We start from the raw sequence: 57,671 nt of genomic DNA, 5'->3' as shown, positions 1-57,671 counted from the left end.
GTTTGTTGAAAGTGATCTCAGGCTTGAAGATGATGATATGCGGGCCAAGAAATTTTTCAAGCTAAAAGCTTTTGATGTTTCTCTGTCTATTGAAGACCTGAAACGGATTTTCGAATAAATCCGCGACTTCAGTGGATTTTGATAACTGGATTTTGATACATCTACCGTGCTTTTATTTGACTTTTCTTTTCTACTGCCTGAGTAAATATGTAAATATCAGCCTCCTGGATTTCAGGCTCCGGGCAATTCTCAACAGGAATATATTCAGGTGCGCCATAATACTCTTCGGAGATTGGTATGGTCAGTGCGGTTAGTGAGAGCCTGGAGCTTTCAGAAGTTATTCTCGAAGAAATGTTCGGTTTGTATCAGGAAATAAGGGAGCTGTCTGAGGAAGAGATTCTCTCCTGCTCTTCAGACCGGGCCGAAAAATTGTTCCTGAAACTGGATGCTTTAATTACCCGGGATTTAGAGAACGATGTAATTTCTATCCTCCTGGGTAAACAGGAGCTTGAACCGGCTTTTGCTCACATGAACCGGTTCAGGAATTTATATACAGTGAGGCTGGAAGCCATATACTCAAGTGAAATCCTTGCAAGCCAATCGCCCTGGAATGTACTTGAGGAATTTCCTTTTTACAAAAATTATCTCAGGCTGGTCCGGACAGAATACGAAGGTTTCGGATTAAAATCCGGGGACAGGGTCTTTTTTCTCGGGAGCGGGCCTCTTCCCCTGACCCTTATTGTCTTTTTCAGGTGCCACGGGGTAAGGGGTACAGGGATAGAGCAGGACCCTGCAAGGGCACAGCTTTCAATAGAAGTGCTTGATAAGCTGGGGCTTTCGGAATATATTACCATAATTAACGGGAATCATCTTTCTATGAACCCAGTTGATTTCACAGGTCCTGACACCGGGGCAAGGGCTCTCATGATAGCTGCCCAGGCTGAACCTAAAAGGGAAATTCTCGATCACTTATTAGAGGTAATACCTGCAGGATGCAGGATTTCTTACAGGATCTACGAGAAAGGCTTAATGAAACTGGTAAATCGGGATTCTTTGCTTGATTTGCCTGAAGGTTACAGGGAATACAAGAGAATCCAGCCTGACCCTCCTGCATATAATACAGTCATATTTTTGGAGAAAAAAAGTAAATGCTCCAAAAACCGGAGCATTATGAGATTCTTTTCCAACTGAACCTTAGTAGAGTTCTTTTTGTGGGCTCTGGTGAGCTCTAGTTACTTTCAGTATATTGGTGTACTACTTTTTGGTGGTGCTTGTGTATTATTTGCTGGTGGTACCTTGGGACAGGTACAGACATTGACTATAGAAGATTTTAAATCCGTACAGTTTTTATTGCTCACTGTCAGGTTAACTCTATAGCTCCCAGGTTTCTTGTATACATGTAGAGGGTTCCTGTCACTTGAATTTGTCCCGTCTCCAAAGGTCCAGTACCATTTAGTCGCATCTTTTGACAGGTCCGTAAATTTCACCGCATAAATGGGCTTGCTGCTGAAGTTTGCAGTAGGACATTTTGGTACTACAGGACAAGTAGGACATGGACACGTAGGACATGGTGGCTTTGGTACCGGAATAGGACACATACAATGTCCGGATGGAACAGGAAGGCTCTTTGCAGGCGTTGTGGCTATAACGTTGTTGTTTATCGTGTTAATTACAGTGATAGTATTGCTGTTAAGGTTTGTTACATGTGCTTCGTTTCCTATGACTGCAATACTGGCAGGATATTCTCCAACGTCAATTGTGCCTATAATATTGTTGTTTATTGTATTAATTACAGTAACAGTATTACTGTTGGCGTTACAAACATATGCATTTGTTCCCGCGACTGCAATTCCGGTAGGATATTCTCCAACATTAATTGTGCCTATAACATTGTTATTTATCGTGTTAATTACATTGACAGTGTTGCTGTTAGCATTAGTCACATACGCATTTGTTCCTGCAACTGCAATTCCAGCAGGATTTTTCCCAACATTAATTGTGCCTATAATATTGTTGTTTATCGTGTTAATTACAGTGACAGTGTTGCTGTTAACATTGGTCACATATGCATTTGTTCCTGCGACTGCAATTCCGGTAGGATATTCTCCAACATTAATTGTGCCTATAACATTGTTGTTTATCGTGTTAATTACAGTGACAGTGTTGCTGTTAACATTGGTTACATACGCATTTGTCCCTGCAAATGCAATTCCAGCAGGATAATCTCCAACATTGATTGTGGCTTCAACATTGTTGTTTACTGTGTTAATTACAGATACAGTATTGTTGTTAATGTTAGTCACATACGCCTTTGTTCCACTTGGACTGACTGCAACTCCTCCAGTACTGGGGCCTACACTCAAATTGGTTGTAGTATTTGTGTCTTCGTTAATTATACTGACAGTACCGTTAGTTTCGATTGCTGGTGATATGATTTCTGGTACCGATAAATTCTCTGGTACTGTTATGTTCTCATCTGGTACTGTTATATTATCCCCTGATACTGTTACAGTAGGCTCTGGTTCTGTTACAGTAGGCTCTGGTTCTGTTACAGTAGGCTCCGGTTCTGTTACAGTAGGCTCTGGTTCTGTTACAGTAGGCTCTGGTTCTGTTACAGTAGGCTCTGGTTCTGTTACAGTAGGCTCTGGCACTACTGGCTCTGTTTCAGTAGGCTCCGGAACTACTGGCTCTGTTTCTGTTTCATTAGCTCCCGGTGCTGTTGGTAATAATGTTTCTCCATTCTGTGCTATTACTGATACAGCCGTCACTGATATTAGAAAAAAAAGTACCGCGAAAGCACTTAATATCTTTTTTATTCTGTCAAATTTTTGTTTCCCCATTTATTACACACTCCAGACTTTGCTAAGTTTGATACAATTTTGACCTGGTTATTTGACCTGTTCCCGTCCAATAGATCTGCTGTGTAAATATTTCTTACAAATTCATCGCCCACACTAAATTTTAAAGACTATTTCCAGATCTTTATGCAATCAGTATAACCATCGAAAGGCTTTCAAAATTGTATCAGGAAAAGATTCTATTTATACGATATAATAATTAAAGAAATATAATTAAGAATACTATAATAATAAAAGCTTTGAAGTTTATTGACGAGTAAGTATAAATATATATAATAAATTTATTTTTTTAACATACTTCTTGATCTCGAAAAAGAGTAAACAAAACATGATCTGTTAGACATATGTGAAATGAACTGGAGTAACGTATTGCCCTGAATCAAATATATTAGGTATACCCGCATATTGATTCCATAACTTCATACACCTTATGGAAGCCAGTCCTTTTCTTATCAAAAATATTATTTTGTCTTTCAACGTACTTATAATATGTTTTTCAAATCAGGAAAATCTGAAAGTAACTTTTTGTGATCTTGATCAACATTATTCGACTATCAGCTGATTTTTACTTTAATATTCATTTTTTAAACTAAATCCTAAAGTAGCACAAAATGGTAAAATGTGCCGTAGTCAAGTTTCTGGTAAAAAAGAGAACCGCTCCGGAGAGCTGGAGCAGCGAATTAATTATTTCTCCCTTACCGGAATTTGAACCTCAGTCATAAGCTCTTCTTCAGGAACGTCTGCAGGGTCATTGAAATACAATTCCCTGCTCGGGCTTAGGGTTTCCAGCCTGTTCTCCCGGGCGTACGAGAAAATCCGGTTGTAACCGGCTTCGACTCCGGGATATGGCCCCCGGTAGACAACCGAAACGGCCCTTATAGCAGGCAGGGTTTTTACTTCCATTTTGGGGTCTTCTACTGAAATTCTGCCCGATACCGGCAGGGCGATTTCAATATCAGCCCCGGTTTCTTTGTACTCTTCATCATGGCAGAGAAACATAACAGGACCTGTAACTTTTACACGGTTTCGCTGGTTTTCAGGGCTGCCGACGCATGTACAGATTTCGCCTATGAGCTTTCCAATAGTCACCGCAAAAGTTCCTTTTTCACGTTTGCTTATTACTCGCAGCTCGGGTATTTCTTTAATAACGGGTTCTGTAACAGACATTTTGAATAACTCCACAACTTTTCCATTATGTTTGCAGGCGCCCTGCAAGATCCCTTCGATCTTTTGCAGCTGTCCGATTTCCAGCCGGGTTTGCTCAAGTTTCTTCCTGAAGCCTGCTCCTATGTACCCAAAATCCCCTTTACTTTCCGCATCGAAAAACCGGGAGATATCCTCCAGTGAGAATCCGAGGAAGCACAGAGTTTTAATTTTCATTCCCTGCTCCAGCTGGGAAACGGTATAGTACCTGTATCCCGTAAAAGGGTCCTTTGCTTCCGGAACAAGCAGCCCTTTCCGGTCATAGAGCCTCAGAGCTTTTTGCGAGAGGCGGGTCATGAAAGAAAACTTACCGATTGGAATCTGATCGACTGACATCTTGCTCAAGCCAGTAATTGTCCTGAAATTAGATAAACAACCTTACTTTTCCCCGGGGGAGACTCCCACCTTACTAACAGTAAAAATCATCTTTTACAGTAAAAGGTATATTGTCGAAAATCTAAAGTATAGTCTAGTCATTGGCTAAAAAATTAAAATGTACTGCGATTTTTGATGGGGTTATTTAAAGATATTTTCAGAGAAATGGGGGGACAAATAGCTTGCTGGATAGTGAAATAAGGAATCTCAGGCATCCTGCCGAAATACCTCTTTTTATTGTATGTTTGCTTATCAGTATTTTTATTTATGTCACATTAATGACGGTTCCGATTCTATATCCCGAGGAACTGGGGCCTGAATATATACTGGTAGTGCCGGCAGCGATCGCTTTTTTGTCATTTGTTTCCGGTCAGACTTACGGGGGAATGATGGCAAATGCGATCAAGCTTTCGGAAAAGCAATTTCCTGAACTCTACGAAATCATAAAACGCCTTTCTTTTGAGCTGAACCTCAGAGAAGTTCCGGATGCATTCCTGATCCAGGAAGGCGGGCTTATAAATGCATTTGCTACCCGGCTCTATTTCAGGAGAAACTACGTGGTTTTTTATGCGGATGTGGTTGAAGTCGCGTACCGGGAAGGAGACTTTGATTCTCTTGAGTTCATAGTTGCACATGAGCTGGCTCATATAAAGGCAGGCCACGTGACCCTGCTCTACAACCTCTCAATCTTTCCGATTGCCTTTGTGCCTGTCCTCAAGAACCTTTTATGGACTGCCCTTAGCCGGGCCAGGGAATATACCTCAGACAGGATTGCAATCCGGCTTGCTCCTTCAGGCAAAAAAGGGCTTATAGTACTCTCCGCAGGCGAGCATCTTTATAAGGCGGTTAATTATGAGGAATATCTTGAAACCGCAAGAACTCCTGAAGGATTCTGGATCTGGTCAACCAATTTACTTTCGACACATCCGGCCCTGGTCAGGAGGGTAAGGGCAGTCAATGAGAACATGCCAGGAAGAATTTTTTAAATGATGAGGTTTAAAACGATGGATTTTAAAAACGTACCTGGAATAAAGCTGGAAAGTTTTCTCATCCGGGACTGAAAGGGATACCAGGCTTGAAATCGCAGCTCTGGCGGGAGGTTCCGAGCAGCAGGCAGCCGGGAGAACCTCAGAGAGATTAGACACTCACTGAAAAACGAGTAAATAAGACTATACGCTTATAAAATCATAAATTTTCATAAAGACTATAAATAGCTTTATGTTATAATCCAACCAATACCTCCAAAATGTCATATTTGCTTGAGATCGCAATCGTTCTTGTTCTGATCGCACTCAATGGCATCTTTTCCATGTCAGAGTTTGCCCTTGTTTCTGCCAAGAAAACCCGCCTTAAACAGCGGGCGGAAGAAGGAGATACAAGGGCAGTTGTTGCGCTTAAGCTCGCGAATGAGCCTACACCGTTTCTCTCGACGATCCAGATAGGAATTACTCTTGTGGGGATCTTTGCAGGCGCGTTCGGGGGAGCTACGATAGCAGGAGGGCTCGCGGTTTACCTTGGAAAGTTCCCTGCTCTGGCCCCGTACAGTGGTGTGCTCAGCATCACGTTTGTGGTACTCGTTATTACCTACCTGACCCTGATTTTTGGGGAACTTGTTCCTAAACGGCTTGCACTCAGCAATGCGGAATCCATAGCCTATGCTGTCGCAAAACCCATGTTCTCTCTTTCTGTTATTGCAAAGCCGTTTGTGATCATTCTCAGTCATTCCACCGAGGCTGTGCTCAGGGCCATGAAGGTCAGGAAGACTACCGAGCCTCCGGTAACCGAAGAGGAAATCAAGATTATGCTTCAGGAAGGAACCGAGGCCGGAGTGTTTGAGCGGGCTGAACTGAGCATGATAGAAGGTGTGCTTGAGATTGGCGACCGCCGCGTTGATTCCCTGATGACGCATCACACTGATCTCGTTGCACTTGACCTCGAAGATCCGACCGATGAAAATCTGAGGAAGATGATTGAAAGTGGCCGATCCAATTTTCCGGCATACGAGGGAGATCTGGACAATATTGTCGGTATGGTCTCCGTAAAAAGGGTACTTGAAAAATTTGTGGAAACCGGTACAGTTGATCTCAGAGCCCTGGTTACAAAACCGCTATTTGTACCTGAAAGCGCCTCGGTCCTGAAGCTTCTCGAATTGTTCAAGGAAACCGGGGTGCATGTCGCCCTTATCACCGACGAATACGGGAGCATTCAGGGTGTGATCACCCTTCATGATATACTTGAAGCAATTGTGGGTGAAGTCCGTTCTCTGGGCGAGCCTGCAGAGGCGCAGATTAGAGTTCGGGAAGATGGCTCCTGGCTTATCGACGGGGATGTACCAATTGAAAAGCTTAAAGATGTCCTGTCTGTGGATTCCTTTCCAGGGGAGGAACTGGGATATTACCGAACCATAGCCGGGTTGATTATTTTCAGCCTGCAGCGAATCCCGGCAACCGGAGACCATATCGTACTGGGGGGACTGCGGTACGAGATTGTGGATATGGACGGCAATCGAATAGATAAAGTGCTGGTAGCGCGAGTTCCTTTAAATCCTGAAGGTTGAATACCTGCTATTCACGATAGGATGCCTGTCCTCAGAGGGTTGAATGTATGTTTTCGAAGGTTGAATGCCTGGTCTCAGGGTCTGGAAGATGCGGTTTTGAGATGCTAAAAAGAGACTAAATACGCCCTGCAAATTAAAAAAATTAAAGAGAATTTCGATAAGTTGTAATCATATATCTGGAAAGTAGGGGGTTTTCAAGATAGTGGTATTCGAAATTCTCATTCCTGTTTTTTATCAGGTTTGAACAGGCGATAAGGCCTTTCAAAGGTTTTATTTGTTGCAGGTGGACTGTTCGGAATCGGCTGTGCAGTCAGTCTGAACACAGGCCTTTTCGGAGTCGCCAGCGCAGCTTTCCTGGTCGCATGCCTGGCCACATTCGTCCGTACAGTCTTCACAGCAATCGCCGTTGCATTCTGTCAGTTCGGAGTCATCTGCACAATTTCCATCATCACAGTTTTCGGTACAGGTATCACAGCAGGCTCCTGTGCAGTCTGCCTCTTCACAAACGTCTGCACAGTCTTCACAGCAGTCGCCTTTACATTCGGTCAATGCACAGTCGCCTGTAGATTCTGCATTGTCACATTTTTCTGTACATTTGTCACAGCATTCTCCAGTGCAGGCTTCCTGGCCACAGATTTCTGTACATTTGTCACAGCAATCTCCTGCACAGTCTACCTCGGTACAGTCCTCACAGCACTCTCCAGTACATTCTGCCTGGTCGCAGTCGCCATTACAACTGACAACTTCATTAGCGGGTAAAGGGAATACTCTATCTCCAGGGCAGTTTTGATCGCAGTCGCGAGGGGATAGGCTGTTTTGATCACAGTAGGCAGGAGATTCCTCAGCATTACACGCCGAGGCTGCAGAAACTCCTAAAGTCAATAACATTAATACAACAGAAACAGATGATGTAATTTTCCAGATTGACTTTCTGTTAAAATTCATTTTTCCTCCTAGTTTGCTTACATTTGATCCGAGAATACCCGTAATCAGGAGTTCACTGGGAAAATTAACATATAAAAATACTTATTTCTATGCCCGATTATAAAAATCGGAAAAGGAATTTAAAGCTTTGTAATGCTTTATTTCCAACCCTTAAAGATCATAACATTATAAATTGTGTTTAACTATACCTCTCCCCAGTTAAAAATTAAATGTAAGTCTTTTCAGGAGGTTATACCTCCTAAAATCTTAATACCGTCCTTTATACTCGAACAAGCCTGCCTTACAGGGTCTTCTTCTGCGTACCTTAACTTTTAAGGCCCTAAATTCCCCCAGGGCCTCAGATCCTCTGTATTTAATGAAAATACCGGGCCGGAAGCGCCATTTCTGCCTCTTGAGTATAATATCTGCCGATTCTCCCCTGAGCAGTAGAAAGTGCAGCCTGACAGCATTTTCTGAAAACAACCTGAGATTATAGACCTTCCGGAGCAGATGTTTCAGGCTGTATCCTGACGATATTAAAACCACTCAGGGCAGGGTATCGGTAAAAAAGACTGTAACCGAATACCACAAAAGAGACGGAAAATGGTAAAAGAGAAGGAAAATGGTAATAGAAAAACTGGCCTGTAATTTTGCAGCACTTTTATTTCCTTCTCATTAGCTTTCTTTTATTTTTCCTGTGTATGCTCCGAAATCCAGTTCCCTATAATTTCCAGAGCAGCCGGAGAAATTGTTTCTTCTATTTTCGCATACTCTGAGGGATACCCCGTTTTAGCGGTCTGGAACAAGTGGTTGAGGCCTGGCAGTTCTTTAACTGTGTAGTCTTTATTGCCACCTGCCTTGAGAGCCTCATCTATGGCACGGAGATTTTCTTCAGGCGGGACCTGAAGGTCTTTTTCACCGTTTATGGCAAGTACGGGACATTTGACTTTCATTAAGATTGGTTTAGGGTCGTATGTCAGAAAAAAGCGCATCCATGGCGATGAGAGTTCTGTTGCTTGAGAGTCAATAGTGGCCTCGGAATAGCCTGAACTTTCTCTTTCCTGTTCACTCATATTTACCATCTCGGCCCTCAGAATATTACGAAGCTTCTCCTCAGCGATTGTGTTATTTTCTTCTTCTTTTACCACAGAAAACATTCTTCTCATTAGAGCTTCGTTCCTTGCGATAGTCTCATTACTTGCTCCTCCGGCTTTTGCAATCAGGTCACTTTGCAAGTACATAATTTCCTCTCCGGTCAGCCCTGGGGCTGCCATCAGTACAATGAATGCGACATCCGGAGATTTTACAGCTACAATGGGTGCAATTAGACCTCCTTCACTGTGTCCGATCAGTCCTATTTGGCTTGAATTTATCTCCTCGCGGTTTTTTAGAAATTCTACTCCTGCAAGTGCATCTCCCGCAAAATCCTCAGTCGTAGCGTTTGAGAAGTTTCCAGTCGATCCTCCTATGCCTCGATCATCTACCCGAAGTACGGCAATACCCCGGCGTGTCAGATAATCAGAAAGTACAAGGAACGGACGATGCCCAAAAACTCCCTCATTACGATTTTGCGGTCCTGAGCCCGTTATGAGTATAACTGCCGGGAAAGATCCCTCTGACTGAGGGAGAGTTAACGTTCCTGCCAGCTTTATTCCTGCTTCTTTATTTTCATAAACAACTTCTTCTTCGGTATATGGATAAGGCTTTACAGGGTCCTGCTTTCTGTGCGTATCAGGGGCTTTCTCAATTCTGTTAAGCACAAGTGGAAAAGCTGATCCTGCCTGTTTCCATTCTCCTTCTATAGTTTCGTTACTCTCGTTATATATCCCTTCAAAACTTCCCCTGATGGATTTAACCTCAAGGTTAAAACTACCATCTTTGTAACTAACAGTTTCAACAGGTATGCCGTTTACTCCCTGATCAGGGCTGTCCATGCTGGCTTTGACAGACCCATCCGGAGTGGTAGAAATATTGAACACAATTCTTAATTCCAACCCACCCGGAACTTTCAAGTTTCCCATCCAGATGCCTTCTATTTCCCTGATATCTCCAGCACTATCATTATGCGTATCCTTTAGTTGTGAACTACCTTGCTGTGATCTGTCTGGTTGCGAAGTGCATCCCAGTCCCGCTATAGTGATACTCAATAAGACTATGCAAATTACAATTTTATTCTTCATGATAGCCCCTTTCTTTCACATTTTTCATTTGGCGTTTTATCTTTCTTTTATTCAATGTTTCTTTTTAAACACCTGGTTATATATCTTACTTCTTTACCGATGACTAAAATTTCAACTATTACAACTCTAACTAATATAATATGTCAGCGAGAAGATTCTGAAAATTGAGATAATCCTGTAAACTGAAAATAAATTTGAAACTCCAACCTGAATAATTATCGAGTTCTATAACGCCTTAAATCCGGAAACCCTTTTACTCGACTTAAGTTTTAGGTAAGCACATCGATCTGATAATCTTAATTTGGTATTCTCTGCGGGACAACAGGATTATTCCTGTCTTGATCAAAGCCGGAAAAAAGCATTCAATAAAAAAGAATAAATGATAATTATCTTCTGAGAGTAATCGTTCTGAGCCGTAAAGGTCGGAAAGAAAAATGTTAAAAAAGAGAGTAAGTAAAGACTTATCTTTTGAGAATCATCGTTCTCAGCCGGTCAGCAGAGCTTGCGGACTTATCGGCAACCCCTCCTATCCTTTCGACAAGCCCCATCAGGTGGCAGACACCTGCGCCTCCTATAGCCTCCTCGTTTTCGAAGATCTTCTTTAAGAGGGCTGTTTCAAGCACATCAACATCATGTTCCAGTTTTTCGACCTCAGGGATAATGGTCATTGTTTCTTTGATTTCTTCCTTGCTGAAAGAGGTAGCGAGAAGCTTGTAAAGCTCACCTGCGAGCTCATCGTACAGCCTTGTAGTTTTCAGCGAAGCGCCCATCAGTTCCAGAAAACCGTTTTTTATTTCCTCAGGAAGGGTCTTACAGGGCCGAAGGTTCATCCAGTAGGCTGCGGCCTGTGCAAAGTCGGCAATAGAATCCTGCTGTTTGAGGAATGAAAGAAGGTCCTTTTTGTCCACTGGCAGCTTAACTGAGGAAGGAATGCCTGCCCTTATTTTTTGTTTGAGTTTGTCAGCGTCATGTTCCAATTTGTCAATTTCCTCTGTTCTCTCCTCCAGAACTGCCTGATTTCCTGAACAGTAGGCTTCCATTGCTTCAGCCAGTTTTTCAACTGCAAGTACCCCTTTTTTGGCATGCATTTCCAGAGGGATAAAGGGAGATTCAGCGACCACGTCAAAGACGGAACGAATGTAGTCTTTCATAAAAACATCACCTCGAGCCCTACAAAGATCAGTGCCGATGTTAGGGCGGCTATAGGAACTGTTGCTATCCAGGAAGAAATAATCCTCCAGATCACGCTGAGGTTAACCGCCGCAATCCCGCCTGCAAGCCCTACACCTATAACCGAACCGACAAGCGTGTGAGTTGTCGAAATCGGAAGGGAGCTGTAACTGTGAAGCAGAACCACTGAGGCTGTTGCAAACTGTGCGGAAAAGCCACGTGTAGGTGTAAGTTCCGTGATCTTCGAACCGATGGTTTCAACCACTTTGTAACCCCAGGTAGCCATTCCAATCACCATGCCGAGGCCTCCCATTACAAGTACCCAAATCGGGACCCCGGTTCCTGTTACTCCTATAACCCTGAGTGCCGCACAGAGAGGGCCAACAGCATTTGCCACATCGTTTGACCCGTGTGCAAATGCGATATAACACGCAGTTAGGAGCTGTAAGGATATGAATTTTCTCTCAACGAGAGGCAAGTCTATAGCCCTGTGAAGGTAGATCTTTCTTATCATAGAAAAGGTCAGATAAGCGAAAACAGCCCCAAGAGCCGGAGATATAAACCAGCTGGCAACAATTTTCGTAAGTTCCCCCCAGTGAATGTCTGTAAAAGAGATAGTCCCGTTGTAAACTGCAACCAGCCCAAAGCCGAGCACTGAACCGACAATGGAATGGCTGGTTGAAACGGGAAGGTTGTAAAAGGTTGTAAGGGTTACCCAGAAGCCGGCTGCAAGAATTGCAGCCAGCATCCCAACAGCCACAATATCCGGGTGGATTTCGCCAATAATCTCAATGGGAACGATCCCATTCGCAATTGTCTCGGTAACCCGTTTCCCAAAAATCACCGCACCTAAGAATTCAAACACGGTAGCAATAACGATTACCTGCTTGATTGATAAGGCACCTGTTCCAACTGAAGTCCCCATAGCATTTGCGAGGTCGTTTGCCCCGATATTCCAGGCCATATAAAGGCCCGCTAAAATAAGCGCTATGACAAGTAAATCCATTTTTTCTTACTCCACAAATTTCAAACTTCAAAATTGTTATAATTACTATAAAATTCAAGTTTTCAATTTTAGTAGTGAATCGAGGTGTAATCTCTGAATATTCCTTGAAATTCAGAACCTGTATGGTATTCCAGACAATTTCATTATATTTTATAGTTTCCATATATTTTGGGGCACTCTATATAATCTATAGATCTATATATGCCTATTTTTGGTATATTTATATTCTTTACCTCCAGTTTAGGAGCTTCAAAGCTCTCTTATGAAGATAAAGAGGACAACCTCTAGAAGAACAAAGCTTTTCCGTTCTTGAAAATAACGGAAAGTTTTTATCCTGATGTGCCTTTCCGCAATTTAAAATCAACTGTCGAAATGAGAGCTTCCAGGGCAAAAGGAATGCTGGATGCCCGGAGAATATATTTTAAATGCTTGCCATTCGTTTTTTCCGAGTCCTTGATATTTGTGCCTTCGACCTGGTTTTTTGAAAAAAGAAAATTTGATATAAATTTTTAATGAAGGAATTTTGATAAGAAGCTTCTGGTAAACAGGTCTCTGATAAATAGGTTTTTTCAGAGGTAAGGTTTGGTAAAGGAAATTTTATAAGAGATTTAAAATTCGGCTGCAGTATTTTTTTCTCAAAAAAATAGAAAAATTAATATAAGAATGTTAACTGCAACAGAGTTAAATTTTCAAAGTAGCGCTCCTGTATACAGTTTTTCAGGTCTATTTTACAGGGATAACATAGGAAGATTTGTAGAGGAAGGTTTATAGAGAAAGATTTGTAGAGGAAGATTTATAGAGAAAGATTTCTGGATGAAGAGATTTTTTCAGGCTTCGAGCCCCTGAAATTCATTATCATTCTTTTCTTTTTGCCTGATCCTTTCTCTGAGCAGATCGAGCACCTCTTCGTCCGAAACATCGTACCATCTCTCGTAAGCCTGAGCAACAGCCCTGAAATATGCAGGAATTTCAAGCACTAAGAGCTCATCTACCTTTTCCTGAATCTCCTCTGCGACTTCTCTTCCTGCTACAGGTACTGCAACGACTATTTTTCCGGCTTTCCTGTTTTTGCAAAGCTCGATAGCTGCCCGCATTGTAGAGCCCATTGCAATGCCGTCATCAGTGAGAATTACGGTCCTTCCCGCAATCTCGGGCAGGGGATTCCCTCCTCTGAGGGCTTTTATGCGCCTTTCAATCTCGGCAATCTGTTCATGTTTGATCCGCTCAATGGTTTCCCCTGCAAGCCAGTAGTGTGCATTTTCTAAAATGAATGTGCTCCCGTTCTCGGCTATTGCCCCAAATCCGGCTTCAGGGTTGTCCGGGAAAGGCAACTTCCTTACAATAATCAGGGAAAAATCGGCATTAAGCTTCGCTGCAACCTGCAGACCGACTTCCACCCCCCCGCGCGGGATAGCAAGAATTACAGGATTTTCTATCCTGTATTTTTCAAGAGCTTCTGCAAGCTTTTCCCCTGCATCTTTACGGTTTTTGAACATAATTCCACCCTGGTTCACAAATTGCTCCTTTTCTTCATACAAACATCAAAATCAAACTATCCTCATAGGCCGCCTGTAAATCTCGACTGAAGAGCCCGAAGGAAGAGTTGTTTCAGGCAAACAAAGTTCCAGAACTTTCTTTGCAACATCTTCGGGTTTGAGAACAGGCTCATCGGTATGTAGCGAGCGATACATTCCGGTATCCACGCTTGCAGGGCAGACCGCATATACCTGAAGCCCACCCCCGGTTTCATAAGCAACGGATTCGGTAAAACCGATAACTGCAAATTTTGAGGCGCAGTATATTGATAGTTTGGGTATGCCGCGCTTTCCTGCCCCTGAAGATATATTTACGATTTTGCCTTCTCCTCTTTTAAGCAGATGGGGAAGGGCGTACTTTGTGCAGAAAAACATCCCCTTTACGTTTGTATCCATAATCTCATCATATTCTTCGGTTGAAGTCTCCACAAGATATTTTCTATATGCTACTCCTGCGTTGTTTACGAGGATGTCAATTCTTCCAAAGGCATCCATCGCCTTTGAAACCATATCAATGACCTCCTCTTCTTTTCTAATGTCAGTCTTTACAGCAAGAGCCTTTCCACCTTGCTTTTCCACCAGCCTGGCAGTTTCTCGAATTTCTTTTTCGGTTCTTGCGACAATTATAATATCGGCTCCCTCTCCTGCCAGTGACAGGCAAATAGCCCTGCCAATTCCTCTTCCCCCACCGGTTACAATGGCTGTCTGACCTTTCAATTTCATAGCTGTCACTTTACAGTCACTTTATTAGTTATCGGGCAGAACAAGGATATATTTTTGGAAGCAATATTTCTGAACTGAATAAGAGCTGCCCCTCTATTAAAGAGAAAAAGAACAATTCCGGAAAAAGAATGCTAATACGACCTGGCAAAAAGATACTGTAAGTCCGCCAGAATTGCCGGATATCTGCCCTTTGATTTTTAATCATTAAAGCTGAGGGACTGGAGGGGACTGAATCTCGATTATCTTACCTGATGTAACTCTTGAATCAGGCGAGGCAAGTTCCAGAACCTTTTCCGCAATATGCTCGGGTTTGAGTGGGGGCTTGTCTGCATAGATTGACCTGTACATCTCCGTATCCACAGCGCCAGGACAGACTGCATAGACCTTTATTTCTCCTTCCAGCTCGGCGGCAATGGATTCCGTTAAGCCGTTTACCCCGAATTTTGAGGCACAGTATACGGAAAAATCCGGAAGCCCATGTAATCCTCCTATTGAGGATATATTGATGATTTTTCCATTTTTACTCTCTCTAATGTATGGAATCGCATATTTCGTGCAGAGAAAGACTCCTTTTAAGTTGGTATCGATAATTTTATCGTACTCTTCCAGGGTGGTCTCCTCCAGCCTTTTCTTGTAGGCCACTCCCGCATTATTGATAAGAATGTCAAGCTTGCCGCATTTATCAATTGTCATTGAGATCAGGCGTCTTACATCCTCTTCACTCTGCACGTCAGCCCGGACAGCGAGAGCTTTACTGCCCATTGCTTTTAATTTGTCTATAGTCTCTTTGATTTCACTTTCATTTCGTGCTGCAATGATGACGTTTGCTCCCTCTTTTGCCAGAGCAAGGCAGATAGCTCTTCCTATCCCTTTGCTTCCCCCGGTTACAAGAGCTGTTTGACCTGCTAAACTCATTGCTACCCCTTTTATGCGTTTATTGCTTATTTTTCTTTTATCTTTTTACTATTATCTAATTATTTTTTTATTTAATCAAAGATAAAACGGGTAAAGTGATATATTTTTTGAAATTAAGTTTCTGAAAAGAGGTTCTTTAAATGAGGCGAGCCCTTCGATACCCTCAACGCTGCTGGCTGTCAACTGTTTATTCAAGATACTGACAGTCAATATCACAGTATTTCCAGCCCTCGCCTCTGGCTGGGAAGATCGAATTACCGGATTACCGGATGTACGGTCTCTCCAAAGTACTTTGCTGCGTGCGTGTTGCCTGTTTTTTGTCTGGTTACAGTAAGCCCGTATGTCAGCAGGTCAGGCCGATTATTTTCCACAGTTCTGAATATGGCCGTTTACTGAGTTTTGAATGTGTGGTCATGTAACTGTAACCTTGGTAAACCTCCATCTTGCAATAAGAAACATTATTCCCGCAAAAACCAGCAGAGACAGGAAGGAAACAAGAACCTCTCCCTGAGTGTAAGTATAACGGAGCCCTATTGACGAGAAATCGCTCCCTATTGCAAAGTACCTTATTCCGCTGACAAGATGCGTGAGTGGATTGATCGTGGACAGGGCCCGGAGCAAGGGAGGAAAAGAGTTCACAGGATAAAGAGCGTTACTCGTGAAAAAAAAAGGCATGGTAAGCAGGGTTATTACGGCCTGCATTCCTTCCGGGCTTTCCATTGTTATTGCTATTGCAGCTGAAAGGAAAAGAAACCCGAGAGAAAATGCCCCTATAAAAAGCATGATCCCAAACAGCGAGAAAAAAAGCTGTGCAGGAGTATAGCCTTCAAAAAACTGGACTCCAAGCAGAAGCCCGAAGCCCATTATAATAGTAGCCTGGATAAAGGACTTTGTCATGGCTGAAAGCCCTATCCCTATGATTATATGAATTCTCGGAAGAGGACTTGAAAGGGTCTCCCGCATAAGCCCCCAGTTTTTGTCAAAAAGCAGCACTGTTCCCCCGAAAAGGCTCGTAAAAAGTGTGGTCATGGCAATAACACCTGCGCCTATGAAGGTCAGGTAACCCACAGTCCTGACCCCCGGGACGGCTGGCAGGGTTGCAGTCAGTCTTTCAAAGTTGTTTGACATTGCAATTCCGAAAAAGGCCAGCCAGAGAGCAGGCTGGACAAGTGAAGCAAACAGGAGAGTCCTGAACCGGACAAATCTCAACATGTCCCGCCAGTAGATAGTAAGAAAACCCGTGTGCATCTCTAGCGCCCTCCCGCCCTCAGGGATACCGTCGAACCCTTTTCGGTGCCTGTATCCCGCAATTCCTTGCCTGTATAGTGGACAAAAACATCGTCCATTGACGGCTTTTTAAGGTTTACGGCCCTTATCCTGATCCCTCCGCTTCGAAGTTTATCTATCAACTCAGGCAGCAGGTAAGTACCGTCCACATTGACCATGATAATTATCCCTTTTGATTTTTCCCGTACTCCTTTTACATTCTCGAGCTTCTTCAGCAGGTCCGAGGCTGTCCAGTTATCGCTGGTTTCCAGGTATATAAGATCCTCGCCAAGCGCATTTTTCAACTCCCAGGGCTGGCCCGTGACAACAATTTTCCCATGATCTATAATGCTTATCCTGTCGCTGAGCTGGTCGGCTTCGTCCATATAATGGGTTGTCAGGAAAATGGTTGTGCCCTGCCGGTTTATGTCTCTTACATAATCCCAGATCCTTATCCTTGTCTGGGGGTCAAGCCCGATTGTAGGCTCGTCCATGAAAAGCACTTTCGGCCGGGTCATAAGCCCCCGTGCAATCTCAAGCCTGCGCTTCATCCCGCCGCTGAGATGCCTTGTCAGGGTATCCCGCTTTCCTTCGAGCTCAACCAGGCCGAGCAGTTCATCAATCCGCGCCTGCCTTGCAGCTTTTGGCATGGAATAGAGCCTCCCGTGATATTCCAGTATCTCTCTCACAGTCATATCCCTGTCAAGAGTCAGCTCCTGAAAAACAATTCCTATGGACTCCCTGACCCTTTCAGGCTCTTTTTTCAAATCATAGCCTGCAATTTTCACGTTCCCCTTCTGTACGGGCAGGAGGGTAGTAAGGATATTAATTACAGTACTTTTCCCGGCCCCGTTCGGCCCCAGGAAAGAAAAAATTTCCCCCTTTTTTACCGTAAAACTGATGTTATCGACCGCTTTTATCTCGCCGAAAAAATATTCAAGGTCATTTACCTCTATGATATCGTCTTCCAGAGCCAGTACCCCATTTTACCCGATTTACCTTTTCCTCAGGAAAGATTGAACCTCCAGTGATAAATAGATTTTTTGCTTCCGTGAATCCTGTACTGGTTCGAGTCAATATTTATATTCGTTTAAAATAATAATTCAAAACCAGAATTTTGATGGCATAAGGCTACGAAAGTCCTATTGAACTGCTTATCGGCAGCGGTTTACAGGAGAAGCCAGTGAATATCTGGTGGGGCAATAAAGTTATTGTATATTAAAAGGGAACATTGTATGTTAAAAGGGGGAATTAAATGATAGAGATTATACAGGGTTTGCCGGAAAACGTCGTAGCAGTCAGTGTAAGCGGAGAGGTAACCGGAGAAGACTACAACAATGTGTTAATTCCTGCGATTGAAGACAAAATACTAAAGTACGGGAAGATTCGTATACTTTATCACCTGGACAAGGACCTAGAGTGGTTTACCCTGAACGCCATACTGGAGGATGTTAAGGTTGGCATTAGGAACCTTAATGCATTTGAAAGGATCGCAGTTGTTTCAGATGTGGACTGGATGAATAGTGCCGTTGAAATGTTTAAGTTTATTGTTCCCTTTCCGGTGAAGACTTATAAGAACGAAGAAATTCCTGACGCAAAAGCCTGGATCAGCGAATGAACTTCCTACTATCCAATTTACTTCCTGCTATCTATTCTTCCATTCGTTCGATGAATTGCAGTTAATCATCTATTTTTTTCGGTAGCCTGTCCAGATTCAGAATTGAAAATGTAACTAACCTGAGGGAGAGATAAAATATTAAAAAACATAGAAAGCTTCTCACGACTTTTGGGTCGTTCCCATTGTTTCCTCTTCACTGCGGGATATAAGCATCTTATATTATTGAGGAACTAATTATTGAGGAACTAATTATTGAGGAATATTTCACTTTTTCAGTTTAATTTGTTAACTTTTGCTTTTATCCTCCCAAAGTCTCCTTTATATTCGTCAAGTTTTCACTTATTCTCATTAAGTTTCCCCTAATATCTGTCAAATTCTCTTTAATACCTGTTAAGTTCTCATTTACATCCGTTAAGTTCTCGTTCATTCCTTCAACCAGGTTAGTTAAATTCTCCTTTTTATCTGTTAAGTTTTCTTTTGCATCTGTTAAATTTTCTTTCATATTTGTTAAATTTTCCTTTCTACCTGTTAAACTCTCGTTTATTTCTTGAGCTCTACTCGTTATGCTTTCTTTTTCAGCTGTTAAATTTTCTTTTATATTTTCTAAATTCCCGGTTCCGTTTCCCAGGGCATTTTGAAAGTAACCGGAAGAATACAGCATTAGTGAAACAAGCATCAATGTAATAAACAGGAAGCTAAAGAGCTTTATTTTCCTGATAATCTCACCCTCCCTTTAATGATCTTATTTATGAGAATATATCCCAATTATATATCCCGGCGGTCATATAATTTGCTTCGACCTGCTGTAGTTTTTTGCAAAATTTCATAAAATCTTACTTAAAGAGTCTCATGACTTTCATATCAGTCTTTGAGCACCAGAACGGTTTGAGCTATTTCCTTAAAAGTGATATACTCCCTTAAGTCCGACTTCAGGATCCTTTCGATTTCTTGCCAGCCGCTGTCTCTCGTTTCGGTAAACATGTACCCGAAGAAACCGAACTTTTCGTGATTTACTTTCCTGAGTTCCAGCGGCTTTTCGAAATCCAGGAGCAGTTTTTCGTAATCAAAAGCCCTTACGGTTTTTGGATCAATTTCTGCAGGCCTGTCCAGTATCACCAGGCAGAAGTTCTTTCCTTCCAGACCTGCAAGGATCTTGTCCCATTCCGGTTCAAGCTGCTCCAGAAAATACCTGTAAGTATTAATCCCATACGCGAAATGTGCGATATCAGTCGCGCACCAGCCGGCAAAGCGCATTGGGTTCAGTTCTATCGGCTGGACTCGCCTGTCTTCCCCAATCCGCAGTTCCAGATGAAGCGGGAAATTTCTGAGCCCGACCAGCTTTCCGATTTCCTTTAAAAGATCTTCGACGGCTTCCCTATATGTTTCCATAACCGTTTTCGAAGTAAAATATACCCTGTCGCCGACATCATTTTCCGAAGAAAAGATATGTTTGAAAATATTGAGGACTACCGGCTTTCCTTTGCTATTGAAGTAAGCGTCAACCGCAAACTCTTCCCCCTCGATATTTCCCTCAATAATGAAATTCTTCACATCCAGCACCTGTGCCGGATAAAGCTCCCGAATCTCCTCAACCTCAGCCTTTATGCGCTTCAGGACCGAGTCCCATTCAGCATCCGTGGAAACCTTATGTACCCCGAGGCTGAAAAATCCCACCGCAGGCTTAATGATAAATGGTTTTTGAATTTCCTCAACGCGGAGCTCATCCAGATCCTCAAATTTAATACCCTTGAAATATAATTCGGGGTAGAGCCTTTCCAGCAGCTCCCTGAACTTAACTTTATTCTTAAAAAGTTCGATTTTCTCAGGCAGGCCGGTAAAGCCCAGATTTTCTGAAATCCAGCCAATTGAATTTTCGGAATTGGAATAGAGAGTACATTCACCCTTTTCTTTTATATATTCGATGAACTCAGCTTCCTCAAGAAGATTCAGTCTTATTTCAGTATTCAATCCGGCTGCCATGTGGTTTTTTAAAACAGGAATCTGTAACTCGGCGGCAGTATTTTTTAAAAATTCGGAGACGTAGGGGTGGTCGAGGATTATCATTTTTCTAACCTTTTACTTCTGTGACTAGGCTTTTTCACTTATTCAAGCGTTATGGTCGATTTGATAGCATATAAATTTATATTTGTGTTTTTAAACTTTTTATTTAATTTAAATAAGTTTTTATATTAGACTGTGATTTTAATTATATATGAGCTGCCCAATTACGACGATTTGCTAGTCCTTACACAAAAGGAGACCTTTATGGATATTAAAGAGCTGATTAAGACAGGTAAGGATTTACGAGATAAGAGAAAACATGATGAGGCTTTAATAAGTTATGAGAGCGCTCTAGAAATATGTCCTAACTATGTTCCTGCATTGATTGGTAAAGGCCTTGCACTGCGGGGTTTAAAAAGATATGATGAAGCTATCATAGCACTTGATAAAGCTATTGACGTTAACCCTAAGTCGGCTAAAGCGTGGAATCTTAAAGGATACATACTTCGCACTCTAGAAAGATATGAGGAAGCTTTAAAGGCTTTTGAGATCTCAATTGATATTTATTCAGAATCTAGTATTGATATAGAAGCTTCTTATTCGTGGAATGGCAAGGGGCTTGTACTTCGTAATCTAGGAAGATATGAAGAAGCTTTAAAGGCTTTCGAAAAATCCATTAGTATTAATCCAGAAAATGCCTTCTCTTGGAATGGCAAAGGTCTTATTTATCTAAGCCTCGAAAAATACAATGAGGCTATTAAAGCCTATGATACTACACTATTTAAAAAAAATCCAACAGACATAGAAGCCATTTTTGCATGGAACGGTAAAGGCATCGCTCTTGCGAATTTGAATAGATATCGCGAAGCTATGGAAGCTTTTGAAAAATCCATCTATTTAAATCCTAAACAAGGCTTTCCTTGGAATGGTAAAGGTTTAATTCTCATGGGCTTTAATCAATTTGACAAAGCTATGAAATCATTTAAAAGCTCTATCTATTATGATCCTAGCTTTATTCCTTCATATAACAGTTTGACAATGCTTTATTTGGAAATTGGCAATTTAAAAGGAGCTAATTCTGTATCAGATGACGCTTTTATTAAGGAACCAAACAACTGTTCTACATTATTCCTAAAAGGTAAAATCGAATTTGAAAAACTGAATTATGATAATGCTATATATTATTTTAAAGAAGCAATCTCACAGAATCCTGGAGATCCATTAATTCTGTTATGGGAGGTTTATGCAAAATATCTTAAAGCCGAAATTAATTTTGGCCCTACTGATAAAAAATATCAGAATATAATTCTTTCATGTACAAGAGAACTCGAAAAAGTAAACGTTCTTAGCTCTTCAAATAATGAAACTGAACACTTATTTTCAACTAAAAAAGGAGTGGAGACAGTTGAAGGGATTTTTAGCAAAATTCGATACTTTCCTTATAATTTTAAACGTGGCTCAAGCATTTCAATTGGAATGCTGGCAAACACAACTAATGCCCTCCTTAAATACAACAATAGGAGGATAGAAGCGAATATAAACTATTTTCTGGGTTGTTGTTATTATAAACTCAATGATTATGTTTCAGCAAAGGATAAATTCATTAACTGTATAAAGTTAAATTCTGAACCGGAAATAACTAACTATGCTAAACAGTTAACTGATTACCTTTGGGATTACAAAATAAATACGCCAGTATGTAAATGGTGGCTAGATTCACCTCTTCATCGCTTAAGAAGAAGAGTTACTTTTTCACTTCTTTTATCTGCAATCTTTGGGTTATTGTTACCAGAGCCTTCATATTTACTTGTTTTATTTTTATATAACTATACGTCAAAGATCTTATTACCCTTTCCATCAATTTATGAAGACCTTAATTCTTTTTTGTTATTTTTATTCCTTCCTTTTTTATCTTTGTTTTCGTTTGTTAACTGGACGAGCAATACAACACAGTACGCACTCTTAATTTTATTGCTCTTTTTTTTCTTAATTTATCCATGCCTTAAAAGTTTAAAGGGTAGCGAAGTAGAGATTGAGATGCAATCTCCACAGCCTCTTGAATTAACTCTAGGATTAATAGAAAAGAATCTTAAAGAACTCGAAAAATATCTAAAATTGTAAGCTCAGTAACTGGAAGTTTAATTTAATAAAATAGATGTAATAATCACTGCGTATAAAGTATATCATCATACTCCTCTTACAATTTGGAGCAATAACATGAAAGTCCTTCAAACACTCTCCCGTCTCTATATAAACGATCTTAACTCAGCCCTCGCATTCTACGAAGAACTCTTAGGCACACCCGCAGCCATGCGCTTTGAAATTCCGCAAATCGACCTGGAACTGGCTCAAATAGGATCTATTTTGCTCATCGCCGGCCCGGATGAAGTTCTGAAACCTTTCAGAAGCACGCAGGCTACCTTTCTTGCCGATTCTCTCGATGAATTCGGGGCTTATCTGGAAGAAAAGGGCGCAGAAATTCTCAGGGGGCCGGATAAGGTCCCGACCGGCAGGAACATGACAGTAAGGCATCCCGACGGGTCGGTAATAGAATACGTGGAGCACTTAAAAGTAGAATGAAGGAATTACAGTATCAGGGCTCAATCCGTTCCCTGTTCTCAGTTTTTTCCTATTAGTTGTAGGAATGCTACTTCAGTTCTTCATATGTTTATCCAGAAATGCGAACACTCTATCCATGTTTCTGGCATTTTCGAATTTTCTTCCGCCGTGACCTGCTCTTTCAAACAGGATAAGGGTTACTTTGTCCTCGCCTGCTTTTTCTGCGATTGCATTTGCAAGATCAACGGATTGCTGAGCTGGAACAACAGGGTCTAACGTGCCGTGCTGGATCAGGAAGGGCGGGCAATCTGAGGTTATATAGGTTGCAGGATCGGCCTGTTTGCACAGGTCCGGGACCTTTAAAATATTTTGTCCGAAATATTTTGATCCGAAAGAGTCGTCTGTACTGTGGACCTGGACACTCTCTACTTTTTTGTTAATACCGCTTTCCCTGTTCTGTTCGTCCATAACAGAGAAATTTGCAGGCCCGAACCAGTCAACGACTGCTGTAACGTTATCCGAAACGTTTGCATTGCCTAGAGCCGTATCATAGCAATTGTTCGTACCGCCTGTCGTACCTGCAAGAGAAGCAAGGTTTCCGCCGGCTGAAGCGCCCCACAGGGCAATCTTATCAGGATTCAGGTTATACTGGGCGGCATTGATTTTAATAAAGCGGATAGCTGCTTTTACATCGTTTATTGCTGCCGGGAACGTAGCCTCATCGCTTAAACGGTAGTCAACAGCTACTACTGCATAACCGCGGTCCAGGCCCTTAAGCATAATTGTAAGGTCTTTGTCATTTTTGCTGCCCGCAAAAAACCCACCGCTGTGAATTGCTATAACTACTGGGAAAGGACCTTTTCCTTCGTCTGGCAGATAGATATCAAGTTTTTGTGTCTCGGATTTTGTAGCATAAGCAATATCAGTGAACTTGTTTTTAATGTTTGATGTATCCGTAATGTAGCTGTCGGGATTATTTGATGGCGCTGATAAGCAACCTGCAAATGCAGATCCCGCAAATCCCACCAGCAAAAACAGTGACAATAACTTTTTTAACTTTTTGTCCATTCCCTCTCTCCTAATGACATCTTTATAATTTACAACCTGTGGTTTTGAACGAGGTACATTTCCATATCTTTACTTCATCACCTTATTTTATTAAGATACATGCGGAAAATAAGTTAAATAAAATTAAATTTTTTACTCGGGCGGGAAATATTTTAAACTTATAAATTGAAAGGGATTTACGGTTTATACTATAACTCATATAAATCCTGATAACATCATATAATTCTGACAATCCTGATAAGCCATATAATTCTGTAACCCTGATAAACCATATAATTCTGTAATCCTGATAAACCATATAATTCTGACAAAAATCATATAAATCGGATAACGATTATCAGTAGATTTTACTGTCATCGACACTGCATTGATTTGGATATTGTCATTGGTACCGTTATTGATATTGTCTTTGATTTAATGATCTGGGAGTTTTCTGGAGGGGGTAATCATGGTAAGTACTAGCTTTACGAGGGACGTTCAGTTTCCGCCTTTGCCGCTTGAAGAATGGGAAGATACGAAGAATACGCTGCACCTGTTCCTGCAAATCGAGGGGAAGGTCAGGCTTGCACTGTTTCCGAAAATGAATCACTGGTGGCATGTCCCGTTTTATGTTTCCGTGCGCGGGCTCACTACAGGGCCTATTCCTTACGAGGACATGACTTTCGAGATAGAATTTAATTTCCGGGATGAAGAGCATGTTTTAGGAATTGAGACAAGCGAAGGGGACTCGAAAACCGTACCTTTAAAGGGGTTGTCTGTTGCCGGTTTCTATGACAAGGTATTTTCAAGCCTGGGCGAGTTAGGGATCGTGGCGGGCATCAGGCCGGTGCCGTATGATATACCCTGGGTGAGTACCGAACCTTTTCCGTCCGATTACCAGCATGCGTCTTATGATGAAGAATATGTAAACCGGTTCTGGAGAATCCTTGTGCAGGTCTCTTCCGTCTTTCAGGTTTTCAGGGGCTGGTTTATGGGAAAAAGCTCGCCTGTACACTTTTTCTGGCACCACGCCGACCTGGCCCTCACGCTGTTTTCAGGCAGGCCTGTGCCTGTCAGGGAAGGGGCAAACCCTGTAGAACTTGAAGCTTCCTCGCATGAAATGATCAGCTTCGGGTTCTGGGCAGGAGACCAGAGCATAAGGGAACCGGCTTTTTATGCGTACATGTACCCACAGCCTGCGGGTTTCATGAATGAGCCGTTAAGCCCGAAAGAAGCTTTCTGGAGCCATCAGGCCGGGCTTGCGCTTCTAAGATATGAAGATGTCCGGAACGCAGCCGATTCGCCGGAAAAAGCGATTCTGGATTTTCTTGAGAGCGTGTATCAGGCAGGAGCAAAAAGGGCAAACTGGGATATTGAGGCTTTCAGGCTTCCGTCATCCGAAAAGCAACTTAGGGAGCAAGCTCAAAAGCAGCATAAAGAGCAGGCGGATATACTGGAAAAGCTGGAAAGGCCTGACGCCTGAATTCAAAATTAGAAGGGCCTGATTAGAAGGCTTTCCAAGCTTTTTCGTCTGTTGCTTCCTTCAGCCTTTTCCCTTAACTCTTTCTTTAGTTTCCTCCTTCCTTTAGTTTCTTCCTTCTACTGATTTTTGTTAAAGAAAGACCCAATTCCAAAAATCGCCGTAAAAAAAGTGGCAAAAGCCTGGAAGTTAAGAATATTATGCTGGAACGACTCTTGAAACGGTTATTATCCTTACTTCGGTTATTACCTTACTTCTTTTACGCTGCTGTAAACCTTATAGTGAATTCCGTCCCATTGCCTCTGTTCAGTTCAAGTTCTCCTTCTAGCTGATCTACAAGGGTGGTTACAAGTTGCATACCAAGACTGCCAGGATTTTCCAGATCAAAACTTTCAGGAACACCTATCCCATTATCTGAAACTTTCAAAATAAAATTTATGCCCTTTAAACCTTCATTATTATTTCCTGCTTTATTGTCTTTATTTTTTTGGGACTTTTCTCTACAAAGTTTTATTCTAATTGTACCATTATCTCTGCCGGCAAATGCGTATTTAAGAGAGTTTGAAACAAGCTCGTTGACTATTATGCCTAATGGAACTGCAGTATCCATGTTAAAGAATATATTTTCTTCCAGGTCCAGATTCAATCTCGTGTCGACATTTCCAAGTCTGTATGTCCTGAAAAGGCTCTCACCGAGTTCTTCAACATATGACGAAAAGTTCAGTGTATCAAGCCCTCCGCTTTTGTATAATTCCTCATGGATAAGAGCCATGGATATCACTCTGTCCTGACTCTCCCTGAAGGCTTCAAGGATTTCTGAATCCTCAATACATTTTCTGTTGTTGAACTTTTCAGCCTGTAGATCCAGCAGAGAGGAAATTACTTGAAGGTTATTCTTAATGCGGTGATGAATTTCCTTTTTGCGGGCAGTATCTATATTCGCAAGAAACTTTTCGGTCTCTTTTCTATCGGTCACATCATAAATCGTACCCTGATAGAATTCCGCCTTTCCATTCTCTCCCTGAATTTTCTGGATAATTTCATTAACACATCGGATCCTTCCATTCCTGTGCTTTATACGAAATTCAATGTCTCCATAACCGGCAAATGGAGAATTTCGAATCTTTTCCTCTTCTTTGAGAATGAAAGTCAGGTCATCCGGATGGATTATGTCTTTCCATTTAATCCGGAACATAAAATCCTCTTCGTTATACCCGGTGATCTCTTCAACAGCACCATGCAGAAATACCGGAACAAAGTTTTCATCTGCCTGGAAAGCAATCCCATGAAAATTCTGTATGAAAGAGGGTATTTCCTCTCACTTTCCTTAAGGTGAATTTCTGCAATTTTGGCACTTGTAATATCTTTCAGTACTCCTATAGCCCCATAAGGCTGACCCTCATGATCCGTAAGGCAGACCCCGGAGTTTTCTATATAAATGCAGGTTCCGTCTTTTTTTCTCAACCTTAATTCTTCCTTAAATCTGCCTTCAGTCATTCTCACATCCTGGGATTTTTCGTCCAGATGATTAATATCTGCGCGATGGATATTCTTGATCCAGAAGTCTTTGCCAAACTTCTTTAATTCTTCAAAACTATATCCCGTAACTTCTTCTATGGCACCTGCCCAGCTACCCTTATCTGTTCTTGAATCATAGTCATATACTACTTGTCCTGTCCTCTCTGTGACAATCCTGTATCTTTCCTCGCTTTTTCGAAGTTCGTTTTCTGCTTTTTTACTTTTGGTTATATCTCTGGCAATAATTGAGATAGCGGTCAGCTCTCCGGATGCATCATAAACAGGAGAAAGAGTTAGTGATACATTTATTCTCGTACCATCCTTTCTTAACCGTAAAGTCTCGTAATTGTGGATTTTATCTCCCTGTTTAACCAGTTCAGCCAGTTCTTCTGTTTCTTCAACCAATATGGATGGCTCCAGGATGGATATTGGCTCTCCCAGAACTTCTCGAGCTGAATAACCATAAATTTGCTCTGCACCTTTATTCCAGCTAGTAATGGTGCCATCAAGGGATTTGGTAATAATGGCATCGTTTGAATATTCCACGATACTTGCTAAATACAGTCTGTTTTCTTCTGCCATTTTACGCTTGGAACTTTCTATCTGTTCCCATTTCCCTTCCCTTTTGATCAAAGCAAATCGATGATTTGCGATCACATCAATGATTCCAACTGAGCTGCAGTTGTCGAGAGAATAGGCGCATAGAGCTATTATCCGGTAGTTTTCGATTATCCTGTCTATTTCTTCCTCATAATTAGCGAAAACGTTCCAATTTTTATTTTTCACCCAGAAAGTGCACTCTGTTAACCTCATACCGTCATAGCCATTTGCCAGAGCTTTATTGAATTTTTCAACCAGGCCATTTAAAACTCTCTCGGAATCGAAATTATTCTCCTTAAAATACCAGTGCGTGTAAGGAATTAATTCTATTTGCCCATTCTCCAGATAAGTATCAAAATCAGGAATAGCCCTTCTCAGGGCTCCTTTTGTCTCTTCTACTTCCAGGGGTTTTGATGTAATCCATATGCAAAATTCGTTGTTTTCCAGCCCGGCCTTGAAATAGGGGATAATTATGTCCATCAAATCTTCTGGTGTTTGATAGAATTGGCAGAAGTGCGTTCCCCATGGTATATCCCCAATCATATTAATACCAGACTTTCTCAGTTTTTCATTCATTCAACACCCCTCCTACTTTAAGGCTGCAAAAGCAAAAATTTCGTTGTCACATAGTACGTGGCCCTGCATTCCACGCTTCATAATTTTGTTTCTTTTATATTTTGAGTATTAGAATTCAGTTACTGAAAACCATATGCATAAGAATCACTCTACTTTTTACCATACCAGCGGAGTACTCATTTTTCCAGGTTTGGTTTGTGACTTACCCCATTAATTCTGTTTTGTATGCATAATTCTCACAACAAAAATCGACACTTCATGAAATTAACAAGATGAATTTAGTTCATGTTTAAAAGTGTATTCGTATATTTACTTTAATATGACAGTTAAATTATATTGTATTGTACGATGTTATACTATATTATATTAATATCATATAACGTAAAAAATTAAAATTGTTTTCTTGAATCTCGTATTTTGGTGATCAATTGAGTTTTGGATCATGAAAACAATCCTAAAAAATCTTGATGATTAAGAATGAAAGTGGATTTTGGAATCAGCTCAATTATTTCAATTAATTATAGTCACCTATGGATATTTTTCTGGTTTAAGATAATACCATATTCTTAAAATTAGTATAAGTAACTATCATTTGCCATCGTTTACTGATTTTTCTACGCAACTTTGAATACAATATGTAGTAGCTTTCCAACTTAAATGCTAAACGTTTAGCATAAAAAATAACATTTTTTGATGTTTCGCATATTAAAAGAATACAAGTGAAGTAACTATTCTGTGTACTCAAAATCAGTCTATTGGTATTGATTCGGAGTTGTCAAAAACGATTAATTGTCAACTCATGCAAAACTGAAAAGCAGAATCAATAACCAAGATTAAGAAAATGGGTTTCCAAAACTTACTCATTAAATCTTAACTTAATTTGATACACCCATAGCTCATGGAGTATCTGTCTCATTATTTTCAACGACACAGGTTCCAGATATTCCAGTACCGGAGTGATTTTTATCCGTGATATTTTCTTCACCAGCGGTGAAGGTCAAATTCCGGTGCCAGAACAGGTCTCTTTTTAGTCATTACCTTCCCTTTTCATGTTTTCTGATTTGATCTCCCTCTCAATGGTCGATATGGCATATATCACATTGGCTTCATTCACCAGTGAGGTGGCAGTCAGCCACACCTCCATAATTCGACCGTCCTTGGTGAGTCGCTGGGTACGGTAAGGTCCTATGACTTCAGCGCGGCTAAGTTTCTTTAGCGTGGCCAATTCTTCTTCTTTCCGGCCCCCCGGGACCAGGCTGCCAATATTCATCTTTATTGCCTCAGCTTCACTCCAGCCGTACATACTTTCAGCCCTCGGATTCCATGCCAGGATATGGCCCTCCAAATCCTGCAAAGTTATAGCATCGCTCGCATCGTGCACTACCGCTGCCAGGCGGCGTATGGCCTCGGATTCCTTCAAAATCTTCCTCGCCCGCTTCATCTCGGTAATATCAGTAAAGGTAATCACAGCTCCCTTGATAACGTTTTCAAGGGTGCGATAGGGTCGGATGCGCAGCAGGTACCACGCTTTCTTCTGGCTCTGGACTTCAATATCTTTGGGCGTCAGAGTGTCAAGCACCTCCTTTATGTCTTCTACCAGGTGGTCATAACCCAGCAGGTTCGAGACGATATGCCCAACCGGCCGTCCCACATCGGTCGGGATCAGATTGATCACCTTTGTGACTTGAGGAGTGAAGCGCAGGATGCGCAGTTGATGGTCTACAAAGATAGTGCCTATACCGGTGCCGGCCAGCAGGTTGTTCATATCGTTAATGGCCTGCGACAGATCGGTTACCCTGTTTTGCAGTTCAGTATTGACCGTAGTCAATTCCTCATTGACTGACTGCAGTTCCTCTTTGGAGGTCTCCAGCTCCTCATTGGTGGATTGAAGCTCCTCGTTGATTGACTGCATCTCTTCGTTGGAGGATTTGAGTTCTTCATTAGAGGTTTCCAGTTCTTCATTGTAAGCTTTGAGACGTTCTTCCTTAATCTGCAATTCCTGCTCCAGCTCTAAGATGCGCGCGCCACCTTCCATTGGGCTCTCAATGGTGCCTTTCCCGGCATCTCCTGCGGTGGCCCCGGTTTGGCTCCTTTCCCACTCAGGCGGCTCCTCAAAGGTAACTAAGAACAGGTTTTGCCCTGCGGCTTCATCAGGGCCTGCCGCTATAGGCCGTAACGCCATATTGATTTTGGTAAAGTCACCATTGGTTTTGACCCTCAGCCCGTGGTGGATTATCGGCTTCTTCTGTGTCGCTGCTTTGTACAGTGCCGTGGTCAACTCCTGCTTTAATCCTTCGCGGGCCATCTTCAAGATATTCAGACCAGCCTCACCTGGAGCCGGTTCCAGGTACATGCCTGTACGGCCATGAATATAGAGAATGTCGCCGCTTTCGTTGATGAGCACACCGACCGGAGCGTAATATTGCAGCATAGTCTGTTCGGTCAGCTCGCGCAGTTGAGTTTTGCTCTCGACAGGAGCCTTACCGGAAGGTCTCTTTGTCTTCCTGATTTCCAGTTGAGGAGGGATAAATGTCCCGATAAGAGGTCGTCCATTAACATCCTTTTTGCGATACAGCTTCGACTTGCGATCCAGCGTGTCAAAAAGGTTCTCATACTCGCCTACGGTCTCGGAGGGACCTAGGAAAAGAAATCCGCCCGAGTTCAACGCGTAGTGGAAGAGTGGGATGAGTTTCTTCTGCAGTTTCCCGTCCATATAGATCAGCATGTTGCGACAACTGATAAGGTCAAGCTTGGAGAAAGGAGGGTCTTTGATAACGTCCTGCTCGGAGAAAACTATCATATCACGGATACTTTTTTGGATGCGGTAGTTGCCGCCTGAATCCTTGATAAAGAAACGCTCCAGCCTTTCTGGTGAGATATCGATAGAGATGGTGGAAGGATAAACACCGCTGCGAGCTGATTCGATGGCTCGTTTGTCAATATCGGTTGCGAAGATTTGTATATTGAAAACGTTCTTCAACATTTCCATCTGCTCTTGGAGAAGAATAGCGATGGAATAAGCCTCCTCGCCTGTAGAACAGCCGGGCACCCAGACCCTTATCACTGAGTCTGGCTGCTTGCCGGTAAAGAGCTGTGAGATTACTTTCTCCTGAAGTGTATCGAACGCAGAGGGATTGCGAAAGAAACTGGTGACTCCGATTAAGAGGTCATGAAAGAGCGCTTCCACTTCGGCAGGCAATTGCTCTAAATAACGCACATATTCGCTCACACTCTTGATATTTTTTATAGCCATACGCCGCTCGATGCGGCGACTGATGGTGTTTTGCTTGTAATGGGAAAAGTCGTGGCCGGTCTGGATGCGCAGAAGGTTGAATATCTTTTTCATTGAGTCTTCAGCCTGGGGCGCCACATGAGGCCTTTTTCCAAATGCTTTAGTGACATAGGCAATGAGCTGGGCCGACATTTCGGCCGGCGACAGAATATAATCTACCAGACCTGTATCAATAGCACTGCGCGGCATGCCGTCGTACTCGCTGGATTCGGGCCTTTGTGCCATCACCATGCCGCCTTCGGCCTTGATCGCCCGCACCCCCAGTGTGCCGTCTTCGCCCGTACCCGATAGTACGATGCCGATGGCAAGTTCTTGCTTACTCTGAGCCAGGGAGCGGAAGAACAAATTAATCGGCAGGCGATGGCCGTGCGGCTCGGCCGGTTCCTGCAACTGCAGCGTTCCATACTCAAGAACCAGGTCATAATTCGGTGGGATGACGTAGACGCAGTTAGGCTGGACAACCATCCCGTCCTTGACCTCATAAACCGGCATCTGTGTATGTCGCCCGACCAGTTCTGAAAGCATGCTCTTGTGGTGTGGGTCCAGGTGCTGCACCAGAACAAAGGCCATGCCTGGGGCGGTATCGTCAGGAATAGCTGAAAAGAAGGCTTCAAACGCGGCCAGCCCGCCAGCCGATGCACCGATGCCCACGATGGGAAAATCCTCTTTTGAAGATTTGTTTGAGTCTGCATCCAGAGCAGGAGGATTACTTATGGGGGTTTCTTTTGTAGTATGCAGCTGCTCCTCTTTTGATTTTTCTGTTTCCTCTTTGCCTGTAGCTTTTTTTTCGACCATGTTATCGTATCCTTTCATGCCTGACCTGAATCGCCATAATGCCCTTTAGTATGTGTACTTGAGGATGAGGTTGAAGCCACGCTTGTGAAAATAAGTGTAGTTACAGTATAAAGAACTAATATATAATATCTTTAATCGAATTCGATGATCCATCAATAATAAGTTGATACTTTTACTTTAGGACACTTAAATACTCACATTCTGGGTAGTAAGTGTGAATCTTGATCATATCTGAAAAAAGCCGCATTTGCGATATTTAGCTAGATTTTAAAATCAGTCGTTTACTTGTATTCATAAACAAAAGGCTTGACTGATATATGTGAGAGAGTTCGTTGGCCTTTTTATATTATCGTGTAAATAAAAAAAAGCAGAAGGCCGAAATTTCTAATCAAGAGTTTTTAATCAATATGTAGATCAAAATATTTTTTGACGGAACTTTATGTGTTGATGGGAATTGGATCAAGAAAGGATGGAAAAAGAAGTTGAAATTCTAATGAAAATGAAAATTGCAGTAAAGGAATAGAAGAAGACGCGATATCACTCGTTTACGGTATCTCCACAGAAGTTTGATAACTATATTTAAGACCGATGTTCATCTGTTTAGGTAGTCATTTTTCAACTGGAAACTTATTTTTCAACCACGTGAGCCTGCAAAAAACCATTCTTGTGCATAAGTACGAGGAAATAGGGCTTTTTAAGAGCTCTAAAGGTGTTTAACAGGCTATTTATAGTCTAATTCCAAATTAAAATTTTAGAAATACTTATTTTACTAATTTAACTGTTCTAAGCCACTTTTATTATAAGTATATTTATATTTAATCCGGCTAATATTAGATCAGCTAATATTAAAACAATCGATTGATGGGTAGCCGGCAAAATCGTTAAGCAATTTCCACAAAGGCCAAAGGTCAAGTCGAAATTGCAGGCACATGAGGCACATGAAGATCTCACCTGGATGGAGATCTAACTGGTGAGCTTAAAAGTTGAATCCCCTACTATAAAACCCAAAATCAAAGATTTTAGAATAGAATCTTTTCACGCTTCACGAATGTGTAAATCGTGTGTGTAAATCATTCTTTTCATTCAATTAAATAAGTCAGGAGTATGATTTATGATAAATAAAAAATTTTATAGAATAAAAAAGGCTTTCGCTGTTTTGCTGGTGCTTTGTTTTGTACTGTCAGTGACAGTTGCATCAGCAAGCGCAGCCAGTAATAGCAAGAATGGTTACAACAACGGCTACAGTAAAGGTTATGACGGTGGCAAAAAACAGGGCCAGAAAGACTGCGTTAAGTACGGCATCAGAGAAGTTCTCTCGAAAATTCCTTTCCCTTTCAATGATAACAGATGGACCAAGTACTACAAAGATAACTATAACAGAGGGTTCCAGAAGGGATATCTCGATGGTTACAACGGAAATAGATATAGATGTTTAAAATAATGAACGGAAAGCCCTGAAACTCAAATAAAAAGATCTTAAATTCCTGAGCGGTATCAGAGCCTCCAGAGTAGAGGGTTTTGTTTAAAGTTCATTTTTTAGTTATAATTCATGTTTCATTTATCTTGTTTGTGAATTTTTTCAGGGCTTTCATGAGAAAGTATCTGTTTTAGATTTCCTGATTGCCTTTGCATACCTGGAACAGAAATATAATTCTAAGCTATAGACTTCCTCATCTGCCTTATTAACTTTAATGAATGTGAGATATTCTGCATAAGCAGGATTATAACATTATTATAATTTATAATCAATATTATATGGATGCCGCATCGGTCTCACTGTTCATCTAAATATAAATAAATAATAACCGAAATATTTATTTACCATTTACACTTACTTAATTGTGATCAGTAGACCTGGTCGATTTGATATTATTCAACGTAAAAGCGTTAACGAATGGGTATATTTAATGAAATCGATTAATAATTGACGTCAGGCTCTCTGGGTCGCATTTTTTATAATAATAGGGGGGTTTATGATTATAAAAAATGCCAGTATTAAATAATTAGGGTTAAAACGGGTTTTGATAGGCTCAATAATAAAACGTACAATATAAAGTGGGGATTGGAAGAGCTATAAAAAAGGAAAAGTGTCTATAAGCTTGAAGAAAGCTCTCAAGGAGCCGCTTTAAGTTTATCGCCTGGTCCTGTGAGGAATAATTTTGGAACCTGTTCGTCATAATAAAGCCCATATTGGATCGTGGGGTAGTCATTGATAAAATCAAAAAAAAGAATATATCTCCTATTTTCGGAACTCCAATTTCCGGAAAAACATAAAGAGATTTTGTGCTCACAATTTTAGCAGCTGATCCCATAGCGTCAACTTACAATCCTGGATTTACTGGTGGAGATGAATCTGAGGTTCTACGTTCTTTGCACTGCTGCTTTACTCGTTTTAGGGGTATCGGCTTTACCCACTTCAGGGGTACCTTTCCTGGCAGACAGCAATATCACTGCAACCATACATGGGGCAACATATGCATGGGATACCCTTGAACCGCTGAATGATACGGTAATTAGCATCAATTCCAATCCTTCTCAATCAATAGTAGCAAAAAACGGTACGTACTCCTTTGAACTGGGACCCGGAGACTATATTATTACAGCCAGGTATTACCGAAACAAGACCGTAATCTATTCAAAACAGACGACTTTGAAGATTGAAGATGAAGGAAACTACGTCTTCGATCTCCTGCTTTATCCAGCCTCCGAAAATCCCGCAACAGAAGCAATCGAAGATAGAATGGATAATGCGAATAGTGCGAGTCCCGCTGAAAAAACCAGGACCGACTCTTTTACCAGGACTGATTCATCTACTTTGAGTTACCTGCCAGTAGCCCTTATCTTTCTTTTTTTGCTCGGCGGAAGCTATAGACTTTCCAGAAAGCACAAAAAGATGAAAAGAAACAGCTCTCAGGCAGGAAAGTTCAATACACCTAGACTTCTAGCAAAAGCCTTCGGTAGAAGCACTGGTTCTGATGTGAGGCCGAAATTCGGAAATATCGGAGAAGCGGCCTCCACAATAGAGCCGGTGATAAAGCCAGTAATAGAAACTGCCGATAATTCCCAAATTGAAACTGCTCTAAAACAACCTCCTCTCTCCGCGGATCTGCGTGAAATCCTGGACGTAATTCGGGGCCACAGGGGTAGAATTACACAAAAGGATCTGCGTAGCAGGCTGGAGTATTCCGAAGTAAAAGTCAGCCTCCTGCTTTCAGAACTGGAAAAGAGAGGACTGATTAAGAAATCCAAGCACGGGCGTGAGAATATTGTGATTTTAACCGATAAAGAACAGAGATAAGGAACGGTAAAATTCACACGACGTTGAGTAATCAAATGCCGAAATGGAAAAAAGAAAAGCTGGAGGAGAAGCGCCGTCCCTCAAGGGCGGTATTCGTGACCCTTCCCGCTCTCTGATTCTCTCTGAGTGGTAAGAACCTTACCTGTATGGATTCTTACTATTTATATAGCCCAAATTCTTTTTCTTTAATCCAAACTGTTGCTTCTTTAATCCAGAGGGATGTATGACAAAATAATCCACGGCCTAATCATCGGCTTATTTTTACATCCAGCCCTCAATATCTACTTCAGTGGTATTTGTTATGCTTGTTATAATCGCCGTAAAATTTGTTATAACCGAAGAACCATTTCATATACATCTTGAGCCATTTCATATAAAGCATGTTCCATTTCTTGTAATCGTTTCCGTGTTTCTTAAAGCTCCACTTCTTCCTGTCGTTGTCCCACTTTTTCCTGTCGTTATCCCATTTCTTTCTGTCGTTATCCCACTTCTTCCTGTTGTTGTCCCACTTTTTCCTGTCGTTGTCGAACTTTTTCTTGTCGTTGTCAAATCTGTTCTTGCCGTCAAATCTGTTCTTGCCGTCATCCCGTTTATTCTTGTCACCGTCCCAGGGTGCTGCACTTACGGATGCAACCGTAACTGACAGCACAAAACAGACTGCCATGAGAATTCCAAGTATCTTTTTCATTTTCAACGTTTATCCACTCCCAAATTTATTTTAACCCTCTTTGATATAGACCCTATTTAATACTGATAATCAATACCGATAAATTCCAGATTTGTTTCTGAAAACCATCGGTTTTATTCTCAACTTCTTATTCACTTTAAATTGCCTTTCCAGCTATCTGCCAGTTGCTTAAATTACATGCTTAATTTTACCTTATCCTGGTTGTCTTGCCGACTACCTGCGGCTTGACAATGCTAAAATTAGCCAGATTAAATATAAATATACTTATACTAAAAAATAGCTTAAAACGGTTTAATTAATGAAATAATGGTTTTAAAGGATTTAATTAATAAAACAACGATTTTTAAACTTTTAAAGTTATTTATCTCTATCTATTGCGTATTTAATGTTTATAACAAACTTTAAACTTCGGCTTTTGAAGGCGAGTTACTGAAATTTCAGGTATAAAAATCCCCCTACTTTTTTCAGAACATGCAATTGTGCTTATTTTTCAAATTGCTCAGTGATTTACCCTCAGAACTGTATCTTCTAGGTATTCCTGGAGGCCATTGGTTACGGAATTTTCTTAGCTGAAATATAAGTGTTTTAAGTGGGAAAGAGCTTAAAGGGAGCATTTGAAGAAATAAGTTTTTTTAAACTTTTAATCTAATATACAACCAGAAATAATGTTTTTAACCCGTAAAAGCTCCTCGAAAGCCGTATATTTTGAAAAATAAGTGATATATTTGCTTATTTATAGGTTTCAAGCAAAGTATAAAAACCAGCTTGCGGGTGTTGAAAGTGCAGGGCTTAAGCAGCTTGACTGAGAAACCATTAGCATCTGGAATAGTCTTTCATCGCCGGTGACTTGCCGAGTGTGGTAAGTTGCCAGGACAGGAGAACTCAGCCCTGTTAAACTCCTTTATGTAGCCGGCTCTTCTTCTTTCAGCTTCCTTCTTCTTTTCAGCTCTCAGGAATCAAATTGCTATGTTCATTGCCAGTACCCCGGCTTTGCCTCAGCTGTAGACTCTCTCGACCCCTGAGCTCCAGGCCGGCACCTCAATGCCCTGCAGCATTATAGCATCGCGTACAATATCGCCCGCTTCGTGCACTTCCACAGCCAGGTGGCTCACAATTTCGAGTGCTTCAGGATCTCCTTTGCCCGTCTCACCGATTACATCAATAAAGGTTGACCGCGGCTTCCTTAAAGACTTTTTCAAGGGTACTATAGGGCCGGGCCGAATGCGCGGCAGATACATATACGTGCCCGATCTGGACTATCAATATAACGTGCCCTCCTGAATGGACTTGAAATCTCCAGGCAGCAGAGTGTCGAGTGTTTCTCCGGTTACGTAGAATCAAGTGAGTTAAGTACAAATATTTACTTTCGGAACCACAATTAAATAGGGATTACTCCATCCGTATGCAATTGTGGATGACATTACGGAACTGAAATATAACTATGAACCTGGCAGTCGCTGGCGAAGACATGGCCGTAATAATCCGAAATTTAAAAACTGGCGTCCGGCAACCGGGGAAGGAATAGCAAAACTGGAATCTGAAATCCGGAATAGACTTGATTCAATTCAAAAAATCACCATAAACCAGGAAAATAGCCGGGAAAAAGATTCCAATCCCCCTGTCTTCGTTAATTTCGTACTGTAACGTCCTGGCCTTTGAGGGGCTTTTGCCGAATATGAGGGTGCAAAAAATTATTTTTATTCGGATTCAAAGTATACAGGTTGTGGAATATGTGAAAAGATCTGTTTATCCGGAAAGATAAAGGCAAATAATGAAGGAAATTAATGAGAAACCTGTGTGGCAAAGGGATTTCACAGGTTATCTCTGTTACGCCTATCTTAATATTGTCCTGTGCAAGCGGTTCAAATTAAATCCAGGTTCTATATGAAATCATATACCGAAGAAAACGAAAGGTATTCTCACCCATATGCAACAGCAAATGATATCGCTGGGCAAAAAAGAAAATTCATATTCAAGAGTTTGATATTTAAGAGTTTGAAGTAGTACCCCTGCGGATCGATAACAGAATATTTGAGGATTATTGTTAATGGGGATTGGGCATCCGGTTATTGGGGAGTTGGGGGGTATGGGGGGGGTTATTAAAAAGAGTTAAAAGGTCTATTATGACCTTCCCAGATGCCCAATATTCTAGAGTACTTCATTATATATAAACTTAAAGATTCAATCACATTTTGGCGACGTATAATCAAACCGTATAAATGATAGACTGGTGCGAAGTGAGCCTGATATTGAGGTGGATGCTTTCAAATGAAAATTTCAAATTTACGGCAACCTTTTCGATACAGTCTTTAGATTTACCGTCTCGTATATAATGTGTTTTTTCAAGGGCGGTGTCCGTATATTGTGTTACTTCAAGAGATTAATGAGAGAGACTGAAGTTAAGAACCGGAAAGATAAATCACATTTCACTCAAAATCCTGGCAATTAATGGCTTTAAGGATGAAACATCCTCCACTGCTATGTTCCAGATGGCTTCAAGATCAAGACCAAAATCGCCGTGGACCATTTTGTCACGCAACCCGGACATTTCTCTCCATGGAACTTCAGGGTGCCTTATTTTTAAAGAATCCGGCAAATCTTTCGTTGCTTCCCCAATAATTTCGAGAGCCAGAATTACGGCGTATATGGTTTTATCGTCTGTGGAAAAGTCTTCAAATTCAAATCCTTCAATAAAACTCTCTATTTTTTCGATTGAATTAAGAATGTCAATCAAAAAATCCTCTGGGTCTCTTTCTTCGGCTCGCATAAAGCCATACCTCGTTAAGAACTCGCATTTCAATAACGGAATATGTCTCGTATCTATTTGTTATTTTCTCCACCTGCTTTCATAAGAGAATAAAGAGAGCATAAGAGAATAAGGAGAGCATAAGAGAATAAGGAGAGCGAAGAACTATCTTAGAATCGACCACCCCGGAACTCCACGGACAGTCCTTAGTGAAATCGGAAAAGTAATAGTAAGTGGGAAAAACAATAGCGATTTGAAAAAACAGAGATACAGGGAAAATTGGTAAAGTAAAGGAAATATAATCGGAATCAGGAATTCACCTTGCGGCCAGCTGTTGTTGTCTTGCGTCGTCCAGAACAAGTCCCGGAACCAGGAAGAAAAACGCCATAACAAACTGGTAAAGCTGCCCGCTAATAAGACCATAAATAAATAAGATGAGGCCTGAAGCCATGAGCAGTACGCTCAGAAGGAAAATCGACGACTCTTCACTGCTAGAGTAAAAGAGCTGGTAAAAGATTTCACCGGGAGAGTGCCTTTCTGCGCCGGGCGTGCAGTTGCTTGAAACAATGCAATTCTCCGAAGCAATATTTTCAGAGTTTATACTATTTGAAGAAACTAATTCACTGTCCATTGAAAATACCCCCATTTCGAAACGATTTTACGATTTAACTGCATTTTATTTGCAATTAATAATATGATCTTCGATAATTAAAGCTTAATGTTTGGATAAATTTTCGCACTTCTCAATTTTATGAAATTTTCGAAATTCCATAAAATAGGCGGTCTTAATTTTGGCACGTGACCCTTAATCTAACGACCTCTTTCTGGAAACAAAATGAGTAAATAAACAGTACTTAATTCTTTCAAAACTACAGAGTGGGAATTCTTAGAGAGTATACCCAGGGTTACGAGGCAATAAAAATGTAAGTAAAAAACGTTAAGGAAGTTGTAAAGAAAATAAAAAATAAAAAAATAAAAAGTGGTGTGTATGAAGACTGGGCATCTGCAAAAGGACGAGGTCAGAGAATCTGTCAAAACTCTCAATTTGTTTTGAAGCGCACCTTCTCAGACATCCGTATTTATGATCGCCATTTGAGTATATAATATGAAGGTATCTGAACGTATACTGTACCTTGATGTATTAATAGGTCAATAAATTTTATACTGCAAATCGTGTAAGCCCTCAAAATATTTATATCCTATATTCGTAAAACATTTTTAAAACGTACAGGTCATTAGATACTTATAAAGTGAATAATTCTTAAAAGTTAATATTAGCCTAACTGGCTCAAAGCATATATTTCCAGCCATCTTTTTTCAGGCTATTCCTGTGTTCCTGATAATCAGGCATGAGTTCCCGAACCAGTTTCCAGAACCGTGCAGAGTGATTTTTCTCTTTTACGTGGCAGAGTTCGTGCACAACCACGTACTCAAGCTGCCTGGGTGGGGCCATTATGAGCTGGAAGTTTATCCTCAGGACATTGTCTGCAGAACAGCTTCCCCAGCGCCTTTTCTGATGCTTTACCTTAAAAACCGGAGGAACTACTCCGAGAATTTTCGAATAAGTTTTCAGAATCTCCTCAACCTCTTCTTCGGCACGCTGGCTATATAAATTCCAGACAGCTTCTTTCACCAGAAACGGAACCTGATCTTCAGAAGTATTCTCCGGGACCTCAACCATAATTTCGGAATCCTTGAAAAAAGCCAGGGGTTTTTTAACGTTGTCCGCAAATTCTATTCTCAGAGGATATTCCCCACCCAGATAAAGATAGCTTTCACCTTCAGAATATCGTTTTTTCTGATCAGGCAGCCGGTTTGCCTCGAACAATTCAAGTTTTTTGAGTATCCATTGCGCCTTCCCTTCAACCATTTCCCTTATAGTATCCGTACTCAGCCCATGAGGCGCCCGAAACTCAACTCTCAGGTCCGGGCGGACTAAAATAGCCGCTCTCTTTCTCTTTTTACTATAAACGATCTCGTAACTTATGGTCCTGCCACAAGCTTTGATGTTATCGTTTTTCCTCATCCCGATTTCCTCAATTTCAATCCTGGTTCTTTCCTGATTTTACATCCGGATTTGCCTTAACCTTTCCCTTATCACTAAATTTTGAAATTCCATGAAGTTTTGAGAAAAAATCTCCCTGAGCCAGAGCAGCTTAAGAACCCCAGCCAAAAATAGGTCTTCAACTCAAAATCGCCGCCCATAAAATCCCATTTGAATAATTAGTCCCCTCCAGACTGAAAATTAAAATGAATCAGACATAACTAATCCTCTTGAGCGCAAGCGTTGGGCCGCAACCGTTGCGCCGGTTGATCACGCCGACCACGTCGTTTTTGATCAAACTTTTTTCAAAAAGTTTGCGATAAAACCTTTTTTAAAAAGGTTTGCGGGACTAGAGAGCTGCAACTCTGCCGATTTCACGCATAAGCGGTGCGCGTATCATATGCCAGCGTATAATGTTCAAAAACCAGCAAGGTAAGGACATTTTTGGCATTGTCGAAAGTGTAGACCAGCACAAAGGGCCCGATATGAATTCTCCATTTTCCCTCAAACCCGGCTTCAAGGGGAAAACCCATTTCCGGCCTGTAAGCCAGAAGGCGAAGGCGGCGTTTCACGTAATCGTAACCCGGCCTGTCAAGCCGATACAGTTTTTTAAGATTTTTACGGACTGAAGGGTGAAGAGCTACTTTATATGTCATTCCTCTACCTTTTCGAAAAGTTCATCGAGCTCAAACGCAGGCAGGTGGTGGAGTAAACTATCACGTTCCGCTTTTCGGATTTTTAAGGAGAAGGACGGCTAGAAAGCAGCTTCAGGCGGATACTTAATCTCATTAAATTTTTTCTCAAGCTCTTTTAGCCGGTTGAAAACTTCCGCAAGCATCATATCATCAACTCAATCAATTTACAAAGCTATTCAATCGATTACCCAGGTTTACCTTCAATTCCACAAATTAACTTAATCAACTCCCCAGGTTGTATCGGTCAATTCTCTGGATTTACTCAGTCAATTCTCTGGATTTACTCAGTCAATTCCCCAGGTTAACTCATTCAATTAACAATTAATTTTAAAAAGTTTATATCAAACTTCAAATTTCAGGTTTTAAGGTACCATTTTCGAACCTGCATTTAAAAGAGAATTTTAATATAATCGTTTATATAAATTTCGGGCTTTAAATACTGGCTTGGAATACAAAAATCTGGCCTGAATACTAAATTCGGAAACTTTTGAAACCCGGATTGTCAGGAAAGAAGCTTCGTGGTCTTTTTCGCCATTCTCACACTTCTTTTTTTTCTTCGGGGCCGTACATACCACCCGCCAACTATTATATATTTTTAAGTATAATATATTCCCGGCAATTTTAATCTCATGAGCTGTCTCATGAACCCCAAACCTAGAGAACCATAATTCTAAAAAATGAACAGGAGGCATTTAGATGCAGTACAGCATGGGCATTGACGCAGGAGGCACATACACCGATTCGATCATCATTCGGGATTCCGATGGCAAAGTGATGGATTCGAATAAGGCGCTTACCACCTACCCCGACCTGCTTGCAGGAATAAGAAACTCCATAGACGGGCTGGATGAGAAATATTTAAAAGACGTAAAAATGGTTTCAGTTTCAACGACGCTTGCTACAAATACAATCCTTGAGAAGAATGGCTATCCTGTAGGATTGATCCTTGTAGGAGATTACGAGATTCCGGAAAGAATGCATGTTGAATTTCATACTATCGTAAAAGGAGGACACGACCATCATGGGACCGAACTTGTTTCTCTTGATATGGAAGCTGTGGAAGCTTTCGTCAGTAAGATTAAGGATAAAGTTTCGGCTTTTGCAGTCTCTTCATACTTCAGTGTGCGAAACCCTGCCCATGAGCTGGCAGTCAAAGCCCGCATCCGAGAGCTTACGGGAAAGCCTGTGGTTTGCGGGCACGAACTTTCCCTTGACCTTGGGGCCTACGAGAGAGGAATTACAGCCTATTTGAATGCCCAGCTGATTCCTATTGCAAACCAGTTTATCCGTTCAATCAGGGAAGAAATCTCCAGGCGAGGAATGGATTCGAGGCTGTTAATGCTCAAATGTGACGGTTCGGTTGTGGGCATTAACGAAGCCCTGGAAAAACCGATCGAATCCATCTTTTCGGGCCCTGCAGCAAGCCTTGTAGGGGCATCCCACCTTTCAGGGCTTGGAACCTGTGCAGTTATTGATGTAGGCGGAACAAGTACGGACGTTTCCATGCTAGAAGAAGGGCTTCCGGAACTCTGTGAGGAAGGAGCTGTAGTCGGAGGCTGGCAGACAAAGGTTAAAGCTATCCGGATGGAAACCTCAGCAATGGGAGGAGACAGCCATATCTGGATCAGGAATATGAAAATAAATATTGGCCCAAGGAGAGTTATCCCACTCTGCGTTGCAGCCGTCAGATATCCGGGTTTTCTCGAAACCCTGAAAAAAGGGAGAATCCCGGCCGCCATGCACCTTGAAGAAAATGTACAGCCTACCAAATTCTTTGTAAGGACAGGCCTTGAAGCTTCAGACCTTGGAAAGCTTGAAAAGGAACTCTTTGACAGGATCGGGGATTTTCCTGCATCGCTTAACGATATCTTCTGGGAGACGCAGAAAACGCTTTCTCCGGGCCTGCTCGACTCGCTCATGCGAAAACGCCTGATCCAGGCAATCGGTTTCACCCCAACCGATGCCCTTCACGTACTCGGGGAATACACAGCCTGGGATGGAGAAGCCTCAAAGATGGGAGCAAAACTTCTGGAACGGTATACCCAGACGGATCATCTTGAGCTCTGCAAACAGATAAAAAAGGACGTTGCGCGGAATATGGCCCTAAACCTGGTATCTTTCATCCTGAAGGATGTGCCTCCCAGGGAAATCGAAAAAATTCTCCTGTCTGACAGGTTTACGCAGTTCAGGATGAAAATCCCTGTCGTTCTGATAGGAGGCCCTGTGGTCGCATACATTAAAGAGTTGAAGCAGATTCTCGATGCCGAGATTATTGTCCCTGAGCATGCCGAGGTAGGAAATGCCGTCGGAGCCGTCGTGGGCAAGGGCATAAAAAGGATTGAAATCCTGATCAAAAGCACTTACTCAAAAGATAAGAAAAGACTGGTCCTTTTATTTTCCCCCAAGGGCAGGGAAACCTTTGGAAGCTATGCCGAAGCTCTGGAATATGCCAGCGCCCTGGGAAGAAAACTTGTCATGGAATATATGACCGAAGCCGGGCTCGATAAAGGGCAGGTCCAGATCGAGGCAAGCAAAAAAGATATCGCTTTGAGTGAAGCAGGGGCAATACCCGTAGAAACAAAGCTTGTTTTCGTAGGGATCGGGATGCCTAAAACCTGAGTTTCGGAAATCTTCCGGAAATCTTCCGGAATATTTATATTTACCCTCAATAGTGCAAATAATGCAATTCCTGAATTCAACTTTGTTCTTGAATTCCATGCATCTTCCTGAGCAACTGTTTGTCTTCAAGGTTAGCAAATCTTTGATTCTGAAAAGAGCAGGATAAGTGGGAATTGCTATCCTGATTCCTGCGATCAGAGTATCAGCACCTTATAAAATGGCATAGAAGACATACCGGAATTACAAAAGGCATAATCAGGGTAATGCAAGAATATCGAGAAATATAGATGGAGATATAAAAATGGCATATAATCAAAAAATGGCATACGGCCTGGGCATTGATGCCGGCGGGACTTATACGGATTCGGTTTTAATTCGAAAATCGGATGGAATAATTATATGTTCAAATAAGGCGCTTACAACCTATCCTGATCCTCTTGAGGGAATAAAAGAGTCAATTGACGGGCTTGACCCGGAAAAGCTGAAATTCGTGACTACGGTTTCGGTTTCAACGACTCTAGCCACCAATACTATCCTCGAAAAAACAGGGTATCCTGTAGGGCTTATTCTTATAGGGGATTACGACATCCCCTCAGATTCGGGGCTTGAAAACTGCATCATGGTACAGGGAGGGCACGACAGCTACGGGAGTGAAATCACAGCTCCTGATCTGGTGGCAGTAGAAAAATTCGTGCTTGAAATAAAGGACAAGGTTTCGGCTTTTGCAGTTTCTTCCTATTTCAGTATACGAAATCCCGAGCATGAGCTGTGCGTAAAAACTCTTATTCAGGAACTTACAGGGCTGCCCGTTGTCTGCGGGCACGAGCTTGCCCAATCCCTCGGAGCTTATGAAAGGGGAGTTACAGCCTACCTTAATGCCCAGCTCCTGCCTGTAGCCGGAAGTTTCCTCAAGACAGTGGCAGACGAGATCGAAAGGCGAGGGCTTTCCCCCAGAATCGCGATGTTGCGCTGTGACGGCTCTGTGGTAAGCATGCATGAAGCCATGAAAAAACCCATAGAGTCAGTCTTTTCAGGCCCTGCAGCAAGCCTTCTTGGGGCTTCCTTTCTATCCGGGCATGAGACCTGCAGTGTAATCGATGTAGGCGGGACAAGTACCGACGTTTCCCTGATCTACAGGGGGCTTCCTCACCTAAGTGAAGCCGGAGCGGTTGTGGGCGGCTGGCAAACCAAAGTCCGGGCACTGCGCATGGAGACCTCAGCAATGGGCGGGGACAGCCAGGTCTGGATTCAGGGCAGCAATATAAACATAGGTCCCCGCCGGGTAATTCCGCTTTGCAGGGCAGCAGTCCTTTACCCGGGTTTTATGGACACCCTGAAAAAGCGCTGGATTCCGGACAAGCTCAAATTAAACGAACATATCCAGGCAGCAAGATTCTTTGTCCGTACAGAACAGAGACCTGCCAGATTGAGCCGGGAAGAAGGAGAACTTCTTGCGCTTATAGGAGATGAACCGCTCTCTCTTAAAGACATCTATTGGGACAGGAATATTCTTCCTCCAAGGCGAGTAATGGATTCCCTGATTCGGAAGCGGCTTATCCAGGCAATAGGTTTTACCCCTACCGACGCTCTACATGTACTTGGAGAATATACGGAATGGGATTCCGAAGCTTCGGAAATCGGGGCTGTGCTGCTTGCAAATTTCACAGGTTTTGACAAATATGAGTTCTGTATAAATGTAAAACGGCTTTTTGCGAGGAATATGGCAAAAGACCTTCTTGCATTTTTAATGGAGGGAGTCGACAGGAACGAAATTAAAAAAGTGCTTGAGGGAAACTTTTTCTCCCGTTTCAAGGTGGATATTCCTGTTGTCCTGCTCGGTGGCCCTTCAAAAGCGTATATAAAGGAACTGAAGGAACTGATAGATGCCGAAATTCTTGTCCCGGACTATTCAGAGGTTGGAAATGCAGCCGGCGCTCTCGCAGGAAAAGGAATGAAACGCGTCGAGATAATAGTACGTACCCTTTATAGCGAGTCCAGGTACGACCTCCGGACAAAAGGGATATTTGTGTACACCCCGACAGGAAGGCGGCATTTCGTTGTCAGGAGCGAAGCTCTAGAGTTTGCCGAAGAATTCGGGAGAAAGCTTGTGCTCGATTACATGGCTGAATCAGGGCTCTCAAAGGGCCAGGTTACGGTTAATTTAGAGAAAAAGGATATAATGACTCATGCAGGCGAAGTTCCCCTCGAGACCAGGTTTGTTTTTGAAGGGGTTGCGGATTCCGATGTATATGATAGGGATGCAAACAATAAAAATAAGAGCGAGAAAGACTGCGAAGAGCTAACTGAGCAGAATTTGCCTCTGGATTGCATCTCTTACGTAAACATTCAACCTTCAAAAATTGAGAATTAATAGGATAAAGTTCATAACTCTGGTGTACGTTTGAGAGATGAAAGATAGGACTATCAGCCCAATAGTTCAGCTTACTACTGTATAAAAGTTTTAAATTATCTATGTGTACTGGTTGCTCATACAATGGAAACCGTACAGCAGACGCATAAATCCCTTAAGGAGTTAACATGATCCCAAGAAAAGCATTTATGACAAAGGGTACCGGGGTACACAAAGACAGATTAGCATCCTTTGAACTTGCGCTGAGGGATGCAAAAATTGAGAAATACAACCTTGTAAGTGTTTCAAGCATTCTGCCTCCCAATTGCAAACTGGTACCCAGAGAAGAAGGACTCTTAGAGTTGAAACCCGGTGCCATTGTCCATTGTGTACTTGCAAGGAATGATACTAACGAGCCTCATCGTTTAATGGCTTCAGCTATAGGAACTGCGGTCCCTGTAAATGAAGAAAACTACGGGTACATTTCCGAACATCACTCTTTTGGAGAAGAAGAAATTATTGCAGGAGAGTATGCTGAAGACCTGGCAGCAACAATGCTTGCAACTACCCTTGGCATAGAATTTGACGCGGAAATGGCCTGGCATGAGAGAGAGCAGGTCTACAAAGCAAGCGGGCATATATTCGATACGTTCCATATTTGCCAGACCGCAAACGGAGACAAGGACGCAAAATGGACTACCGTCGTAGCTGCAATGGTCTTTGTTACAAAATAAAAGTGAATTAATTAAAGTGAATTAAGAAATTAATTAATAAAAATAAATTAATTAAAGTCAATTAATTAAAGTGAATTAAGAAGTGAATTAATGAAGCGAATTAATTAGAGTAAATTAAAGAAATTTGCAGAGAATTAAAGAGACTTAGAGAAATAATTTTTTTAATTGAGTTAAGGGGAAGAAATTCCAGCTTCCCCAGCCTCAGGCTCGGTAAGGCTTTTCGCCTCATTCTGCAAAATAAATCATTTTGTTGGGCAAAACGGTCAACTCGCTATCCTCTATTTCTGACAGGACAAGGTTTTCGATCCTTTCCCAGGTATTTTTGCGTGTAGTTTTTATCCCGAGGACTCTCGAAGTCTGGACAATAAGATCCTCAAGAGGGGTTGAGTACTGGCTGTTCAGGACAAAGCGAATAGCTTCTTTTATTTCCTCGTCGCAGATCCACTCGATTTTTGCAGATGCCTCCCCGTCTCGCCTGCGCAGGAGACAGGCAGGTTCCGAGACCGGCCAGTAGAACTCGCCTTCAGCCCGGATTTTCCCGGAACTTTCGGCAATATTCGCGACGTCAAATATCCGCTGCTTTATCTTCCCGAGCATGCGGGGAATTCCTGTATGCGATTTTATCCGCTGTGACATAAGTTCTTCATGGATAGGGCCTTCACACACTATGATCCGTATAATTGCCTTCTCAAGCTGTTTATCGGAAATCTCGGAAAGATCCACCGATTGCGGAAGCCCGGAGGAGAAACATGCCTGGTAAAGGGGGATGGCAGCTTCAAGTGAATTGGTTTTTCCGGATAGTTTTTCAGGCTCTTTTTCCGACATGTCCGGAATTTCGACAGATCTTGGACCGGTAACTGAGTGCACAATTGCAGATTCGGCTTCGGTCTCGATTTCAGTCTCCGAATCCCATATCTCTGCATAAATGTTATCCTCACCTGTGTAATCATCTTCCTCGGAGTCAGGCTCGGGTTCAGAATAGCTTCCTGAGCCGTAAATGTAAGCGAACTCATTCATCCGCTTACGTTTCTTCTTCTCAGGGCCTGCACTGAAATCGATTTCGGGATAAGCCTGGAAAAAGCTTACTTTCTCAGGTTCCGGCTCGGGTATGAGTTCAGTTTCTTCTTCCTCAAGACGGGGATCTGCGCTAAATTTAAGAAGTTTTGATTTTCCTGACCTTCTCACAGGCTTCTTGCGGGAGTTTGCATCGGCCACCAGGGCCATTGACTCGGCTTTTGAAGCCATTTCCGGCAGGAAATCCGTATCTGAAGGGGTCGTAAGCCCTTCTTCCAGTTTAAAAAACGCGCCTGAATAAGGCTCTTCAACTTCGGCTTCAAAGGAAGTCTCCGGAAGAAGTTCGGCTTCAAAAACTTCCGAAGAGGGTTCGGTTTCAAAAGCTTCGATTTCAAGTTCTTCGCCGCCTCTGCTCGCCATATCTACGGCAGGCAAAGCTGAAATTGCGAGTGAACCCGAATTTGCAGGGGAAGCGGAAAACTTTCCTGCAGGGTTCCGGTTCACGGGTTCAACCCAGGCAGACGGCTTATTAATCTTCGGAATTTCGGGCTCGACTGCGGATTTTGCCTGAAGTTTTGCCTGCTTGACAGCCCCCTTCACAGCTTCAAGCAGCTTTTCCCTGCTCTCTTTCGGATGCAGGTACCAGTCCGTTGACCAGACCCGGTAAATCTTCCAGCCCAGCCCTTCGAGCACCTGCTGGCGCAGACGATCGCGGTCCCGTGCAACATGCAGGGAATGATAACTTGCTCCATCACACTCGATTCCAAGCACATATCGCCCTGGATGAGCGGAGTCAGGGACTGCAAGGTCGAGCCTGTACCCTGCACAGCCAATCTGCCTGTGGACTTCGAGGCCGTTTTCTGTCAGGAAACCGGAGATTGTTTCTTCGAAAGGCGAATCAAGGGCTTCCCTGTTGTAAGCAGGCGAGGGAAGCCTGCCGCTTTCTGCAAACTCAAGGAAGACTTTCAGGGCCCGAAGCCCGAAAGGTGAATTTTCCTCCAGATTCAGGTCCCTTGATGTAAAGTTTGCAAAAACAACGCATTTTTCCCTGGCCCTTGTAATAAGAACATTCAAGCGCCTTTCCCCTCCTTCGCGGTTAAGCGGGCCGAAGTTAAGAGAAAGCTTCCGGCTGCCATCAAAACCGAAACCCACACTCAGCAGTATAACGTCCCTTTCATCGCCCTGGATAGTCTCAAGGTTCTTGACAAAAAAGTGCTCGCCTTTCTCATTCCCCGAACTGAGGTCAAATCCCGGATTCACTTTAAGCAGAGCCTCGATTTCTTCCTGGATGGCTTCCTGCTGTTTCACATTAAAAGTCCCGACCCCGAGGCTTTTATCAGGAAACCTGCCAAAGTGTTCGAAAACGGCTCTTGCAACGGCTCTTGCTTCTATCCTGTTTGCTCCGCTTTTGCCCCTGTCATAAACCGCATCCGGAAGATGAACGAACTTAAGCCCGAGTCTTTCATCTTTTTGCATGGGGGAGGGATAAACATAGAGCCGGTTATCGTAAAATTCCTGGTTTGAAATAGCAATCAGGGACTCATGCCTGCTCCTGTAGTGCCAGCGCAGGGTCTTTACCGGGAAACTTCGTTTGCACACGTTCAGGATACTTTCCATATCCCCGGCTGTAGCATAGTCATCGGGCTCACTCTCAGGAAAGTCGAGTACGGTATCGAAGAAGTCGGTTGGAGGAAGCTGCTTTGAGTCCCCCATTACCACGACCTGCTTTCCGCGCAGGAGAGCCCCAACCGCATCTTCGGGCCTGACCTGGCTGGCTTCGTCAAAGATAATCACATCAAAACGGGTGCTCCTGGGGTCAAGGTACTGGGCAATGGAAAGCGGGCTCATGAGGAAACAGGGCTTGATCTTCTGGATCAGGCTGCCTGCCTTTTTCATAAGGGCGCGGATAGGCATATGCCCTCTTTTCCGGTTGAACTCATTGAGCAAAATACCTGCTTCCGAAGCTCTTGACGCGCCTGAAGTCAGTTTCGGAGCTTCTTCATAAGCCGAAAATGTGATTCTTTTTCGGTTTTCCAGGAGCACCTTTTTGTCAAGTTCCCTGAACTTCCCAAGCTTGCCTTCATGGAGTTCCCGGATGAAAGTCGAAAGTGCTGGCCTCTCCCTGAAGGCGCGGTTCAGGAGCATTTCGGCATAGTTGCCTTCAAAAGCAGGAATTGCATCACAGACTGCGACTTTTCCGGATTCGAGGTCTTCCATTACAGGTGCTGCCTTTGTTTCCAGACCGGCTTGCCTGTATCCGAGATACTGGCTCCAGAATACAAGGGATGAAGTCTCGGTTTTCCACCTGGTCACACGGGATTTTAGCTGGCTCAGTTTTGCGGCTTCCAGGTCGTTTCCGAACATTTTTCCGAAATCCGCACCTATGCGAGCTCCAGCCTTCTTAAAAGACTCCAAAAACTCCTGTTTTGCAGCCAGTGCCCGGCTGGCTGCGGATTCGAGGGCTGCGCTGTCAATCCCTGCTGCTATAAGCCTGAAACTCCTGTCCGTCAGAATACCCTCTTTCAGGTATTTTCGGAAGAGAATTATCCATCGGCTGTACTCCTCAAGGAGAACAGGGTCGCTTTCAAAACCTTTCCAGTAATCTCCAAAGTACTTTTTGCCTTTCGCATTCGAATTTTCGAACTCCAGCCTGAGGGCTTCATATTCCGAAAGGCAGGCAAGGTCAAGCAGGATTTTACTGTCCCGGAAAGGAGCTCCTGAAAGATAGCAGGCTGAAATTTCTTTCCTGAGCTTCCTGTACTTGGGGTTTAAAAGCTTCAGGAGATTACAGGAAAGTTCCTCGAATTTAGAGGCATCAAGGTCAAAAATTGCAGGGTGAAAAGTTTTCTCTGCAAAAGTCCTGAGCTCTGTGTACTGCCTGAGTTTTGAAACCAGAGCCTCGGCTTCAGCTGCTGAGGCCTCGGATTCCCATGCCGGATTCTGAAGCATTTTTTCAGGCAGGGGCTTTGAGTTCCCGAGAAATCTTGCAGCATCGATTATACCTGTAATTCCGTCGAGGGTGCCGGGTTTTGAGGTTGCAGAAAGGTCATTAAGGGTTTTTATGGATATTTCCAGGGTTTCAAAAGCCGCAGCGCATTCACCTGTAAAGGCTTCGATTTCCCCCAGATCCGAAGGCAGTACAAGCCCTGGTTCGCAGCCATACCAGGGGTTTTTCCGGATAGGCCCGAGAAAAGGAATCACCTGACCCAGTTTTTCCAGGACAGCCTCTGCATCGGCCCAGGCTTCAGGTTCCCAGGTTTCAGGCTCCTGGAATTTGTAACCTGGCATTTTCAGGCCTTTCGATTCAAAATAAGCCCTTGTCTTTTCCCTTATGCCGTAGAGGGTATACAGGCTGGGATAGAGTTTTCCCGCAGGCGCTCCAAGGGATAGGGCATACTCGTTTAGCTCGTGTTTTAGCTTTTCGAGCTCATTAAGATCTCTGTCAGGGCGTATGGGGGCAGGAGCTGCGCGGTTCAGGGTTTTTTCCAGTTCTTCAAGCACGGCTTTTTTCCGGGTCTGGTTGCTGTGGATCTCCAGGCAAAGTTCCCCCAGGCCTGAAGAATCCAGCCTGCTCTTTACCACCTGAAGGGCAGCCATTTTTTCACTCACGAAAAGTACGCTTTTTCCCTGGGCCATAAGTTCTGCAATAGTGTTTGCAATTGTCTGGGACTTGCCGGTTCCGGGAGGGCCCTCAACAACAAGGTCTTTTCCGGCTTTTACATCTTCAATGACTGCAATCTGCGAAGAATCGGCATCCATTATCTGATAAGTGTCTTTTGCTGAAAGTTTCAGGTCGACCTCTTCTTCCTGGAAGCCGGAAACTTCACACTGAGGATCCTCAGGGTTAAAGACTTTCCGGATAAGGGGATGGTCCGCAGGAGACAGGTCTTCAGGCCAGGTTGCAGAGTCAAGGTCTTTATACATGACAAATTTTCTGAAATTAAAAAGGTCAAGGCAGATTTCAGGCAGGAGCTTCCAGTCCTTTTTCTCACGGATTGTCCCGGATACGGCCCTGAAATATTCCTCGATCCCTGAAGCTTCCTCAGGCATCTCAAACTCGGGAAGCTGGATCCCGAACTCTTTCATTTTTGCCTGGAGGGTAATTGAAGTGAAAATTTCGTCTCCTGTCCACTGAATACTGAAAATCCGGCCTTTTCCTATGCGTTTGAGTTCGACAGGAATCAGGAGAAGGGGAGCTTTCGGATTTTTTACGGCCGATCGGCTGTCATTCCACTGGAGAAAGCCCAGAGCAAGATAGAGCACAGGATATCCCTGTTCTTCAAAAATAGAGTTTGCCTGGTTAAAGACATAAAAAAGCTTTTTATCAAGGGTTTCGCTGTCGTCCGGGGTTTCCAGGAAAGGTCCGGAGCGGAAACTCTGGGGTTTATCTTCTTCGGAGACCAGGATTTTTCCTATTGTTTTCAAAAGCCTGCTTTCTTTCTCCGAAGCCTCGTCTTCTTCCTCACTTTCGGCTTTCCGGCTTTTTCTGGACCTGGCTTTTGCCCTGAACCTCATTGATTTTTCCTGAAGGACGAAGAGCTCGTAAATTTCCTCAGGCTTTCGACCTGTAACCGAGAGGGTCCTTTTCTGGGAAGGGCGGTAATTGAGAAGATTATTTCGAAGGGACAGATCAAGCAAATTCTGCCTCAGTACTTCCAATTCCTTAATTACGTCTACCATAAGAATACCAGGCTTTTTCTAAATAATCAACTAAATATATTTATGATAAATAAGAATACAGAATATTTCCTAATAAATTTTATCCTGTTCTGCCGGACATGCAGCTCTGAATAGAGGAGAAATACAACCCGGATGGAGGAGAGCTCCTTTGAGAATAACATACTTAAGAACAATACATTTAAGAATATTTTCCTTGTTATATCTGAAAACTATTTCTCTACTATTAGAGTTTTTCTCTAAGTTACGATTATCCCTCTCATAACCTCGAACACAAGCGCTGAGCAGCAACCGCTGAGCCGCAAACGTTGCGCCGTTTGATCACGCCGCTGTCAGGGGTTTTCGATCAAACCTTTTTTGAAAAGGTTTGCGATCAAGCATTTTTTAAAAAGGTTTGCGTTGCGCCATTTGATCACGCCAACAATGCCATAACACATCGTTTTCGCTCAAGCCTTTTTTGAAAAGGCTTGCGCTCAAGTTTTTTTTGAAAAGGCTTGCGATCAAACCTTTTTTGAGAAGGTTTGCGGAACTCCGGGCATTTTTTCCTTGAGAACAGGTTCGCTTTCGGTCTTGCTTTCTTCTTCAAGACTTGCCAGGAAAGAACTGGAAAGGATAAGAACACATCCGATAAGGGTTTCCGAGGATATGGGATCTTTTAAGAGGAGATAAGCGAAAAAAATCGTACTAACAGGTTCAAGCAGGGAAAGTATGCTTGCATTCTGGGCTTTAACGTGCACAAGCCCTGTAAAATAAAGAATCGAACCCACTGAGGTGATTGTTACCCCTAGAAACAGGAGCACAGGCAGGTTCTCGATAAGAGCTGCTGCGGGGGTCTCTCTTACAAAAGGGAGCAGCAATACAAGCGTTACACAGGTTGAGATAAGGATCTGTTCAAAGGCTGAATACTCGTCCCTGAGGTAGCGGGAAGTAACTGTAATGCAGGCGTAAAAAAGGCCTGAAAAAAGTCCCATGAGCACCCCAAACAGGTATCCTGGCTCAATTCCCGGGCCGGAAACAAGGTTTTCAGGGCCGATCACGATTACCACACCCGCAAGAGAAAGAATAAGGGCAGCAACGCTCTTTCTGCTATGTTTTTCTTTCAGGAGGACGGGAGCGAGCAGCAAAACGTAAAACGGAGCCGTATAGAGTAGAAGTACGGATATCGAGACATTTGTAAAGCTCACAGCCGTATAATAAGAGAGCATCGCGCCTGCCTGCCAGGCTCCAAGCAGCATCAGGGTTTTTCGCTTTCCCCGGAGTCTGATTCCTGACAACTTTCCGGTAACTGCCAGATAGCCTGCAAGCGCAAGAAGTCCGAAAAGAAGCTGGTAGAATACAACAGCCCCTGCTGCCATATTCTTTACGTACATGAAAATAATTCCTGAAAACCCGTAGATGACGGATGCGGCAACTACCTGGATGTTTGCCTTTAAATGCTGCGGCTCCATGACTCTCAAGATAGGGGATCAGGTTAAATAAGACTTTCTTGAGCCTGTTGAAAATGGTCTCAGGACAGCCGGATTGCTGGCAGTCGCCAGCTTACAAATTATGGTTTAACAATACTGTCAAAAAAACCGTTTTATAAAAGTAATTTCGATAATCTTAAATCCTGTCAAAACAAAATATAAGAGGATAAGCGAGTGCGGAAAAAGAACGATAAGAGGCGTGTTTTGGTTGCTTTTTCGACTATCATCGCATCACCCCAAACACGCCTGTGCCTCTAATCCGCACATCTCCAAAGGCGCTGATTCTTTTTTGTGAGCTTGATAATACTGAGTTCTTATTTTTATTCTTGAGCTCTTCTTCTCATTTTTCAGCTCTTACTTTCCCTTGAGCTCTTACTTTCCTTCAGTTTCTTCTCGTAATTCCGACTGCCGCTGCTGAAGGATCAGGTTTGGAAAGGCTGTTTTTCACTCCAAGTATCCTGACAATCACCAGGCTTATTTCAAAGAAAACTACCATGGGCACGGCAAGCATTATCTGACTGATCACATCCGCTCCCGGAGTAACAGTAGCTGCAATAATCATTATGAGGACGTAAAGATGCTTTCTATAGGTCACAAGAGTCCTGTATTTTACAAATCCGTTCCGGGTAAGGAAGGTGAGTACTATCGGAAGTTCGAAAACCAGGCCGAACATTGCCGTGCCTGAGGCTACGAACGAGATGAACTTGAAGATCGAGTAAGTCGCAGTCACCCCTGAACTGGCGGCGTCCATATAGAGGTACTTGAGGAAAAGGGGCAGCATGAGAAAATACGCGTATGAAATCCCAAGGATGAACATGACGACAGCACCTATACCCAGTACGACAAACTGGCCTTTTCCGATCGATATCGGAACCTGAACTGAATACCGCTTCGAAATGGCCCTGTAAGTATAGAATGCAATCAGAGGCAGGGTAATGAGCAGCCCGATTATGACCGAGAGCTTGAGCTGCAGCATCATCACTTCCAGAGGGGAAACATAAACGAGTTTTGCACCCTCAGGGAGGAGATCTTCTTTCATCCTCTCTATCAGGGGCCCGGTAAACTGGAAAGAGAGAAGAATGCCTGTGATAAGGACCCCGGCAATCACAAGTAATTTATTTCGCAGGGTCAGCAGGATTACACTGAGATTTTCAATGGCTTCAGACATATGGAGTACCTATCCGGAAAAGCAAAAGAAAGTTTTTTATCCCATTTAAGGGAACTTTTTTATTCACCGCAAGGAGGTCAGGGAGATCTATTCGCTGCAGTGATTTTTATCATCAACTTTCTTTTTACCTATTTTGTTTTTTCGCTTTGGGTTTATCCGGCTCTTTTCATGGAATCCTTTAAACATTTCCTGAAACTGCCAGCCATTCAGGAGAAATTCGATCAACGGGAGCCACAAAGTTTGAGTACGGAAACAATGGTGTTCAAGTACAGGGAACCGGGAAATAGCAGTTACCTTAATAAGTTATATTAATTATAATAGGTATATTATATTAATTATCTTAATCGAATCATACAATCTATACAATCCACAGATTATAAGATTATATTAACTATCTTAATCGAGTTATACTAATTACCATAACTATATTAAACAAATTTCTCAACTAACTTATATCAATTACGATAACTATATTATGCAAATTATCTTAATTCAGTTATATTAATTGCCATACCCAGATTAAATAAATTATCTTAATCAGGTTATATTAATCATTTTGAGTGATCATATTATGGTGACTCAGGTGCCATAAATATTCAGGTATGCGGTTATCAGGTATGCAATTATATAATAGAAAGATATTGTGAAAAGGGATCATAAGTTACATTCCGAGAATCTCCTGCACCGGAGAATCGGAATTTCTCAGAAGGGTTGCAGATTCACATTTAATATTATGTTCCGATATTAATATATTTATCCAGGTACATCTAAGAGCGGAAAAAAATGGACTCACAGCATACAGGCAACGGAACAACTTCTACCGGAAAAGCATCAGGAGTGAATTCATACACCTCCGGTGTTCCGGGAGATATCGAAGAACCCATTATGGCCCACCTGTTCGAGCTAAGGAACAGGCTGGCAATCGTTTTAATCTGGCTCTTCCTCGGAATAATTCTCGCTTTCCCATTTTCGGCAAAAGGGATGCTGCTTGTGTGGAAAGAATTTATAAGTACTGACCTTTACATGACAGCGTACTCGCCCCTCGAATGGACCTTTGCTCGCCTCAAACTGTGCCTGGTCTTTGCTCTTGCAATCTCGATTCCGCAACTCTTCTACCAGCTTTACAGGTTTGCAGGCAAGGGGCTTTATCCTCATGAGAGGCGTTTTTTCCTCAAGGTAATTCCGGCATCTTTCCTGCTTTTCCTCTTCGGGACCGCTATAGGTTACTTTATCGTCCTGCCTGTTATGTTCAAATACATTCTCTTTTACTCAGGCGATATGGCTACAGCCCAGCTTTCCGTCCAGAATACCCTTTCAGCCATAACCACAATCCTGGTGGGTTTCGGAATTGTATTCCAGCTCCCCCTGCTTGTGGTTTTTGCCGTGAAAATGGGGCTTGTAGATTACCAGACCCTCAAAAAGCAGAGAATACTGGTCTACAGTGCGATTATGGCAATTTCGCTATTCCTCTCCCCTGACCCGACTTTTATTGCTCAGATTGTTGTAGCGCTTTTACTTGGAGTCCTGTTTGAGTTCAGCCTGCTGGTGGTCCGGCTATTTTGAGGGCGACTTAGCCGATTTAATTTCATTCTTTCTCTTTGAAATTCGGGCCATTCTAAGAAATTTCAAAATTGAGCCAGTCCATCGATCTTTTTACAAGAACTTTTATATTTGATTGTTGATAATAACCAGCAATGATAGGTACCGCGGAATTGATAGCAATCATCGTTGCTGCTCTCTTCCTCTTTGGGCCCCAGAAGCTTCCTGGGCTTGCACGGTCTTTAGGAGGTGCAATGGGGGAATTTAAAAAAGCACAGCGCGCTGCTGAGCTTGAGCTCACTCAATTCGATGCCTACACCCGAAAGACCGGGAAAACGGTTACTCCCGCGGAAAAAGAGAAAGAGAAGGAACAAAAAGAAGTTCCAGGGAAAGAACAGGAACAAAAAGACGTTCCAGAGAAAGAGAAGGAACAGA

General features: G+C 42.6%; 42 protein-coding genes (2 of these 42 cut by a window edge). 16 read left to right on the top strand and 26 right to left on the bottom strand.

Annotation, left to right across the window (positions count from 1 at the left end; genetic code table 11):
* On the top strand, nt 1–118 hold the 3' portion of the coding sequence (locus ACPK8D_RS05615) for an ArsR/SmtB family transcription factor (protein WP_424716865.1). The gene continues 176 nt to the left of window position 1, outside the view; 118 of the gene's 294 nt are visible here — the last part of the coding sequence; the start codon falls outside the window, past its left edge; its stop codon occupies nt 116–118.
* Nucleotides 119–297: 179 nt separating this feature from the next.
* Nucleotides 298–1,191, top strand: coding sequence for a nicotianamine synthase family protein (locus ACPK8D_RS05610; RefSeq protein ID WP_424716864.1), 894 nt, complete (start codon nt 298–300; stop codon nt 1,189–1,191).
* A 47-nt stretch (nt 1,192–1,238) separates the two neighbouring features.
* Here the strand turns inward: ACPK8D_RS05610 and ACPK8D_RS05605 are convergent, their stop codons facing one another.
* Both ACPK8D_RS05605 and ACPK8D_RS05600 read right to left on the bottom strand, forming a co-directional pair.
* Nucleotides 1,239–2,840, bottom strand: coding sequence for a PKD domain-containing protein (locus tag ACPK8D_RS05605; RefSeq protein WP_424716863.1), 1,602 nt, complete (start codon nt 2,838–2,840; stop codon nt 1,239–1,241).
* A gap of 702 nt (nt 2,841–3,542) precedes the next feature.
* Nucleotides 3,543–4,397 (bottom strand): MerR family transcriptional regulator, encoded by an 855-nt coding sequence (locus tag ACPK8D_RS05600; protein WP_424716913.1) that lies wholly within the window; start codon nt 4,395–4,397, stop codon nt 3,543–3,545.
* A gap of 221 nt (nt 4,398–4,618) precedes the next feature.
* Between ACPK8D_RS05600 and ACPK8D_RS05595 the strand changes: the two genes are divergently transcribed.
* Together ACPK8D_RS05595 and ACPK8D_RS05590 are read left to right on the top strand one after the other, a co-directional pair.
* Nucleotides 4,619–5,422, top strand: coding sequence for a M48 family metallopeptidase (locus tag ACPK8D_RS05595; protein WP_424716862.1), 804 nt, complete (start codon nt 4,619–4,621; stop codon nt 5,420–5,422).
* Between the two features lie 260 nt (nt 5,423–5,682).
* Nucleotides 5,683–6,993 (top strand): hemolysin family protein, encoded by a 1,311-nt coding sequence (locus ACPK8D_RS05590; RefSeq protein ID WP_424716861.1) that lies wholly within the window; start codon nt 5,683–5,685, stop codon nt 6,991–6,993.
* 270 nt (nt 6,994–7,263) lie between these two features.
* On the opposite strand, the gene ACPK8D_RS05585 is transcribed toward ACPK8D_RS05590, so the two are convergent.
* The 9 genes from ACPK8D_RS05585 to ACPK8D_RS05545 all read right to left on the bottom strand — a co-directional run bounded on the left by ACPK8D_RS05585 (nt 7,264) and on the right by ACPK8D_RS05545 (nt 17,683).
* On the bottom strand, nt 7,264–7,938 hold the full coding sequence (locus tag ACPK8D_RS05585; protein WP_424716860.1) for a hypothetical protein: 675 nt from the start codon (nt 7,936–7,938) through the stop codon (nt 7,264–7,266).
* A gap of 665 nt (nt 7,939–8,603) precedes the next feature.
* Nucleotides 8,604–10,097, bottom strand: coding sequence for an alpha/beta hydrolase family protein (locus ACPK8D_RS05580; protein ID WP_424716859.1), 1,494 nt, complete (start codon nt 10,095–10,097; stop codon nt 8,604–8,606).
* Nucleotides 10,098–10,558: 461 nt separating this feature from the next.
* Nucleotides 10,559–11,248 (bottom strand): TIGR00153 family protein, encoded by a 690-nt coding sequence (locus ACPK8D_RS05575; protein ID WP_424716858.1) that lies wholly within the window; start codon nt 11,246–11,248, stop codon nt 10,559–10,561.
* A complete protein-coding gene (locus ACPK8D_RS05570) occupies nt 11,245–12,273 on the bottom strand; it encodes an inorganic phosphate transporter (RefSeq protein ID WP_424716857.1) in 1,029 nt (342 codons plus the stop codon). Before ACPK8D_RS05570 ends, ACPK8D_RS05575 begins: the two co-directional genes overlap by 4 nt.
* 827 nt (nt 12,274–13,100) lie before the next feature.
* Nucleotides 13,101–13,769, bottom strand: coding sequence for a phosphoribosyltransferase (locus ACPK8D_RS05565; RefSeq protein WP_424716856.1), 669 nt, complete (start codon nt 13,767–13,769; stop codon nt 13,101–13,103).
* 51 nt (nt 13,770–13,820) lie between these two features.
* Nucleotides 13,821–14,531, bottom strand: a complete 711-nt coding sequence (locus tag ACPK8D_RS05560; protein WP_424716855.1) for an SDR family NAD(P)-dependent oxidoreductase — start codon at nt 14,529–14,531, stop codon at nt 13,821–13,823.
* Between the two features lie 204 nt (nt 14,532–14,735).
* A complete protein-coding gene (locus ACPK8D_RS05555; RefSeq protein WP_424716854.1) occupies nt 14,736–15,446 on the bottom strand; it encodes an SDR family NAD(P)-dependent oxidoreductase in 711 nt (236 codons plus the stop codon).
* Nucleotides 15,447–15,857: 411 nt separating this feature from the next.
* A complete protein-coding gene (locus ACPK8D_RS05550) occupies nt 15,858–16,694 on the bottom strand; it encodes an ABC transporter permease (RefSeq protein WP_424716853.1) in 837 nt (278 codons plus the stop codon).
* A 2-nt stretch (nt 16,695–16,696) separates the two neighbouring features.
* A complete protein-coding gene (locus ACPK8D_RS05545) occupies nt 16,697–17,683 on the bottom strand; it encodes an ATP-binding cassette domain-containing protein (protein WP_424716912.1) in 987 nt (328 codons plus the stop codon).
* A 284-nt stretch (nt 17,684–17,967) separates the two neighbouring features.
* Between ACPK8D_RS05545 and ACPK8D_RS05540 the strand changes: the two genes are divergently transcribed.
* On the top strand, nt 17,968–18,330 hold the full coding sequence (locus ACPK8D_RS05540) for an STAS/SEC14 domain-containing protein (RefSeq protein ID WP_424716852.1): 363 nt from the start codon (nt 17,968–17,970) through the stop codon (nt 18,328–18,330).
* 298 nt (nt 18,331–18,628) lie between these two features.
* Here the strand turns inward: ACPK8D_RS05540 and ACPK8D_RS05535 are convergent, their stop codons facing one another.
* Entirely contained in the window at nt 18,629–19,009 is a 381-nt protein-coding gene (locus ACPK8D_RS05535) for a hypothetical protein (RefSeq protein WP_424716851.1), read from the bottom strand.
* A 182-nt stretch (nt 19,010–19,191) separates the two neighbouring features.
* On the bottom strand, nt 19,192–20,394 hold the full coding sequence (locus ACPK8D_RS05530) for an ATP-grasp domain-containing protein (RefSeq protein WP_424716850.1): 1,203 nt from the start codon (nt 20,392–20,394) through the stop codon (nt 19,192–19,194).
* Between the two features lie 201 nt (nt 20,395–20,595).
* On the opposite strand from ACPK8D_RS05530, the gene ACPK8D_RS05525 reads away from it, so the two are divergent.
* A complete protein-coding gene (locus ACPK8D_RS05525) occupies nt 20,596–22,452 on the top strand; it encodes a tetratricopeptide repeat protein (RefSeq protein ID WP_424716849.1) in 1,857 nt (618 codons plus the stop codon).
* Nucleotides 22,453–22,548: 96 nt separating this feature from the next.
* A complete protein-coding gene (locus ACPK8D_RS05520; RefSeq protein WP_424716848.1) occupies nt 22,549–22,911 on the top strand; it encodes a VOC family protein in 363 nt (120 codons plus the stop codon).
* A gap of 72 nt (nt 22,912–22,983) precedes the next feature.
* Here the strand turns inward: ACPK8D_RS05520 and ACPK8D_RS05515 are convergent, their stop codons facing one another.
* A complete protein-coding gene (locus tag ACPK8D_RS05515; protein ID WP_424716847.1) occupies nt 22,984–23,958 on the bottom strand; it encodes an alpha/beta hydrolase fold domain-containing protein in 975 nt (324 codons plus the stop codon).
* A 448-nt stretch (nt 23,959–24,406) separates the two neighbouring features.
* Between ACPK8D_RS05515 and ACPK8D_RS05510 the strand changes: the two genes are divergently transcribed.
* Complete coding sequence (locus ACPK8D_RS05510) at nt 24,407–25,420, top strand: DUF5996 family protein (RefSeq protein WP_424716845.1); 1,014 nt, start codon at nt 24,407–24,409, stop codon at nt 25,418–25,420.
* Nucleotides 25,421–25,676: 256 nt separating this feature from the next.
* Here ACPK8D_RS05510 and ACPK8D_RS05505 read toward each other — a convergent pair whose 3' ends face one another.
* The 3 genes from ACPK8D_RS05505 to ACPK8D_RS05495 all read right to left on the bottom strand — a co-directional run bounded on the left by ACPK8D_RS05505 (nt 25,677) and on the right by ACPK8D_RS05495 (nt 32,216).
* On the bottom strand, nt 25,677–26,639 hold the full coding sequence (locus tag ACPK8D_RS05505) for a sensor histidine kinase (protein ID WP_424716911.1): 963 nt from the start codon (nt 26,637–26,639) through the stop codon (nt 25,677–25,679).
* The gene (locus ACPK8D_RS05500) at nt 26,585–28,111 is read right to left on the bottom strand and encodes an MEDS domain-containing protein (RefSeq protein WP_424716844.1); all 1,527 of its coding nucleotides are present in this window, start codon (nt 28,109–28,111) and stop codon (nt 26,585–26,587) included. Before ACPK8D_RS05500 ends, ACPK8D_RS05505 begins: the two co-directional genes overlap by 55 nt.
* A 1,027-nt stretch (nt 28,112–29,138) precedes the next feature.
* Nucleotides 29,139–32,216 carry a chemotaxis protein CheB gene (locus tag ACPK8D_RS05495; protein ID WP_424716843.1) on the bottom strand — a complete coding sequence of 1,026 codons (3,078 nt, stop codon included), beginning with the start codon at nt 32,214–32,216 and terminating at the stop codon, nt 29,139–29,141.
* A 1,093-nt stretch (nt 32,217–33,309) separates the two neighbouring features.
* Between ACPK8D_RS05495 and ACPK8D_RS05490 the strand changes: the two genes are divergently transcribed.
* Nucleotides 33,310–33,639: a hypothetical protein gene (locus tag ACPK8D_RS05490; RefSeq protein WP_424716842.1), complete on the top strand. Its 330-nt coding sequence runs from the start codon at nt 33,310–33,312 to the stop codon at nt 33,637–33,639.
* A 906-nt stretch (nt 33,640–34,545) separates the two neighbouring features.
* On the top strand, nt 34,546–35,496 hold the full coding sequence (locus ACPK8D_RS05485) for a helix-turn-helix transcriptional regulator (protein ID WP_424716841.1): 951 nt from the start codon (nt 34,546–34,548) through the stop codon (nt 35,494–35,496).
* A gap of 286 nt (nt 35,497–35,782) precedes the next feature.
* Here the strand turns inward: ACPK8D_RS05485 and ACPK8D_RS05480 are convergent, their stop codons facing one another.
* Together ACPK8D_RS05480 and ACPK8D_RS05475 are read right to left on the bottom strand one after the other, a co-directional pair.
* The gene (locus ACPK8D_RS05480) at nt 35,783–36,184 is read right to left on the bottom strand and encodes a hypothetical protein (protein WP_424716840.1); all 402 of its coding nucleotides are present in this window, start codon (nt 36,182–36,184) and stop codon (nt 35,783–35,785) included.
* 995 nt (nt 36,185–37,179) lie between these two features.
* A complete protein-coding gene (locus tag ACPK8D_RS05475) occupies nt 37,180–37,422 on the bottom strand; it encodes a hypothetical protein (RefSeq protein WP_424716839.1) in 243 nt (80 codons plus the stop codon).
* 172 nt (nt 37,423–37,594) lie between these two features.
* Here ACPK8D_RS05475 and ACPK8D_RS05470 point away from each other — a divergent pair, with 172 nt between their 5' ends.
* On the top strand, nt 37,595–37,828 hold the full coding sequence (locus tag ACPK8D_RS05470; protein WP_424716838.1) for a hypothetical protein: 234 nt from the start codon (nt 37,595–37,597) through the stop codon (nt 37,826–37,828).
* 775 nt (nt 37,829–38,603) lie between these two features.
* Here the strand turns inward: ACPK8D_RS05470 and ACPK8D_RS05465 are convergent.
* The 4 genes from ACPK8D_RS05465 to ACPK8D_RS05450 form a co-directional block, all read right to left on the bottom strand.
* Entirely contained in the window at nt 38,604–38,951 is a 348-nt protein-coding gene (locus ACPK8D_RS05465) for a DUF86 domain-containing protein (protein ID WP_424716837.1), read from the bottom strand.
* A 295-nt stretch (nt 38,952–39,246) separates the two neighbouring features.
* Entirely contained in the window at nt 39,247–39,561 is a 315-nt protein-coding gene (locus ACPK8D_RS05460; RefSeq protein ID WP_424716836.1) for a hypothetical protein, read from the bottom strand.
* A 657-nt stretch (nt 39,562–40,218) separates the two neighbouring features.
* On the bottom strand, nt 40,219–40,956 hold the full coding sequence (locus ACPK8D_RS05455) for a M48 family metallopeptidase (protein WP_424716835.1): 738 nt from the start codon (nt 40,954–40,956) through the stop codon (nt 40,219–40,221).
* 392 nt (nt 40,957–41,348) lie between these two features.
* Nucleotides 41,349–41,630 (bottom strand): type II toxin-antitoxin system RelE family toxin, encoded by a 282-nt coding sequence (locus ACPK8D_RS05450; RefSeq protein ID WP_424716834.1) that lies wholly within the window; start codon nt 41,628–41,630, stop codon nt 41,349–41,351.
* A 735-nt stretch (nt 41,631–42,365) separates the two neighbouring features.
* Here ACPK8D_RS05450 and ACPK8D_RS05445 point away from each other — a divergent pair.
* The 3 genes from ACPK8D_RS05445 (at nt 42,366) to ACPK8D_RS05435 (ending at nt 47,372) form a co-directional block, all read left to right on the top strand.
* On the top strand, nt 42,366–44,288 hold the full coding sequence (locus ACPK8D_RS05445; RefSeq protein WP_424716833.1) for a hydantoinase/oxoprolinase N-terminal domain-containing protein: 1,923 nt from the start codon (nt 42,366–42,368) through the stop codon (nt 44,286–44,288).
* Between the two features lie 319 nt (nt 44,289–44,607).
* Nucleotides 44,608–46,659 (top strand): hydantoinase/oxoprolinase N-terminal domain-containing protein, encoded by a 2,052-nt coding sequence (locus ACPK8D_RS05440; RefSeq protein ID WP_424716910.1) that lies wholly within the window; start codon nt 44,608–44,610, stop codon nt 46,657–46,659.
* Nucleotides 46,660–46,826: 167 nt separating this feature from the next.
* Nucleotides 46,827–47,372, top strand: a complete 546-nt coding sequence (locus ACPK8D_RS05435) for a pyruvoyl-dependent arginine decarboxylase (protein WP_424716832.1) — start codon at nt 46,827–46,829, stop codon at nt 47,370–47,372.
* A gap of 225 nt (nt 47,373–47,597) precedes the next feature.
* Here ACPK8D_RS05435 and ACPK8D_RS05430 read toward each other — a convergent pair whose 3' ends face one another.
* The 3 genes from ACPK8D_RS05430 to tatC (ACPK8D_RS05420) form a co-directional block, all read right to left on the bottom strand.
* A complete protein-coding gene (locus tag ACPK8D_RS05430) occupies nt 47,598–53,066 on the bottom strand; it encodes a DUF3320 domain-containing protein (protein WP_424716831.1) in 5,469 nt (1,822 codons plus the stop codon).
* A 497-nt stretch (nt 53,067–53,563) separates the two neighbouring features.
* The gene (locus tag ACPK8D_RS05425; RefSeq protein WP_424716830.1) at nt 53,564–54,511 is read right to left on the bottom strand and encodes a DMT family transporter; all 948 of its coding nucleotides are present in this window, start codon (nt 54,509–54,511) and stop codon (nt 53,564–53,566) included.
* A gap of 400 nt (nt 54,512–54,911) precedes the next feature.
* Nucleotides 54,912–55,697 carry a Sec-independent protein translocase TatC gene (tatC, locus tag ACPK8D_RS05420; protein WP_424716829.1) on the bottom strand — a complete coding sequence of 262 codons (786 nt, stop codon included), beginning with the start codon at nt 55,695–55,697 and terminating at the stop codon, nt 54,912–54,914.
* 783 nt (nt 55,698–56,480) lie between these two features.
* Between tatC (ACPK8D_RS05420) and tatC (ACPK8D_RS05415) the strand changes: the two genes are divergently transcribed.
* Both tatC (ACPK8D_RS05415) and ACPK8D_RS05410 read left to right on the top strand, forming a co-directional pair.
* On the top strand, nt 56,481–57,260 hold the full coding sequence (tatC, locus tag ACPK8D_RS05415) for a twin-arginine translocase subunit TatC (RefSeq protein WP_424716828.1): 780 nt from the start codon (nt 56,481–56,483) through the stop codon (nt 57,258–57,260).
* Nucleotides 57,261–57,391: 131 nt separating this feature from the next.
* Nucleotides 57,392–57,671: the 5' portion of a Sec-independent protein translocase subunit TatA/TatB gene (locus ACPK8D_RS05410; protein ID WP_424716827.1), read on the top strand. Its footprint extends 125 nt past the window's final position; 280 of the gene's 405 nt are visible here — the first part of the coding sequence; it begins with the start codon at nt 57,392–57,394; the stop codon falls past the right edge of the window.

The sequence above is a fragment of the Methanosarcina sp. genome (assembly GCF_049706645.1).
GTDB lineage: Archaea > Halobacteriota > Methanosarcinia > Methanosarcinales > Methanosarcinaceae > Methanosarcina.
The sequence above is the reverse complement of the archived record's forward strand: the minus strand, read 5'-3'. Positions and strand labels throughout refer to the sequence as shown.

Excerpts from the sequence above, each read along its gene's own strand:
- ACPK8D_RS05605 (WP_424716863.1), bottom strand. The coding sequence starts at position 2,840 with ATGGGGAAACAAAAATTTGACAGAATAAAAAAGATATTAAGTGCTTTC.
- tatC (WP_424716828.1), top strand. The coding sequence starts at position 56,481 with ATGGACTCACAGCATACAGGCAACGGAACAACTTCTACCGGAAAAGCA.
- ACPK8D_RS05495 (WP_424716843.1), bottom strand. The coding sequence starts at position 32,216 with ATGAAAGGATACGATAACATGGTCGAAAAAAAAGCTACAGGCAAAGAG.
- ACPK8D_RS05465 (WP_424716837.1), bottom strand. The coding sequence starts at position 38,951 with ATGCGAGCCGAAGAAAGAGACCCAGAGGATTTTTTGATTGACATTCTT.
- ACPK8D_RS05430 (WP_424716831.1), bottom strand. The coding sequence starts at position 53,066 with ATGGTAGACGTAATTAAGGAATTGGAAGTACTGAGGCAGAATTTGCTT.
- ACPK8D_RS05525 (WP_424716849.1), top strand. The coding sequence starts at position 20,596 with ATGGATATTAAAGAGCTGATTAAGACAGGTAAGGATTTACGAGATAAG.
- ACPK8D_RS05440 (WP_424716910.1), top strand. The coding sequence starts at position 44,608 with ATGGCATACGGCCTGGGCATTGATGCCGGCGGGACTTATACGGATTCG.
- ACPK8D_RS05515 (WP_424716847.1), bottom strand. The coding sequence starts at position 23,958 with ATGGACAAAAAGTTAAAAAAGTTATTGTCACTGTTTTTGCTGGTGGGA.
- ACPK8D_RS05530 (WP_424716850.1), bottom strand. The coding sequence starts at position 20,394 with ATGATAATCCTCGACCACCCCTACGTCTCCGAATTTTTAAAAAATACT.
- ACPK8D_RS05510 (WP_424716845.1), top strand. The coding sequence starts at position 24,407 with ATGGTAAGTACTAGCTTTACGAGGGACGTTCAGTTTCCGCCTTTGCCG.
- ACPK8D_RS05500 (WP_424716844.1), bottom strand. The coding sequence starts at position 28,111 with ATGAATGAAAAACTGAGAAAGTCTGGTATTAATATGATTGGGGATATA.
- ACPK8D_RS05435 (WP_424716832.1), top strand. The coding sequence starts at position 46,827 with ATGATCCCAAGAAAAGCATTTATGACAAAGGGTACCGGGGTACACAAA.
- ACPK8D_RS05610 (WP_424716864.1), top strand. The coding sequence starts at position 298 with ATGGTCAGTGCGGTTAGTGAGAGCCTGGAGCTTTCAGAAGTTATTCTC.
- ACPK8D_RS05485 (WP_424716841.1), top strand. The coding sequence starts at position 34,546 with ATGAATCTGAGGTTCTACGTTCTTTGCACTGCTGCTTTACTCGTTTTA.
- tatC (WP_424716829.1), bottom strand. The coding sequence starts at position 55,697 with ATGTCTGAAGCCATTGAAAATCTCAGTGTAATCCTGCTGACCCTGCGA.
- ACPK8D_RS05590 (WP_424716861.1), top strand. The coding sequence starts at position 5,683 with ATGTCATATTTGCTTGAGATCGCAATCGTTCTTGTTCTGATCGCACTC.
- ACPK8D_RS05425 (WP_424716830.1), bottom strand. The coding sequence starts at position 54,511 with ATGGAGCCGCAGCATTTAAAGGCAAACATCCAGGTAGTTGCCGCATCC.
- ACPK8D_RS05520 (WP_424716848.1), top strand. The coding sequence starts at position 22,549 with ATGAAAGTCCTTCAAACACTCTCCCGTCTCTATATAAACGATCTTAAC.
- ACPK8D_RS05445 (WP_424716833.1), top strand. The coding sequence starts at position 42,366 with ATGCAGTACAGCATGGGCATTGACGCAGGAGGCACATACACCGATTCG.
- ACPK8D_RS05455 (WP_424716835.1), bottom strand. The coding sequence starts at position 40,956 with ATGAGGAAAAACGATAACATCAAAGCTTGTGGCAGGACCATAAGTTAC.
- ACPK8D_RS05550 (WP_424716853.1), bottom strand. The coding sequence starts at position 16,694 with ATGCACACGGGTTTTCTTACTATCTACTGGCGGGACATGTTGAGATTT.
- ACPK8D_RS05560 (WP_424716855.1), bottom strand. The coding sequence starts at position 14,531 with ATGAAATTGAAAGGTCAGACAGCCATTGTAACCGGTGGGGGAAGAGGA.
- ACPK8D_RS05580 (WP_424716859.1), bottom strand. The coding sequence starts at position 10,097 with ATGAAGAATAAAATTGTAATTTGCATAGTCTTATTGAGTATCACTATA.
- ACPK8D_RS05475 (WP_424716839.1), bottom strand. The coding sequence starts at position 37,422 with ATGTATCTGCCGCGCATTCGGCCCGGCCCTATAGTACCCTTGAAAAAG.
- ACPK8D_RS05450 (WP_424716834.1), bottom strand. The coding sequence starts at position 41,630 with ATGACATATAAAGTAGCTCTTCACCCTTCAGTCCGTAAAAATCTTAAA.
- ACPK8D_RS05555 (WP_424716854.1), bottom strand. The coding sequence starts at position 15,446 with ATGAGTTTAGCAGGTCAAACAGCTCTTGTAACCGGGGGAAGCAAAGGG.
- ACPK8D_RS05565 (WP_424716856.1), bottom strand. The coding sequence starts at position 13,769 with ATGTTCAAAAACCGTAAAGATGCAGGGGAAAAGCTTGCAGAAGCTCTT.
- ACPK8D_RS05540 (WP_424716852.1), top strand. The coding sequence starts at position 17,968 with ATGATAGAGATTATACAGGGTTTGCCGGAAAACGTCGTAGCAGTCAGT.
- ACPK8D_RS05600 (WP_424716913.1), bottom strand. The coding sequence starts at position 4,397 with ATGTCAGTCGATCAGATTCCAATCGGTAAGTTTTCTTTCATGACCCGC.
- ACPK8D_RS05585 (WP_424716860.1), bottom strand. The coding sequence starts at position 7,938 with ATGAATTTTAACAGAAAGTCAATCTGGAAAATTACATCATCTGTTTCT.
- ACPK8D_RS05490 (WP_424716842.1), top strand. The coding sequence starts at position 33,310 with ATGATAAATAAAAAATTTTATAGAATAAAAAAGGCTTTCGCTGTTTTG.
- ACPK8D_RS05570 (WP_424716857.1), bottom strand. The coding sequence starts at position 12,273 with ATGGATTTACTTGTCATAGCGCTTATTTTAGCGGGCCTTTATATGGCC.
- ACPK8D_RS05460 (WP_424716836.1), bottom strand. The coding sequence starts at position 39,561 with ATGGACAGTGAATTAGTTTCTTCAAATAGTATAAACTCTGAAAATATT.
- ACPK8D_RS05575 (WP_424716858.1), bottom strand. The coding sequence starts at position 11,248 with ATGAAAGACTACATTCGTTCCGTCTTTGACGTGGTCGCTGAATCTCCC.
- ACPK8D_RS05480 (WP_424716840.1), bottom strand. The coding sequence starts at position 36,184 with ATGAAAAAGATACTTGGAATTCTCATGGCAGTCTGTTTTGTGCTGTCA.